Source organism: Lentzea sp. NPDC004789, from assembly GCF_053601075.1.
The window spans coordinates 383,001-439,891 of the sequence record NZ_JBSGBE010000004.1 but is presented as its reverse complement, the minus strand read 5'-3'; the positions used below and the strand labels follow the sequence as shown (position 1 = coordinate 439,891).

Sequence of the window (56,891 nt, the reverse complement as noted above, 5' to 3'; positions counted from 1 at the left end):
CCCTGCTACCTGGATCGGTGGCAGTCTGTGCGGCAATGGTCGTCTGCTGAATCATCACGCGCACCACTATCGCAGACATGGGATGTTCGGATGAAAGGATGACGCTGTGCCGTTGGCCACTACCCGACGGGCAGGCCTCGTCGACCAGGTGATCGAGCAGATGCGCGGCGCGATCACCAGCGGCGAATGGCCCGTTGGGCAGCGCATCCCGCCCGAGCCCGAGCTGGTCACCGCGCTCGGGGTGGGCAGGAACACGGTTCGTGAAGCCGTGCGCGCGCTTTCACACGCCGGCCTGCTGGAGGTGCGGCAGGGCGACGGCACGTTCGTCCGCGCGACCAGCGAGATCTCCGGCGCGGTCCGCCGCATGTGCGGAACGGAGCTGAAGGAGGTGCTCCAGGTCCGCCGCACGCTGGAGGTGGAAGGCGCACGCCTGGCGGCCAAGCACCGCACCGAGGCCGAACTGGCCCGTCTCACCGACCTGCTGCACCGCCGCGACGCGGCGATGGAGGCCGAGCAGTGGGCCGAGGTGATCGAGCACGACACCGCGTTCCACGTGCTGCTCGTGCAGTGCTCGCACAACACGCTTCTGGCAGAGCTCTACCAGGGCTTGACCGAGGCCGTCAAAGCTTCGGTGGCCGCGTCTGTCGACACCACCCAGCCCGGAGGGGACCAGGTGTCGCACACCGGGCTGCTGCACGCGGTCCGCGACGGAGACCAGGAGAAGGCGGCGATCGAGGCGGGCGGGTTCTTCGAGGAGCTGATCGAGAAGTTCTGTTAGGGATTGCGGACCGATCCTGTCCGCATGAGCTCATAGCGTGGGGGCCATGGAGATCACGCCGTTCCGCATCGAGGTCCCGCAGGCCGAGGTCGACGACCTCCGCTCCCGGCTGGCCGGCACCCGCTGGCCGGAGGAGGATCTGCCGGGCGTCGGCTGGTCCTACGGCATCCCGCTGAGCTACCTGCGCCCGCTCGCGCAGTACTGGGCCGACGGGTTCGACTGGCGTGCCCAGGAGGCGCGGCTCAACTCCCACCCGCAGTTCACCACCGAGATCGGCGGGCAGCGCGTCCACTTCCTGCACGTCCGCTCCCGCAAGCCGGACGCGCTGCCGTTGCTGCTGATCCACGGCTGGCCCGGCTCGTTCGTCGAGTTCCTGAACGTGATCGAGCCGCTGTCGCAGGACTTCCACCTGGTCATCCCGTCGATTCCCGGCTTCGGCTTCTCCGGGCCCGTGCGGAAACCCGGCTGGAACGTGCTGCGCGTCGCGTGGGCGTTCGCGAAGCTCATGGAGGGCCTGGGCTACGAGCGCTACGGCACGCAGGGCGGCGACTGGGGTTCCGGCATCGCGCAGGAGATCGGCCGGGTGTTCCCCGAGCAGGTGGTCGGCGTGCACGTGAACATGCTGCAGACGTTCCGGCCGTCCGGGGTCAACGACCTGTCGCCGGAGGAGCTGCGGGCGCTGGAGTCGTTGGACCACTACCAGAAGGAGCTGTCCGGCTACATGCACGTCCAGCGCACCCGGCCCCGGACGCTGGGGTACGGCCTGACCGACTCGCCGGTCGGGCAGCTGGCGTGGATCGCGGAGAAGTTCCACGACTGGACGGACAACGAGGGCGTGCCCGAGGACGCGGTGGACCGCGACCACATGCTGACCAACGTGTCCGTGTACTGGTTCACCGCCACCGCGGGCTCGTCGGCGGCGCTGTACAAGGAGCAGGCCGCGTCGTGGGGTCAGCAGAAGCCGACCACGGCGCCCACGGGCGTGGCGGTCTTCCCGCACGACATCAGCGCGCCCGTGCGGTCGCTGGCGGAGAAGATGATCCCCACGATCGTGCACTGGACGGAGTTCGACCGCGGCGGCCACTTCGCCGCGATGGAGGAGCCGGACCTGCTGGTCCAGGACATCAGGAAGTTCTTCGGATCACTGTGACCACCACACTTTCCCATCGCACGCTCAACCGGACGCTGCTGGCGCGGCAGCTGCTCCTGGAGCGGACGAACCTGCCCGTCGTGGACGCCGTCGAGCACCTCGGCGGCCTCCAGGCCCAGGCGCCGGTGCCGCCTTACCTCGCGCTCTGGACGCGGCTTCAGCCGTTCGAGTTCGACGCGCTGAGCGAGCTGATCATCGACCGCTCGCTGGTGCGGATGACGCTGTGGCGCGGCACGTTGCACCTGATCTCGGCGAACGACGTGTACCTGATGCGCACGGCGTTGCAGCCGGAGCTCGACAAGTGGGCGCGGACCGTGGTGCCGCCGGCCACGCGGGTCGAGATCGACCTGGACAAGCTCGCGCGGCTCACACGGGAGTTCATCGACACCGAGCCGCGCACGGTCGCGGAGATCGGCGCGTTCCTGGCGGAGCGGTTCCCCGGGTGCACGGCGCGGGAGCTGTCGACGCAGGCGCAGATGCTGGTGCCGATGATCCAGGTGCCGCCGCGCGGGATCTGGGGCGTGGGCGGCGTTCCGCAGAACGTCGCCATGGCCACGTGGCTCGGCCGCGAGCTGCCGTCGCAGGCCGCGGTGCCGGAGCTGATCACGCGGTACCTGCGGGCGTTCGGACCGGCCACGCTCGCGGACGTGCAGGCGTGGTCGCGGCTGACCGGGTTGAAGGCGCACGCGGCCGAGCTGGATCTGGTGGAGTACCGGAACGAAGCGGGCAAGGTGCTGCTGGACGTGCCGGACGGGGTGATCGTGCCCGAGGACGCGCCCGCACCCGCACGGCTGCTGCCGTCGTTCGACAACGTGCTGCTGGGGCACGCCGACCGGACCCGGATCATGAGCGAGGAAGCGCGGTCGCGGTGGGGCGCGGTGCGCAACGGGGTCTTCCCGCCGACGTTCCTGGTGGACGGGTTCCTGCGCGGCACGTGGAACGTCGTGGAGACCAAGGACACCGCGACGCTCACGATCGAGCCCTACTTCAGGACCGCGAAGAAGGACCTGGCGGGCGTGATCCGCGAGGCCAGGGCGGTGCTGAAGGTCATGGCGCCCAAGAAGGCGCACGTGATCGTTGCCCCTTAGGGCGGTTTTCGCTGCCCTCGCGTGTGTCTGGCCGTCGTGTTCCCGCTCGCGCGGCCAGGTCACGCTCGTGCCATGGTCGCCGCACGCCGGTCAGCCGAAGAGAAGGTCACGGGCGCCCTCACGGACGGCAAACGCAAGGCGGGTCCCGGCCTGCACGCCCTGCTCGCGCTGCAACGCGACGCGGGCAACGCGGCCGTGGGCGCGCTGATGGCGGCCAAGCTGAAGCAGCCGGGCGAGGCCGCGATCGAAGCCGCGTTGAAGGAGACCCGTCGCGGCGAGCCCGACCTCGACACCGTCGAGAAGGGGCTCAAGGCGGCGCAGGCGGCCGGTGTGCCGGTGACGCTGGAGGGACCGAAACCGCCCGCGTCCGCGCTGGCCGTGACGACGACCGGGTTCGGGCCGAACGCCGTGGCGCCCAAGAAGCCCGCGCCACCGCCGAAACCGGTGCCCGCGAAGTCCCCGCTGGGCAAGGCGGGTGCGAAACCGGGCCGGCACGGCGGCGGCAAGAACCCGAAACCCGCCGCGGCGCCGGCGGTTCCGGCCGTGGCCGCGGCGGATCCGGCGTTCGCCCAGGTGACCGCGAAGGTGAAGGGGTTCGCGGCGGCCAAGAAGGCGCACCCACCGGCTGCGGCGAAGGCCAAGGAGGCGCAGGACGCCGCGCAGGCACCGGCCGACGACCTGGCCGGGCAGGCGAAGGCCGCGAAGGTCGACTCGATGGACGCGCAGCAGGCCGGGTCGTTCGACAAGCAGGCGTTCATCGCGGCCGTGAAGAGCGCGATCGAGGCGAAGTCGCCGAAGACGCTGCAGGAGGCGACGGCACCGCAGGGCAAGGCCGACGGGGTCGCCGCCGAGGTGAAGGGCATGGTCTCCCAGGGCAAGGAGGGGCAGGCCAAGGACATCGCGGCGGCCACCGACGCACCGCCGGACCAGTCCAAGGCCGTGCCGAAGCCCGTCACACCGATGACGCAGGAGAACCCCGGTGCCACCGCGTCGATCCCGGCCGCCGGTGCCGCACCGAAACCCGCGCCGCCCGCCCAGACCGACCTGAGCGCGGGCAAGCAGCAGGTGGCGCAGGAACAGGGCGACGTCACCGACGAGCAGCTCCGGCACTCGAACGAACCGCAGTTCCAGCAGGCGCTGGACGCCAAGCAGGCCGCCGCGACGCACGCCGACACCGCACCCGGCCAGTTCCGCGCACAGGAACAGCAGGTGCTGGGCCAGGCCAAGGCGAACGCGGCCGCAGAGACCGCCGCGGGCGTGGCCGGCATGCAGGGCGCGAAGGGCGCCGCCCTCGCGGGTCTGGTGGCGGACAAGGGAAAGACGAAGACGAAGGACGAGGCCAAGCGCGCCGAGGTGACCACGCGCGTGCAGGGCATCTTCGCGGCCACCGAGGCCGAGGTGAAGAAGATCCTCGACGGCATCGACCCGAAGGTCGACGCGGCGTTCACCAAGGGCGAGGCGGACGCGCGGCAGGCGTTCGAGAGGTTCGTGGCGGCCAAGGTCGACGCCTACAAGCAGGACCGGTACTCCGGCTGGCTCGGCGGTTACCGGTGGGCCAAGGACAAGCTGCTCGGCATGCCGGACAAGGTGAACGAGTTCTACACCGCCGGCCGCGAGCTCTACCTCAAGCAGATGGACGGCGTGATCTCCCGCGTCGCCGACATCGTGGGCAGCGACCTCTCCCTCGCCAAGCAACGGATCGCGTCCGGCAAGGCGGAGATCGCCGCCTACGTGAAGACGCTGTCGCCGGACCTGCAGAAGGTCGGCGCCGACGCGTCCGCGGAGATCAACGACCGGTTCGAGCAGCTCGAAAGCGAGGTCACCGACAAGCAGAACGCCGTCGTGGACTCGTTGGCCAGCAAGTACGTCGAGGCGCGCCAAGGACTGGACGAGCGCATCGAGGCGTTGCAGGCGGAGAACAAGGGACTGGTCGACGCCGCGATCGACGCCGTCAAGGGCGTGGTCAACACGATCCGCGAACTGGCCGCGATGCTGCGCGACGTGCTCTCACGCGCCGCCGGAGTGGTCGGCGACATCATCAAGAAACCGGTGGAGTTCCTCGGCAACCTGATCGCCGGCGTGAAGGGCGGCATCCTCAAGTTCAAGGACAACATCCTCGACCACCTGCGCAAGGGCCTGATGGGCTGGCTGTTCGGCGCGCTGGCCGAGGCGGGCATCGAGCTGCCGGAGAAGTTCGACCTGCGCGGCATCGTCAAGCTGCTGGCGTCGATCTTCGGCCTCACCTGGACCAACATCCGCAACCGCCTGGTCCGCCAGATCGGCGAGAAGGCGATGGCCGCGGCCGAGAAGGGCGTCGAGATCTTCCAGGTCCTGACCACCCAGGGCGTCTCCGGCCTGTGGCAGATGCTGCTGGAGAAGCTCGGCGACATCAAGACGATGATCCTGGAGCAGGTGAAGGACTTCGTGATCACGAAGATCATCACCGCGGGCATCACGTGGCTGATCGGCCTCCTGAACCCCGCTGCCGCGTTCATCAAGGCCTGCAAGCTCATCTACGACGTCGTGATGTTCTTCGTCAACAACGGCAGCCGCATCCTGAAGTTCGTCAACACCGTGATCGACTCGGTGGCCGACATCGTGCGCGGCAACGTGGGCGGCGTGGTCGACAAGATCAACGACGTGCTCGGCCAGATGGTCCCGATCATCATCGGCTTCCTCGCCAGCGCGATCGGGCTGGGCGGCATCGGCGCGAAGATCCGCTCGATCATCGAGACCCTGCAGAAGCCGGTGAACAAGGCGCTGGACTGGGTGATCAAGAAGGGGCTGACGCTGGCCGGGCCGATCATCAAGGCGGCCAAGGGGATCAGCGGCAAGGTGAAGGCGAAGGTGGCCGCGGGCAAGGCGTGGGTGAAGGGCAAGGTCGAGGCGGGCAAGAAGTGGGTCAGGGGCAAGGCGGCCGCGGCCAGGGAGAAGCTCACCGGCAAGCCGGCCGACCCGAAGCAGGCGGCGATCCTGGACGCAGCGAAGGCGTTGCGCGCCAGCAAGTCGCACGCTGACGCCGAACGACGAGTCGCGAGCATCCGCGGCCGGTACAACGTGCCGCTCAACCTCGTCGTGGAGCGCAAGGACGCGAAGTCCGAGCACGTGCACGTGCAGACCATGCAGACGGACAGCTTCGACATCCCCGCCGAGCACGAGGACGACACAGCGGCCGCCGCCTCGCTGTTCGAGACCGTCGCGGGCGAGACGATGAACGACTACCTGAACAACTTCGCCAACTGGCGCAGACCGCGACGTGGTCAGGAGACCGGCCAGACCAGGGCGGTGCCGGTCCGCCTGGCCGCGCACGCCGTGGAGCTCAACCGCAAGGCCGTCGCGAACTTCGCGGGCAAGAGCCCGGCCACCGCAGCCGCCAAGGCAGCCACCATCGCGGCGGCCAACGGGCAGATCAGCAGAGCGGCGGCGTCCCAGGAGGAGGCCTCGGTCTACCGGTACCTGCGGGCGGCGGCATCCAGCGTCCAGGACCTCTACGGTGGCCGCGACGCGTTCGCGCTGGACGTCGAGCACCTCACCGAAGTGGCCCAGCACCCCGGTGTCTTCGTCCGCACCAAGATCAGCCGCAAGTACGCGCAGATCGTCGAGCGCATCCGCACCGGCAAGGCGCAGCCGGGGACCAAGGAGCGCGAGATCGCCGACATGCACGTGCCGATGGACCGCAAGCGCGAAATCGCCCGTCTGTACGCCGAATCCGTCGTCGAGGAACTGCTCGGCGACGTCGGTACCACCACCGACCACCACGAGCCGGTCGAGATCGAGCTGCTCATCATCACCAAAGCCGCGCACGCCGCGGCGACCGCACGCCGTGCCCGCGAACGTGCCGCCGGGAACGACGACGAGGAGTGATCAGACGACCTGCCTGATCACGTCCAGCGCCACCCTGATCGCGGGCCGCCGCGACGCCTGCGTCCGCCACACCGCGTACAACCGCCGCGTCGGCGTCGGCCGCAACGGCACGATCCGGACGCTGTCCGGCACCTCTCCCCTGCCCAGCCGCGGGATCAGCGCCACCCCGATCCCCTTGGCCAGCAAGGCGATCTGCGTCCGGTACTCGCTGATCCGGTACGCCACCACCGGTTCGATGCCCGCGCCGTGGAACGTCCGCTCCAGCCAGTCGAAGCAGATCGACCCCTCGGTCTGGCAGATCCACCGCTCGCCGGCGAGATCGGTGGGTTCGAGAGACTCCTTGCGCGACAACGGGTTGGCGGCGGGGATCAGCACCTCGGCCACGTCGTCGCCGATGAACGCGCGGGACAGCGACTCCGGCACCGGCAGTGGCGTGTTGGCCCAGTCGTGCACGATCGCCAGGTCGAGCTCGCCGCGGGCGACGGCCTCGGTGGCGTAGGGCGGGTCGATCTCCGTGAGCCGGACGTCGAGGGCCGGGTGCTGCTCGCCCAGACTCACCAGCACGTCCGGGAGGAGGCCGCGGGCGGCCGTGGCGAACGCGCCGACGCACAGGCGGCCGATCGCGGCACCGCGCTGTTCCTCCAGGGTGACCTCGGCCTCCTCCACGAGCTTGAGGACCTGGCCCGCGGTCTCGGCCAGCAGGATCGCGGCGTCGGTGAGGCGGACGCCGCGGCCCTGGCGTTCCAGCAGCGTGGTGCGGGTTTCGCGTTCGAGCTTCGCGATCTGCTGCGAGACCGCGGACGGGGTGTAGCCCAGCACCTCGGCGGCGGCACCGACCGTGCCGTGCACGGCGACGGCGTGCAGCGCCTTCAGTCTTCCCAGGTCGAGCATGTAGCGATGCTAAACCCATACCCTAAGCAAGCGGAACTGGTGCTAAACAGTCGGCGGCCGCAAGCTCGGAGTCATGAGTCCGCGCCACGTCCTGCTCGCCACCCTCGTCGCCGCCATCTGGGGCTTCAACTTCGTCGTGCTCAAGGTCGGCCTGGACGAGTTCCCGCCGATCCTGTTCTCCGCCCTGCGCTTCCTCGCCGCGGCCGTGCCCGCGGTCTTCTTCGTCGGACGACCGTCGGTGGCGTGGAAGTGGGTCGTCTCGGTCGGGCTGGCGCTGGGCGTCGCGAAGTTCAGCTTCCTGTTCATCGGGCTGAAGGCGGGCATGCCGGCCGGGCTGTCGAGCCTGGTGCTGCAGAGCCAGGTGATCTTCACGGCCGTGTTCGCCGCCGTCGTGCTGCGGGAACGGCCGAAGCCGGTGCAGATCACCGGCATCGCGCTCGCGGTCGCCGGGATCGGGCTGATCGCCTGGGACTACGGGCTGTCGTCGCCGCTGCTCGGGTTCGTGCTGGTGATCGCCGCGGCGGTGTGCTGGGGCGTGTCGAACGTGCTGATGCGGTACGCGCGGCCCGCCGACACGTTGCGGTTCATGGTGTGGGTGAGCGCGGTGGCGGTGCTGCCGCTGTTCGCGCTGTCGCTGCTGACCGAGGACGTGTCCGCGCTCGGCCGCCTGAACTGGGCCGGCGTGGGCGCGATCGGGTACGTCTCGTGGATCTCGACGTTGCTCGGGTTCGGGGTGTGGGGATTCCTGCTGCGCAGGTACGAGTCGTCGGTGGTTGCGCCGTTCTCGTTGCTGGTGCCCGTGTTCGGGATGTTCTCCGCGTGGGCGTTCCTCGGCGAGCACCTGAGCGGGCTGCAGGCGGCGGCCGGCGGTCTGGTGCTCGCCGGGCTGGCTATCCCGCAGCTGGTGGGGCGCCGGGCGGCACGAACGGAAGTCCGGCCGGAGCCCCTCGTTCCAGCAGGTCGATGACGGCCTTGGTGTCGAGGTGGTCCGCGACCAGGTCGCCCAGCAGGTCCAGCTGAGCCTCGCGGGCGGCGGAGAAGCTCACCTCACCGGGCACGAAGTCGCGGCCCGCGCGTTCGGCGGCCCAGACGAGGAACCTGCGGCGGAACGCGTCGTTCTCCAGCAGCCCGTGCCAGTGCGTGCCGAGCACGCGGTCGGTCTGCGCACCCTCCTCGCAGATCAACGGCCGCTCGGTGCTGCGGACCACCTGACCGTGGTGGATCTCGTAGCCGGTGACGGGCTCGTCCCACGCCGTACCCGCCGGCGTGGCGAGGGTCTTCTCGGCCTGGAAGCGGATGTCGACGTCGAGCAGGCCGAGCCCTTCGGTGACACCGTTCCTGGACTCGACGTCGTCCTCGATCCGCTTCGACAGCATCTGGAAACCGCCGCAGATGCCCAGGACCGGACCGTCGAACCGCCGGATCGCCGCCGCCAGGCCGGTCTCGCGCAGCCAGGCCAGGTCCGACACGGTGGCCTTGGAACCGGGCAGCACGACCAGATCCGCGTCCGCCAGCCGTGACGGCTCGGTCACGAACCGCACGGAAACGCCTGGCTCGCAAGCCAATGCCTCGACGTCGGTGGCGTTGGAGATGCGCGGCAACCGGATCACGGCGACCCGCAGCCAGTCCTTCACCGGCGGCCGCGGCCGGCCGACCACGCCGTCGGCGTTGTAGGACAACGAGTCCTCGGCGTCGAGCCACAGCTCCTCGCGCCACGGCAGCACGCCCAGCACGTCCCGGCCGGTGAGCGCCTTGAGCTGGTGCAGCCCCGGTTCGAGCAGCCGCTGGTCACCGCGGAACTTGTTGATGACGAAGCCGGACACCAGCGCCTGGTCGGCCGCGTCCAGCACCGCCACCGTGCCGAAGAGGTGTGCGAACACCCCACCGCGGTCGATGTCGCCGATGACCAGGACGGGCAGGTTCGCCCGCGTCGCCAGCCCCATGTTCGCGATGTCGTTCGCCCGCAGGTTGATCTCGGCAGGCGATCCGGCGCCCTCGCAGATCACGACCTCGTGCTCAGCCCGCAGTCCATCCAAAGTGGACAGAACGGTGTCGAGCAGCTGCTGCTTGCGCCCGCGGTAGCTCAGCGCCGACACCTCGCCGACCGCCTTGCCGAGCACCACGACCTGTGACGTGCGGTCACTGCCCGGCTTCAGCAGCACGGGGTTGAACCGCACGCTCGGCTCTTTGCACGCCGCCCGCGCCTGCAGCGCCTGCGCCCGCCCGATCTCCCCGCCGTCAAGTGTGACGAAGGAGTTGTTGGACATGTTCTGCGCCTTGAACGGCACGACGTCCACGCCCTGGCGTGCCAGAAAGCGGCACAGCCCGGCGACCAGAACGCTCTTGCCCGCGTCCGAGGTCGTCCCACAGATCAACATCGCGCCCCGCATGGACGCCAATGCTGCCATCATCACCCACATGGTCACCGTCGTCCTCATGCACAGCCCGTTCCTCGGCCCGTCGAGCATGCGCCCGCTCGCCGACGAACTGGCCTCCGACGGCGTGACCGTGCTGCTGGTCGACCTGCAGATGACCGTCAACGAGGCCCCGGTGCACCAGCGGCTGATCGGCGCGTTCGCCGACGCCCTGGAGGACTCGGGCGTCACCGGCCCGCTGGTCCTGGTCGGCCACAGCGGCGCCGGACCGCTGCTGCCGGCCTTCGCCGACGCCCTCGAACTGGACGTGGCCGGACTGGTGTTCCTCGACTCCGACCTGCCGACGCCGGGCCGCGCGTGGCGCGAGACCGTGGACCCCGGCCTGGTCAGCCAGGTGAAGGCGTCGGTGCGCGACGGCAGGCTGCCGCGCTGGGACCGGTGGTTCGACGAGGACCCGTTGCGGCTCGTGCCCGCGGAGCTGCGCGAGGAGATGCGGGACGAGGCACCCGAGGTGCCGTGGGAGTTCCTGAAGGAGCAGCGCCCGGTCGTCGAGTGGTCCGGGGCGTGCGGGTACGTGCTGTTGTCGTCGGCCTACGACGACGCGGCGGACCAGGCCGAGGCGCTGGGCTGGCCGGTCGAGCGCGTCGAGTCGCACCACCTGGCGGCCGCGACGTCGCCCTCGGCGGTCGCGGCCGCGCTCAAGGCAGTGATCAGCAGACTGTGAGGATCTCCGCGCCCGTGTCGGTCACGACGATGGTGTGCTCGAACTGCGCGGTCCAGCTCTTGTCCTTCGTGGTGACGGTCCAGCCGTCGTCCCACATGTCGTGCTCGTAGTCGCCGAGCGTGATCATCGGCTCGATCGTGAACGTCATGCCCGGTTCGAGCACGGTCTTCATCGACGGCTCGTCGTAGTGCAGCACCACGAGGCCGCTGTGGAACGAGCGGCCGATGCCGTGGCCGGTGAAGTCGCGGACCACGCCGTAGCCGAAGCGCTTGGCGTAGGCCTCGATCACGCGGCCGATGACGTTGATCTCGCGGCCTGGCTTGACGGCCTTGATCGCGCGCATGGTCGCCTCGTGCGTGCGCTCGACCAGCAGCCGGTTCTCCTCGGCGACGTTGCCCGCGAGGAACGTGGCGTTCGTGTCGCCGTGCACGCCGCCGATGAACGCCGTCACGTCGATGTTCACGATGTCGCCGTCCTCGACGACCGTGGAGTCCGGGATGCCGTGGCAGATCACCTCGTTGAGCGAGGTGCAGCACGACTTCGGGAAGCCGCGGTAGCCCAGCGTCGACGGGTACGCGCCGTTGTCGCACAGGAACTCGTGCGCCACCGCGTCGATCTCGTCGGTGGTCACGCCGGGGACGACGACCTTGCCGGCCTCCTGCAGCGCCTGGGCCGCGAGACGGCCGGCGATCCGCATGGCCTCGATGATCTCCGGCGTCTGCACCCACGGGTCGGTGCCGCGCTGCGGTGCGGGCTTGTCCACGTACTCGGGACGCACGATGCGCGAGGGCACCTGACGCCGCGGAGACTGGACACCGGGTTGCAGCGGAGCACGAACAGCCATGTGCCCCAGCCTACTTGGCGGCGACGGAACCGCCTCGGACCTGGTCCTCGCCCCGCATCCACGGCAGCTCCGCGGGAGCGTCCTGCTCGACCGACTCGCGCGGAGCCGGGAGCAGGACACCCGCGCGGAGCAGGCGCTCCCGCAACGTGTGCAGGTCTGGTCGAGTCATCACGGCACCGCCTTCAGGAACCTCGCCGCCACCTCCACGGCTGGAGTAGAAGTCTCACCGCTCAGGACCAGCGTCGCGAACGCGAGATCGCCTCGATAGCCCATGAACCACCCGTGTGAGTGCACGCCGTCACCGAACTGCGCGGTACCAGTCTTGCCGCGAACATCCCCGTACGGCTTGAGTTGCGGTGCAGTGCCGTACTCGACGACCTCGCGCATCATCTGCCGCACCGGGTCGAGCGCGGCCACCGGTGGCGCGGTGGGCTGTTTGTCCGCTTTGGTCTCCTTGCCGCGCACCAGCTGCGGCACCGGCATCGAGCCCTTCTGGATGGACGCCGCCACCAGCGCCATGCCGAACGGCGACGCCAGCACCTTGCCCTGCCCGAACGCGTCCTCCGCCCGTTCGACCACGTCGGTCGCGGGCGGCACGGAACCGGTGATCGTGGTCAGGCCGGCGACGTCGAAGTCGACGCCGAGCCCGAGCGACAGGGCGGCGTTCGGCAGCTGGTCGGGGGCCATGTCGACGGCGAGCTGGGCGAACGTCGTGTTGCAGGAGAACGCGAACGCGGACCGCAGCGGGATCGTGCCCTTGTCGAACTCGTTGGAGTTCGGCACGATCCGCCGCCCGTCGATGGTGGTCTTGCCGGGGCACGGCAGCGGCGTGTCGGCGTTGACCTTGCCGGAGGAGATCGCGGCGAGCGCGGTCACGGCCTTCTGCGTGGAGCCCGGCGGGAAGCGGCCGGTCAGCGAGATGGCGCCCTGCGCGTCGGCCGGGTCGTTCTGCGCGACCGCCAGGATGTCGCCGGTGGACGGCTGGATGGCGACCAGCACGGTCGGTTGCTGCAGCGGTTCGACGGCGTCCTCCGCGGCGGCCTGGATCGCCCGGGACAGCGCGATGTTCACGGCCTTGGCGGGCTCGGGAGCCTTCGAGAACAGCTCGTCGACCTCGTTGCCCTGCGCGTCGACCGTGGCGATCCGGAACCCGGCGTTGCCCGCGATGTCCTTCTCGACCAGCTTGCGCACGGCGGGCAGCACCTGGGAACCGAAGTTGCGGCTCGGCGCGAGCAACGACGTCTGCGAGCTGAACCGCACGCCCGGCAGGTCGTAGATCTTCGGCTTCACCGACTGGTAGTCCGGGTCGCGCAGTGCCGCCACCTGGTACGCCTGGCCGTCGGGGGTCTTGCCGACGCCCTCGGTGATCGACTGCTGGGTGATCGCCTTGTCGAGCGGGTTCAGCGCGTCCGCGAGGGCCTTGGCGACGTTGCCGACGTCACCGGCCTCCTTCGCGACGAGCAGGACCGACACGACGCGTTCAGGCGCCAGCAACGGCGTGCCCTCGCGGTCGAGCACCGGCGCCGGGTCGGGCTTGAGCTCGGTGACCCTGATCGTCTGCTGCGGCGCGAGCTTCGGGTGCGCCACCGACGACTGCCAGTGCACCTTCCAGAAGTCGCCCTCCTGCCGCACGTCGAACTTGGTCGAGTACGTCCAGTGCCGGTTGTTGTCGAGGTCCCAGTCGAGCGTGACGCTCGCCTCCGACGCCGTCTCGCCGTTCTTGCGGATCTGGTCGACCTTGCTGGTGAGACCCTTCGGCTTCAAGGCGCCCCGGAACTTCTCCAGCGTCTCCTTGGCGTCGTTCGGGTTGTCGGTCAGCCCGGCGGCACCCTGCACGTCACCGGACGCGAGCTTCGCCAGGAAGTCGTTGGTGATCTCCGGTGCCCCCGGAACGGAGCTGAACAGGCCGCAGCCGCTCAGCGTCAGGGTCAGCACCGTGATCGTCGCGAGAAGGCGCACCCGCGCGAGTATGCCCGGTCAGAACAGGACAGTCGCGTATTGGCCCACCTGTTCGAAGCCGATTCGGCGGTAGACGGCCTGCGCGACGTGGTTGTAGCCGTTGACGTACAGGCTGGCCGTGCGGTTGAGGACACGCGTGAGCCGGTCGGCCACCGCTGCCGTGCCGGCGGTGCCGAGGCCCTCGCCCCGGCGGTCCGGGCGCACCCAGACGCCCTGGATCTGGCCCACCCGCGACGACATGGCGCCGATCTCGGCCTTGAAGACGACCTCGCCTTGTTCGAACCGCGCGAACGCCCGGCCCGCGGCGATGAGCTCGCTGACCCTCGCGCGGTAGCCCGCACCGCCGTCCTCGGCGCACGGGTCGATGCCGACCTCTTCGATGAACATCGAGATCGCCGCCGGGAGGTACCGGCTCAGCTCGCTCGGGCGGACCTGACGGACCAGCGGGTCCGGGGTGATCTTGGGAGCGGTGGAGATCGCCATCAGCGGCTGGTCACCACGCACCTCGCGGGCCGGTCCCCAGTCGGGCTGGAGCTCGTCCCACAGGGTTAAGACCTGCTCGGCGGGGCCGACGAGCGACGAGCACATGCGGCCGCGGCGCCGCGCGCGGTCCGCGAACATGCGCATCGCCGAGGCGCTGCCCTTGAGCGGGATGAGGTTCGGGCCGGAGAAGCACAGGCCGTCGACCCTGCCCCGGATCGGGCGGGTGTCCGAGCCCCACATCTCACCGCCCAGACGCCACGGGTCGAGACCGGCCACCTCGACCCTCGCGGCGACCATGCACGCGGCCACGGGGTCGTTGTCGAAGACCCCGCGTACGTCGATCAGGTCGCGTTCGTCCAGCACGCGCGCTCCGGCCAGCCTCAGCACGTCACCTAGCGTGCCAGATCAGACGTGTGTGTGGCATCAGCCAACAGTGCGTGAGGGGCGCCTCACTGCTCAGACGCCCCTTCAACAGCACTAACCGACGGTGACGGCCGGCGAGCCGCCCTCGACCGGTTCCATCTCCTCGGCGATGCGCATCGCCTCTTCGATGAGGGTCTCGACGATCGCGTGCTCCGGCACGGTCTTGATGACCTTGCCCTTGACGAAGATCTGGCCCTTGCCGTTGCCGGAGGCGACGCCCAGGTCGGCCTCGCGGGCCTCGCCGGGGCCGTTCACGACGCAGCCCATGACGGCGACGCGCAACGGCACCTCCATGCCCTCCAGACCCGCGGTGACCTGCTCGGCGAGCGTGTACACGTCGACCTGGGCGCGGCCGCAGGACGGGCAGGACACGATCTCCAGCTTGCGCGGGCGGAGGTTCAACGACTGCAGGATCTGGTGGCCGACCTTGATCTCCTCGACCGGCGGGGCGCTCAACGACACCCGGATGGTGTCGCCGATGCCCTGGCGCAGCAGGGCGCCGAACGCCACGGCGGACTTGATCGTGCCCTGGAACGCCGGGCCCGCCTCCGTGACGCCGAGGTGCAGCGGGTAGTCGCACTGTTCCGCGAGGAGCTCGTAGGCGCGGATCATGACCACCGGGTCGTTGTGCTTGACCGAGATCTTGATGTCGTGGAAGTCGTGCTCCGCGAAGAGCGAGGCCTCCCACATCGCGCTCTCGGCCAGGGCCTCCGGGGTGGCCTTGCCGTACTTCTGCAGCAGGCGCGGGTCCAGGGAGCCCGCGTTCACCCCGATGCGGATCGGGGTGCCGTGGTCGCGGGCGGCGGCCGCGATCTCCTTCACCTGGTCGTCGAACTTGCGGATGTTGCCGGGGTTCACCCGGACCGCCGCGCACCCCGCCTCGATGGCCGCGAAGACGTACTTCGGCTGGAAGTGGATGTCCGCGATCACCGGGATCTGGGACTTCTTGGCGATCGCGGGCAGCGCGTCGGCGTCGTCCTGGGACGGGCAGGCGACCCGGACGATGTCGCAGCCTGCCGCGGTGAGCTCCGCGATCTGCTGCAGCGTCGCGTTGACGTCCGACGTCAGGGTCGTCGTCATCGACTGGACGGAGACGGGGAACTCGCTGCCGACACCGACGTTGCCCACCATCAGCTGCCTGGTCTTGCGGCGTTCCGACAGCACCGGCGGCGGCAGTGCCGGCATTCCGAGCATCACGCCGTCACTCATGGGTTTTGCACCTTTCGTAAATCACTGCAACCTGATCGGGTTGACGATGTCGGCGGTCACGGTCAGCAGCGTGATGGCGCCGCCGATGAAGATGACCACGTAGGTGAGCGGCAACAGGCGCATGTAGTTGACCGGGGCGCCGGCGGGCATCCCGCGCAGCTTCCTCAACCAGTCTCGCACCCGTTCGTAGAGGTTGACGGCGATGTGACCACCGTCAAGCGGCAGCAGCGGCAGGAGGTTGAACACACCGACGAAGAAGTTCAGGCCCGCGAGCATCAGGATGAAGAACGCCCAGAGGCCCCGTTCCGCCGCATCGCCGCCGAGGCGGGAGGCGCCGACGACCGAGATCGGGGTGTCGAGGTCGCGCTCGCCGCCGCCGATGGCCTTGACCACGGCCGGGATGCGCTCCGGGAAGCGCATGAGGCCCTTCCAGGTGTTCACGAACATGTCGCCGGTGAACGACACGGCGGCCGGGATCGCGTCGATCGGGCCGTAGGTGAAGGCCTGCTGGACGATCACGCCGATGGCGCCGACCTGCTTGACCTCCACGCCGCCCTTGCCGTCGGAGATCTGGCGGGTGACCTTGGGCACGTCGACGGTGAGCGCGATCTCCTTGCCGTCGCGCAGCACCTTGAACTCGTTCGGGCCGCTGAGGTCGCGGGTGACCTTCTGCATGTCCGACCACGTCGCGATCGGCTTGCCCGCGATCGAGACGATCTGGTCGCCGGGCTTGAGGCCCGCGCTCTTCGCGGGCGACGGCGCACCGGCGGGGCACGGCGCGTCGAACGGGACGGTGTAGTCCTGGACGCAGTCGGAGACCTGCGCGAGCACCGGCAGGTCCTTGTTGTTCGGCAGGCCCAGCGACATCGCGAGGATCAGCAGGATGATGAAGCCGAGCAGGAAGTGCGTGATCGACCCGGCGGACAGCACGACGACGCGCTTCCACACCTTCTGCTTGTAGAACGCGCGCGGCCGGTCGTCCGGGTGGACCTCCTCCAGCGCGGTCATGCCGGTGATCTCGCAGAAGCCGCCGGCCGGGATCGCCTTCAGGCCGTACTCGGTCTCGCCCTTGCGGAACGAGAACAGCTTCGGGCCGAAGCCGATGAAGTACCGGGTGACCTTCATGCCGAAGGCCTTCGCGGTCAGCAGGTGCCCGAACTCGTGCAGCGCGATGGACACCGCGATGCCGAACGCGAACAACAGCACACCGAGGACGTTGATGATCGAGTTCACGAGGTCAGTTCCTTCCAACCAGCTCGCGGGCACGTGCGCGTGCCCAGTCCTCGGCGGCCAGGACCTCCGCGACGTCCGCGGGGTCGGTCTGCCAGTCTTTCGCCTCGCCGAGAACCTGGCCGATGGTGTCCACGATCGACAGGAACGACGTCTTGCCCGCGACGAAGGCGGCCAGGGCCTCTTCGTTCGCGGCGTTGTAGATCGCGGGGAGACAGCCACCGCCACTGCCCGCCTGCCGCGCGAGCTCGACCGCGGGGAACGTGACGCTGTCCACCGGTTCGAACGTCCACGAGGTGGCGGTGTCAAAGGTACAGGCGGCCGCGGCACCCGCGACGCGCTCGGGCCACCCGAGACCGAGTGAGATGGGCAGCCGCATGTCCGGCGGCGACGCCTGCGCGAGCGTCGAGCCGTCGGTGAAGGTCACCATCGAGTGAATGATGGACTGCGGGTGCACCACGACGTCGATGCGGTCGTACGGCACCCCGAACAGCAGGTGCGCCTCGATCAGCTCAAGGCCCTTGTTCACCAGGTTCGCGGAGTTGATCGTGACGACCTGGCCCATGGACCACGTCGGGTGCGCCATGGCCTGCTGCACGGTGATGTCGGCCAGCTCGGCGCGGCTCCTGCCGCGGAACGGCCCGCCGGACGCCGTCAGCACCAGCTTGTGCACCTCGTGCGGCGCACCGCCGCGCAGGCACTGCGCGAGCGCCGAGTGCTCCGAGTCGACCGGCACGATCTGGTCGGGCTTGGCGGCCTTCAGCACGAGCGCCCCGCCCGCGATGAGCGACTCCTTGTTGGCGAGCGCCAGCGTGGCGCCGGTCTCCAGCGCCTTCAGCGACGGCTCCAGGCCGCGCGACCCGTCCATGCCGTTGAGCACGACGTCCGCGGGGCAGGCCTCGATCAGGTCGACCATGCTGGTCAGCGTCTTGACGCCGGGGACCTCGGCACCGTTCGCGACGGCGACGGTGGTGACGCCGAACTCGGCGGCCTGCTGCTTCAGCAGGTCGAGCTGACGCCCGCCCGCGCCGAGCCCGACGACCTGGAAGCGGTCGCGGTTGCGCCGGATGACGTCGAGCGCCTGGGTCCCGATGGAGCCGGTCGAGCCCAGGATCAGGACAGTGCGTGGAGTACTCATCGCCCCTCATTGTTCCGGAGAGTGCCTGAGAGCCCGGCACAGCCCGTTACTTTGATAACGGAGTGGTTTTGGAGGCGTGAAGTCGCCAGTTCGTGGGCATTCCATCCCCGACAAGCGGATGGAAGGAGACTCTCCGTGGGCATCCTGGGATGGATTGTGCTCGGTCTGCTGGCCGGCGCCATCGCCAAGGCCATCATGCCTGGTAACGACCCCGGCGGCTTCATCATCACGATGCTGCTCGGCATCGTGGGCGCGATTCTCGGTGGCTTCATCGGATCCGCGCTCTTCGGGACCGACCTGGGCTCGTTCTTCGAGATCAGGACCTGGTTGCTGGCGATCGTCGGATCGCTCATCCTGCTCGGCATCTACCGCCTGGTAACCGGCAGGCGAAGTCACGTATAGGCACTGAGACGTTCGAGGCCGTTCGGGTGACCCCCGAACGGCCTCTCGTCATCCCAGCTCCTTGCGGAGGAACGACTCGACCGCTTGCCGCCCGGTGTCGTCCAACGGGCCCTGGATCTCCAGCCTGCGGTCGCCGTCCTCGACGATCACCTTGCACTTGCCGCGGTCGACGAACGCCGCCAGCACCCGGCCGAGCTGGATGAGCACGGGCGAGCCGCTGACCGCGACGATGATCGTGCTGAGCGTCTGCGGATCGATGCCCTTGGCGCCCTCGGGGGCGGACGGACCTGGCGCGAAGTCAACATCGACGTCGAGGCCTCGGACATCGTCGCGAAGCAGGCGGATCTGCCGGTCCAGCACCTCGGGGTCGTCGTGCTGCAACGTTACGGTAATCGTCGTCACGGGCCGAACGATAGCGTCGGTGTGGCGGCCAATCGACGCATCGCACTGCTCATCGCGACGGACACCTACGACGACGATGAGTTCGTCGACCTGCGCACACCGTGCACAGACGCGACCGCGCTGGCCGACCTGCTCGCCCATCCCCAGATCGGTGCTTTCGAAGTCACCACCTTGGTGAACCGACCGGCCCAGGAAATCCGCCAGGCGCTCGATGAAACCTTCACCGACGCCAGCCGCAACGACCTCGTCCTGTTGCACGTTTCCGGCCACGGCATCAAGGACGAGGGCGGCAAGCTCCACCTCGTCATGTCCGACACCCGCCGCCGCCACCTGCGCGCGTCGGCGATCGCCGCCGGTTGGGTACGCGAACTGATCGACCACAGCGCCGCCCGGCGCGTCGTGGTCTGGCTCGACTGCTGCTACAGCGGCGCGTTCCCGCCGGGCTTCACCCCGAAGGGCACCGAAACCGTCGACGCCATCGACCAACTGGCAGGCGACTCAGCCGGGCGTGGCTGCGCAGTGATGACGGCGTCCACGAAGATCCAACACGCGTTCGAGCGCGACGAGATGTCGCTCTTCACGCAAGCCATCGTCGAAGGGCTTCGCACCGGCGAGGCCGACCTCAACGAGGACGGCCGGATCGACGCGGGCGAGCTGTACACGTTCGTGTACGACTGGGTCCGCGGACGCACGCCCGACCAGACTCCGACCCGCAACGACATGCTGACCGGCGACATCTACGTCGCACACAGCGGACGAGGCGCTCGGCTGCCGCTCAACCTGCCGCCGGAGATCCGCCAGTTGTTGCGCAGCCAGGACGAGCGGTACCGCCTCATGGGGCTGAAGGAGTTGAAGAACCTCGCCGCCTCCGGTGACGATGTCGCCTGGGCGGCGTTGTCCGCACTCGCCGACGAACCTCCGGCATCGAACCGGGTTCGGCTGGTCATCGACGCTGGGCCACATCCGCTACCTCGCTTCGAACACGCGCATTCCTTCCGCGCCATGAACAGGCGAGGACTGGTCGAGCACCACAGCACTGCCGTGACATGCATGGCGTTCAACCCATCCAGACCTGGCCTCGTCTGCGTGGGAACCACGAACACAGTGGAGTTCATCAACGCGTACAAACCGGCGGCTCGTTGCAGAACGATCCACATGGTTCGACACGACCGAGTCCGGGCCCTGGCGTTCAGCCCAAACGGGCGGTGGCTGTTGACAGCGACCGAACACGAGATGTGCGCGTGGCACCCCGACGACCAGACAGCGCCCATCTGGAAGAAGCGGGGGGCGTTGGCAACCGCCTTCAGTCAGGACGGCAAGACGCTGGCCAGCGCCAGAGGCTCCAACATCACTCTGTGGGGCACCTCGACACCGAGGCCGCTGGGAGACCCGCTCACCGGACACAAGTACTCGGTCACAGGACTCGCGTTCAACCCGGATGGCAATCTGCTTGCGAGCGCTAGCTTCGACGGGACAATTCGTCTGTGGCATCCAAGAACGCGGTCGCCGGTCGGCGTTCCGCTGACGGACCACGAGGGCTCAGGACAGTCGGTGGCATTCAGTCCGGACGGCAGGCTCCTCGCCACCACCGCGCGTGACACGGTTCGCCTGTGGGACCCGTTGTCAGGGCTGCAGTTCGGCGCATCGATGGAGCACAACGGCTCCGTTTTGGCCATCGCGTTCAGTCTCGACGGCCACGCACTCATCAGTGCGACCCTCGACGGCGAGGTTCGAGTGTGGGATCCGTACGCCGGCAAGCTGATCCAGACGCTCGAAGGTCACAAAATGCCAGTGGTCGCCGTCGACTTCAGTCCGGACGGCCAGCACCTGGGAAGCGTGGATGCAGGCGGAGAGTTCATCCTCTGGGAACGGACGCGCTAGCTGGCGATGCCCGCGTCGCGCGCCAGCAACGCCGCCTGCACCCGGTTCGTCAGCCCCAGCTTCGCGAGCAACCGCGACACGTACGTCTTCACCGTCGCCTCGGACATGTGCAGCTTCGCCCCGATGTCGGCGTTGGACATGCCCTGCCCGAGCAACGCCAGCACCTCGACCTCGCGCTCGGTGAGCCCGGCGACGGCCTTCTGCGCCTCCTGCCGCTTCGGCTGGCCTGAAGTCGCCACCATGCCGACCACCCGCGAGGTGACCATCGGCGACAGATAAGCCTCACCGTTGTGCACCGCGCGCACGGCCCGTAGCAGCTCCTCAGGCGCCGAATCCTTCAACAGGAACCCCGCAGCGCCGTCGGACAGGGCCCGCACGATGTTCTCGTCCTCACCGAACGTCGTCAGCATCACGACCCGCACGGACGGCGCGACGACCTTCAGCTCGCGGGCGCACGCCAGGCCGTCCATCCGCGGCATGCGGATGTCCAGCACCGCCACGTCGACGCGGCGCTCGCGCACGGTCTGCAGTGCCTCGCGGCCGTCACCGGCCTCCGCCACCAGCTCGATGTCGTCCGCCGTGCCGAGGATGGCCTTGATGCCGGCGCGCATCAGCGGTTCGTCGTCGGCGATGAGCACGCGGATCATGGCTTGTCCTTCTGCACGTGGATCTTCTTTTCGACCAGCTTGCCGTCACGGAAGCAGAAGCGCACCACTCGGGTGCCCTTGTCGAGGTAGGACTGCTCGTCGGTGAGGTGGTAGAGGCAGTGCGCGCCCGGTGGTTCCGGGGAGGCCTGCGAGCTGCGTTCGCCGCCCGCCAGCAACGGATCGTCGCCGTGCGGCAGCAGCGCCATCACGTCGGCTTCCGACTGGCCCTCCTGGATCCTGGCGAGGTCGTCGGCCGACACGACCTTGGTGATCGGCTGGGTGCCGAGGTAGGTGAAGCCGCCGATGATGACCGCCAGCACGATGGACGCGCCGGCGATCGAGCCGACGCCTGCCCACTTGCGGATCTGGTGCGTCGGCTGCTCCTCGTCCTGCGCGTCCTCCTCCGGCTCTTCCGGCAGTCCCGTGTCCTCGTACGGCAGCACCGCGGCGATCCGGAAGCCTCCCGACGGCAGCGCGCCCACGTGCAGGATGCCGCCCGCCACGCGCACGCGTTCGCTCAGGCCGATGAGTCCGACGCCCGGTTCCCTGGCCGCGGAACCGCCGCGCGACGGGTTGTTCCGCACCTCCACGACCAGCGCGTCGGGCTCGTACTTCACGGTGACCTGCACGGCGGCACCCGGCGCGTGCTTGGCCGCGTTGGTCAGGCCTTCCTGCGCCACGCGATACGCCGCGTGCGACACCCGTGACGGCAACGGGTGCGCCTGCCCGCCACGGACCAACGACACCAGGACGCCGGCCTTGCGCGCGTCGCCCACCAACGAGTCGATGGACTCCACGGTCCGTGTCGCGGGATCGTCGTCGGGACCGTCCTCGGCCCGCAGCACGCCGATGATCGCCCGCAGTTCCTCCATGCCGGTCAACGCCGCCGAGCGCAACACCCCGATCGCCTCGCGCTGCTTGTCGCCCAGCGACGGGTCCAGCGCCAGCGCGCCCGCGTGCACGGAGATCAACGACAGCCGGTGGCCGAGGCTGTCGTGCATGTCCTGGGCGATGCGGCTGCGTTCGCGCAGGCGCACCTGCCGCGACAGCATCCTGTGCTCGACCCGCATCCGCGCCTCGCGGTCCTGCATCGCCTGCACGAGCGCCTCGCGTTGCGCGAGATAGCGGCCCACGAGGAACGGCAGTGCCACCCCCACGCCGAAGATCGTGATCAGGATCAGCATCCCGTAGACGGGACCGATGTCGATCGGCCCGCGGTCCCAGGAGAACATGACGACGACGAACGTGATCGAGGTCGCCGCGACGGCCTTGACCCACGACTCGATCCGCCGCCCCGCCGTGTAGCTCAGCACGACCATCAGCGCGGGCCCGAGGAACGGTATCGCCGCGGCCACGATCATGGTCGTCGCGGGCAACAGGTGCCGCGCCAGCAGCAGCGCCACGTAACAGGCGATGAAGGCGACGATCAGCCAGCCGGACGACTTCGCCGGCTCCTGCGCCCACGGTCCCGGCCACAGGTCGAGCAGGATCGCGGCGACCATCACGATCACGTCGCCGGCGACGCGCACCGGGGTCAGTGCTTTGAGCCGGGCCAGCGTGTCGGCGCGGAACGCCTCCGCCCTGGCCCGCACAGCGGTAATCACGCTCCCAAGCTACGAGACGTCCGATGTTCGCGCGGCACGCTGGAGTATCGAATCCGCGCGACGAAAGTTGACGGCCCGTCCAGGTCGCGTGGAAGCGCTTCGACGAGATTCGAAGGACGCCCCGGGCGAGACCGGGCCTCGGCAGACTCCCTCCTGCACATCGATCTCTCAGGGGGAAACATGAGAAAAGCGCTTTGTGTGCTGTTCGCCGCCGCTTTGGCACTGGTGTCGTTGCTGGGGACGGCATCGGCGGCTCCCGGCACGCAGACCAAGTCCGGTGTGACCATCACCGCGCCGGCGACGAACGACGTCTCGGCCCAGGCCCTGTCGTGTCCTTCCGGTGACTTCTGCGCGTGGCCGGTCAGCGACGGCAGCAGCAGCCGGTGCGCCTGGGCCGTCGCCGACCCCGACTGGCAGGCCGGGTCGATCAGGTGCTCCTGGTCGTCGTCGCGCGCCGTGCAGGCCGTCTTCGACAACGGGAACAGCTCGACCTACGCCGGGGTGTGCATGTACCCGGCGGCGAACTACGGGGGCGACATCGCCTACTACGTGGACCGCGGCCAGCGAGCACCTGGGTTCCCCGGCGTGAAGATCCGTTCCCACAAGTGGGTCAGGACCGTCGCGGGTTGTTGGTGACGACGGGTTGAGGGTGCTCATCGCCCGGCGGCGAGCACCCTCAGTCCCAGCGGTGTGATCAGGTGCCGCGCGAAGTTCTCCTCGCGCTGAGTGGTGATGAGGCCGGCTTCGCGCAGCACCGCGGTGTGATGACTGACCGTGGCGGGAGCGACACCCACGAGCTTCGCGAGCTTGGAGGTGGTGCTCCCGCCGACCGCCGACCGCAGGATGGAGGCCCTGGTGGAGCCCAGCAGAGCGGTCAGGTGGTCACCCCGGCCGCCGTTCCTCGACCGGGACTCGGTGCGGATCGGGCAGGCCAGCACCGGGCCGGGAGCCAGCTGGTGGCGCAGGGCGAAGTAGCACGGGACCAGCACGATCCCCTGCCCGTCGAGGTGCAGGTCCCCGTGGTGCGGGGAGTCGACGGACAGCACGGGCCGATCCCACCGGGTGGCGGGCCCGAGCACGTCCAGCAGGCCTTCCGGGCCGCGCCGCAGGTACTGCTGGATCCCCGCCGACACCTCGGCGCACAGCGCGTCCTCGATCGCCGGCAGGTGCGGCTCGATGACGGACCTGAAGTAGACGCGCAGGGCCTCGGCTTCGGCGTGCAGGCGCTGCGGCCGGGTCGACAGGACCGTGTGCAGCGCCGTCCGCAGGTCCGCGTCACGAGCGGCGAGCTCACGCACGCGTCTGCGCCACGGGTCGAAGGCCCGGTCGTCTTCCCGGTGCCGCAGTACCTGGGCACTGCCGACGATCTCCCGCATCAGATCGGGTTCCAGCTTCAACCGCGTGCGCGCGATGTCCCGATCGGTGAAGTGAATGCGCAACTTCGGCACGTCTCCCCCAAGAACTTGCCGGTGTCACCAGAGAAGTCGCGCGGGCGCGGGACCAGATACAGCCCCGCGGTGAAGTCAGACCAGCTGCGCGGTGGCCCCGGCCCTGCGGGCCCGCCACGACGCGACCACCACACCGATGACCAGCAACAGCGCGGTCGCCGTCACCATCAACGTCGACAGCGCCACGATCTCCGGCGAAATGCCGCGTTTCGAGGCCTGCGCGTAGACGAACACCGGCAGCGTCGTGGACCCGACGCCCGTGAGGTACGACGAGATCACCACGTCGTCGAACGACAGCAGGAACGCGAACGCCCCGCCGGCCACCACCGCGGGCGCCACCAACGGCAGCGTCACGGTCCGGAACGCCGTCCACGGCGAAGCCCCGAGATCGGCCGCCGCCTCCTCCAGTCGAACGTCCATTCCGGACACCCGCGACCGCACCACGACGACCACGAAGCTCAGCGAGAACGCCACGTGCGCGAACAGCAGCGCCCCGAACCCGAGCGGGATCCCGGCGAGCTTCACGAAGAACCCCAGCAGCGCCACGCCCATCACGACCTCGGGCACCACCAGCGGCAGCGACAGCAGCACGGTCCACAGCCCGCGGCCGGGAAACGCCCGCCGCAACCCGAACGCCGCCAGCGTCCCGATCACCGTCGAGATCACCGCGGACGCCAGCGCGAGCTGCAGGGTCAGCTCCAACGACGCCAGCACGCGCGTGTCGTCGAACAGCTCGGCGTACCACCGCGTCGACAACCCGCTGATCCTGCTCAGCGACCGCGACGAGTTGAACGACGCCAGCGCCAGCCACACGATCGGCGCGTACAGGAACAGGAAGACGAAGGCGACGACGAGCGCGAGTGCCCACGGCCGGCGGTTCACAGCACGTCCTCCCCACGCCGCCCTCGCAGCAACAGCACGAGGACCACCAGCACGAGCAACAGCACCGCCATCGCCGAGCCCAGCGGCCAGTTGTTGCCGCCGCGGAACTGGTCGTCGATCACCGACCCGAACGTCGACTGGTCGACGCCGCCGAGCAGCTTCGGCGTCACGAAGTCACCGGCCGAGGGCACCAGCACCAGCAGCGACCCGGCCAGCACCCCGGTGAACACCCCCGGCAACACCACCCGGAAGAACGTCGACGTGCGTCCGTGGCCGAGGTCGTAGGAGGCCTCCACCAGCCGGAAGTCGAACCGCTCGCACGCCACGTACAGCGGCAGCACCATGAACGGCAGGAACCCGTACGTGAGCCCGAGGACCACCGCGCCGTGCGTGAGCAGGAACCCGCCGTCGCGCCCCAGCCCCACCCACCCGAGCACGGTGTTGACCAGCCCCTCACCGTCCAGCAGCGCCTTCCACGCGTAGATCCGCGCGAGATAGCTCGACCAGAACGGGATGAGCACCGCCGCGAGCAGCGAGGTCCGGTACCGGCCGCCGTGGCGGGCGATGAACCACGCCAGCGGGAAGCCCAGCAGCAGGCAGATCAGCGTCGTCGCCACCGCGTAGACCAGGGTCCGGCCGAAGATCGGCAGGAACGCCGGGTCGAGCGCCGTCAGGTAGGCCTGCGTCGTCCACGGCAGCACCGCGCGGGCCACCCCGGTGTCCCGCGTGGCGAAGCTGAACTCGACGACGATCACCAACGGCGCGATCAGGAAGATCCCCAGCCACAGCCCGGTGGGCGTGAGCAGGGCGTTGGCCTTCAGCCAGCGTCGCGACACGGAACCAGATCATGCCATGCCGTTGAGGGACCCGACGGCGTCACTCGGTGACGTCGCGAAGGCGGCCGGTGTCGGCAGAACCACACCCCACCAGCGCTTTCCCACGCGATCGGGGTTGATCCACGCGATCGAGCAGCTCGTCAAGAGACCATGCGCGACGACGAACGGCTCAGCATGCGCCGCGCCACCATGGACCAGCCCGTCATCCACCTGATCTCCTGGCTGCAGGGCGGGCGGTTGCGTGGCGACCCGCTCCGCGTGCTGGATCACTCCAGGGCTCGTGCTCACGACGTCCCACGCGGTGTGCAACAAGATCCTGCGGGACCGCCGGTTCGGCGTGCGGTTCCTGGACAGCTCGCTGCCCGCGATGACGTCACTGGGCCTGCAGCCGACCTCGTTCCTGGAGGCGGACCCGCCGGACCACACCCGGCTGCGCAGGCTGGCCGCGCCCGCGTTCAGCCCGAAGCTGATCGACTCCTACCGGCCGCGGGTCGAGAAGATCGCGGAGTCGTTGCTGGACAACGACTCCATGGACCTGATCCAGGACTTCGCCACGCCGTTGCCGGTGATGGTGATCAGCGACCTGCTCGGCATCGAGGAGTCCGACACCAGGTCGTTCGCCGAGTTCGGGATGCGCGCGGCGAGCGGCAGCCCGCTCGGCGGGACGTACGAGCGGATCATGGCGTTGTTCGAGCGGCTGATCCACGAACGCCGGAGGCGGCCGGGCGACGACGGGATCAGCTCGCTGGTCGCGGCCGAGGGCGAGCGGAAGCTCACCTCGGACGAGTTGCTGGGCATGTTGTTGCTGCTGCTCCTGGCCGGGTTCGAGACGACGGTGAACCTGATCGGCAACGGCGCCATGGCGTTCCTGGACCACCCGGACCAGTGGGAGCTGCTGAAGAACGACCCGGGCCTGGCGCCCGCGGCGGTCGAGGAGGTGCTGCGGTGGGCGCCGCCCGTCCACTACACCGGCCGCGTGGCGCACGAGGCCGTGCCGGACCTGCACCGGCGGATGCGGCGCGACGACGGGATCTTCCTGATCCTGGCCGCGGCCAACCGCGACCCGGAGGTCTACCCGGAGCCGGACCGCTTCGACATCACCCGCGCTCGGCAGCCGGAGCACCTGGCGTTCGGCAGCGGCATCCACTACTGCCTCGGCGCGTCGCTCGCCAGGATGGAAGGAGACGTCGTCTTCCGGGCGCTCGCCAGGAAGTGGCCGCGGATCACCCAGACCGCGGCGGCCACGTTCCGCGAGTCGACGACCATCAGGGGGTTCGCGACCTTTCCCGTCAGCCGGTCTTGACCTTCGTCCAGGCGTCGGCGTACCGCGCTTCGGCCTCACCGCCGAGGTCCTTGGTGAACGGCAGCTTCTTCAGCTGCTCCTCCGGCGGGTAGACCACCGGGTCGTTCAGCAGGTCCTTGTCGATCAACGGTTTGGCGGCGGCGTTGGGGCTGCCGTAGCGGACCGCGTTGGACAGCGCCGCACCCGCTTCCGCACCGAGGACGTAGTCGATGAACCGGTGCGCGTTCCCGGCGTGCGGCGCGTCCTTCGGGATGACCAGGAGGTCCACGTAGGACAGTCCGCCCTCGGCGGGGATGGCGTAGCCGATGTCGTCGTTGGCCGCCTTCGCCTGGAACGCGTCACCGGAGTACGACTGCGCCAGCCGCACCTGGCCGGAGGTCAGCGGTTCGATCACGTCGGAGGTGATCTGGCCGAGTTTCTTCTTCAACGACAGCAGGAAGTTCGCCGCGTCGTCGATCTGCTCCGCGTCGGTGGTGTTCGGGTCGTGGCCGAGCTTGAGCAGGCCGAGCGCCAGGCCGTCGCGGGCCTCGTCGAGGATCGAGCTGCGGCCCTGCGCGTTCGGCAGGTCGTAGGCGTCGAACCCGGTGACCTCGCCGCCGATCTGCGACTTCGAGTACGCGAGGCCCGTGGTGCCCCAGGCCCACGGCACGGAGAACTGGTTGCCGGGGTCGTAGTCGGCCTCGACGAACCGCTGTTCCAGGTTCACGAGGTTCGGGATCGCGTCGTGGTCCAGCGGTTGCAGCAGGCCGGACCGCAGGAACCTGCGCAGGAAGTTGTCGCTCGGCACGACCAGGTCGTAACCCGCCTGACCGGACGCGATCTTGGCTTCCATCTCGTCGTTGGTCGAGAAGTTGTCGTACGTGACCTCGATGCCGGAGATCTTCTGGAAGCCCGGCAGCGTCTCCGGCGCGATGTAGTCGGTCCAGTTGTAGAAGTTGAGCTTCGGCTCGTCCTTGAGGTTCGCGGCCCTGGCGGCGCTCGTGCCGCCGCTGCTGGTCGGCGCCGGACCGACGGCGCAGGCCGCGAGGGCGAAGTATGCCATCGAGCCGAGCATCGCGCGCCGGGTCACGCGCGGGCTGTGCACGTCCCACAGCCGGGCGATCCGGAGCTGCTCAGCCATCGGAGGCGTCCAGCAGCACGGTGAACTCGGGGTCCCACGCCATCCGCACCGGCTGGCCCGGCGCGCCCGCGTCGTCGATGCGCTGGGCGTTCTGCACGAACGCCACGAGCTCGCCGCCGGGCGTGTCCACGACGAACTGGGTCGACACGCCGGTGTACACGACGTCCTGGACGACGCCTTGCAGGACGCACCAGCCGGTGGGCGGCTCGCTGGTGGTGTCGAACAGATGCACCTTCTCCGGTCGCACGGTCGCGGCGACCTTCTGGCCGTGGCTCACGCCGCCGGAGAACTTCGCGCGCAGGTTCGTCGCGCCCGCCGCGGTGAGCGCGGCGAACTCACCGTCCACACCGGACACCTCGGCGTCGAGGATGTTGGACGTGCCGATGAAGCCGGCGACGAACCGGGTCGCGGGGCGTTCGTAGACGTCCTCGGGGTAGCCGACCTGCTCGATGCGACCCGCGTTCATCACGGCGATGCGGTGCGAGAGGACAAGTGCCTCTTCCTGGTCGTGCGTGACGTAGAGGAACGTCGTGCCGACCTCGCGCTGGATGCGCATCAGCTCGATCTGCAGCTCCTTGCGGAGCTTGGCGTCGAGCGCGCCGAGCGGCTCGTCCAGCAGGAGCAGCCGCGGTCCGGCGGCGAGCGCACGGGCGATGGCGACGCGCTGCTGCTGACCACCGGAGAGCTGGGTGGGCCTGCGCTTGGCGAACTGGGACAACCGCACGAGTTCGAGGTGCTCACCGACGCGCTTCTTCAGCTCCGCACCGCGGATCTTCTTGCGCTTCAGGCCGTAGGCGACGTTGTCCCACACCGACATGTGCGGGAACAGCGCGTAGGACTGGAAGACCGTGTTGACGTCCCGGCGGTACGGAGGGACGCCGACCATGTCGGTGCCGTCGAGCTCGATGCGGCCCTCGTCGGGGTCGACGAAGCCCGCGATCATGCGCAGGACCGTCGTCTTGCCGCAGCCCGACGGGCCGAGAACCGAGAAGAACTCGCCTTCGTGGACGTTCAGCGAGATGCCGTCGACCGCCACCTGGTCGGAGAACCGCTTGCGCACCCCGTGCAGGCCGATCTCGACGGGAGCGAACGTGTCCGGGGTGGAGGCCTCGGCGGGAGAGAAGCCGGTCAAGTCGAGGCGCCTTCAGAGATCGGATGAGTGGGCCGCGTCGAGCGTAGACGGCGTACGACTTCACCGGTAAGTCGTACGCGCGCGACCTCACACATCCGTGCTCACCCACATGTGCGACGATGACCGGGTAATCCGGATGAGCAGTGGAGGAAACCGTGGCTTCGTCCTCGGAACTGGACAAGCGTCCTGCCGTCGACCCTCACGAGGAGCCGTCGCACGAGTGGGGCTGGCACGGCACGCTGCCCGGCGCCGTGCGCTGGGGCGGAATCCTCTCCGCGATCTTCCTGTTCCTGATGCTGGTGTTCCGCAACCACCACGGCAACACCGAGAACATCTACCTGATCGTCACGATCGTGGTCATCGTCGCGGGCCTGGTGTGGGACGCCGCGCGCAAGCGCACGTCCTGGCGCCGCTAGGCGACCGTCAGCACGATCTTGCCCTGGGTGCGGCCGGTCTCGCCCAGGGCATGTGCTTTTCCGGCGTCTTCCAGCGGAAACGCGGCGTCGACGTGCACCCTGAGCGCGCCGCGGCCGACCAGTGCGGTGATCGCCTCCAGCCCCGCGCGGTCCGGTTCGACCAGGATCGGGCTGATCCTGATGTCGTCGCGCCGCACGCCGTCCACACCGGACGGCACGCCGACGAACAGCCCGCCGCCGCGCACCGGCTCCGGTGACGCGCCGCCGACGAGGTCCACGAACACGTCGATGTCGTTCCGGTCGTAGTCGGCCCGCGTGTAGTCGATCACCTCGTCCGCACCGAGGTCCTTCAGGAACGCGTGCTTGGGCGCACGCGCGGTGCCGACGACGTGCGCACCACGTGCCTTCGCGATCTGGACCGCCAGGTGCCCCACCCCGCCCGCCGCGGCCGTGACCAGCACCTTCTGCCCCGGCTGCACGTCAGCGGTGTCGACGAGGATCTGCCACGCGGTGAGCGCGGCCAGCGGCAACGCACCCGCCTCGACGTGGGTCAGCCCCTCCGGCTTCTTCGCGAAGTGCCGGGACGGCGCGGTGACGTACTCGGCGTAGGCGCCCGCGGCGTGCGGGAAGCGCGGCATGCCGTAGACCTCGTCACCGGGCTTGAGCGTCGTCACCCCGAAGCCCACCTCCTCGACGACACCCGAGACGTCCCACCCGAGGACCAGCGGAAACGTCTGCAGGCCGGCCATGCCACCGCCCGCACGGGTCTTCCAGTCGACCGGGTTGACCCCGGCCGCGTGCACCCTGACCAGCACCTCCGTCGGCAGCGGGGTCGGCTTGGGCAGGTCGGTGAGGGTCAGAGGGCCGCCGAACTCGTTCTGGATGATCGCTCGCATGCACACCAGCTTCGGAGATCTGGTCTCTGCTGGCAATTAGGCACTATGTGGTGCACTAGGTACCTGGTAGAAACTATGGCGTGATCAGGGACGTTTATCTCAAGATGTGCCCGTGCCGCGACCTGCTCGACATGGTCGCGTCGAAGTGGACGGCACTGGCGATCGGAGCTCTGGAGGACGGGCCCAAGCGGTTCGGCGAGCTGAAGCGCCGGTTGGACGGCATCAGCCAGAAGATGCTCACGCAGACGTTGCGCACGTTGGAACGCGACGGGCTCGTCACGCGCACGGTGTACCCCTCGGTGCCGTTGCGCGTCGAGTACGAGCTGACCGCGCTCGGGCGCAGCGTCACCGAACCGCTGGCCGCGCTGCGGTCGTGGGCGCAGCAGAACTACGAGTCGGTCGCCGAAGCCCGCGAGACCTTCGACGCCGCCGAACCACTCGGCCTCGAACCCGCTACGGCCCGCTGAGCACCCACCCGAGCTGCCCGTCGACGTGCCCCTTCTCGCACGTGCTGTCGAGCGCGTCGAAGTGCCTGGTGCCGTTGTCCCAGCTGCAGCGGTAGAGCGCGACGACGTGCCCGTCCGCGGGCGGGTTGACGAAGATGTACCCGAGCACGCCGAGCTTCTCGTGCTTGTCGCAGGAGAAGTCGACCGAGGTCATGTAGTCGCCGGCGTCGCCGACCTTGCAGGCGTAGAGCTCGCGGGTGCCCGGCTCCTGGCTCGCGGCGACCCAACCGGCCGGGCCGTCCAGCGCGTTGAACTGCGGGGGCTTGGCGAAGCCCTCCGAGGTCGTGAAGTAGAACCGGCCGTCGTTCCATCGGCTGAGCGCCTTCGTCCTGCGCTTCGGCGGCGGGACCGGGTTCGGCTGGGCCTGCGCCCAGGTTGACCTTGGCGTGCTCGACGACGTCTGGGACGGTGGCGCGCTGCTGCTCGGCGTCGTGCTGGGCGGTGTCGTGGTCGTCGTTGTAGCTGCGGTCGTCGTGGGGTTCTGCTGGGCGACGAGGGTGGCCGGCTGGTCACCCGGCCGCACCACGAGGAACGTGACCAGCGCGATCACCGCGACACCCGCGACCGCCGCGCCCGCGATCAGGCCGGTGCGCCGCTTCCGGGGCTCCTCGAACGCCTCGCGCGTCGGCTGCGGCGTCACGAAGGTCGTGACGGGCTCGATCACGACGGTCCGTTCGGAAGGCGACCCGAGCCGGGCCCTGGTCTGCGCGGCGGTGAGGCGCTGAGCCGGGTTCTGGTGCAGCAGCCCCGTGATCACGTCTGCCAGCGGCCCACGCGCACGCCGGATGACCGGTTCCTCGTACATGATCGCGTGCATGGTGGCCGCGGTCGTGTCCCTTTGGAAGGGTGAGTGCCCCTCGATCGCGTGAAACATGGTGGCGCCCAACGCCCACAGGTCACTCGCGGGCGACGGCCGCTGCCCCGCGAACAGCTCCGGCGCCATGTAGCCGGGCGAGCCCATGATGCCGCCGGCGGCCGTGAGACCGGGATCGTCCATCGCACGGGCGATGCCGAAGTCGGCCAGCTTCACCGTGCCGTCCGACGCGACCATGATGTTGCTGGGCTTGACGTCCCGATGCACGATCCCCGCCGCATGCGCCGCCTCAAGCGCGCTGAGCGTCTGCAGGGCGATGCCCGCGACCTCGTCCTCGGAGAACGTCCTGCGCGCCATCAGGTCCGTCAACGTCGGCGCCTCGACCAGCTCCATCACGATGTACGTGGCACCGCCGTCGGCGATGACGTCGTGGATGGCGACGACGTTGGGGCTGTTCAGGCGACCTGCCGTGCGCACCTCGCTGAGCACCCGCTCGGTCTCGGTCGTGCGCAGCTCCTTGAGCGCGACACGACGTCCGATGACCTGGTCCTCAGCCAGCCAGACGACCCCCATGCCGCCCCGGCCGAGCTCTCTGATCGTCGCGTACCTGCCCGCGACCAGCCTCGTCGGTTCCCCCACGAGGCGGCATGCTATCCGACCGATGTCCTAGTGGCCGTCAGACGCAAACCCGGCAGTAGAGCCGTTCACCGTTCCCCACCGCCGCTGCCGCAAAAGCCTTGAGCCGCACCCAGTCCACCCACGACCTGCGCCCTCAGGTGTGCACGCGATGCACGTCGCAGTAGACCACGTGCAGCCACTTCCAGTGCTGGCGATCCTCGGTGATCTCCGCACAGCAGTGCGTGCCAGGGCTCTCGTGCATGTGCCGAGGACAGTCCTCGACCAGCTCCCGCAACGCCTGTCCCCCGACCTGGAACGCCACCCTGCTGCCCACGACGAACACGGTGTCGGCCACGATCGCGCCCCGCAGCACGTCCCGGTTCTCCCGGAACCGCAACCGCTCGTAGTCCGGCTCCTCAGAAAACCCTTGGCACACAACGGTGTGCGGCCGGCCACCCCGCAGCCTGGCACGCAGGTCCTTCCACTGCGACGTCCGAAACCCGAGGCTGTGGTGCACCAGCACCAGATCCAGCAACGGTCCCTCACTCCAGCGGCACGGCGAATCGCTTCGCCGCAACGGCAGGTACACCAGCGTGCGCGGCGACCGCATCGCGAACGCCCAAGCCATGGCGAGATCGCGTGCGGACGCCTTGTCCACACACGTTTCCACGCCCAGGTATCCCTCGTACAACGGCGCGTGCGACAACGGCAGGGCCGGTTGCACCACTCGGTACTCGTCACGGCCCAGCCGCACGGTGCTGACGAGCGTGCGCCAGCGTTCGCCTTCGAGCTTCATCGCGGCGAACGCTAGAGACCGGAAGGCGGTTCAGCGACCGATTTCAGAACGGCAGAACGTCTTACAACTGATCGGCGTCGCCCCACGGGTTCAGCAAGGTGATACCGGTGTCCATGAAATCCTTGGTGTTGCGAGTCGCCAAGCAAGCCGCGAAGCGGCGGCAGATCGCGGCAATCTGTGCATCCGCCATGCTGATCGGGAAGCCTTGTTCCTCGCGTGCCGCCACGATTTCGCCGTAGTACACGGCCGCAGCACCGTCGAACGGCAGGATCTGTCCCTGGAAGTCCTCGTTGAGAAGCTCGGAGACCTTGACCGCGAGCGTGCTCTTGCGTTGACCGTCGGGCATCCGCTCGATCCCGTAGGCGAGCTCGGCCGCCGTCACAGCCGTGATGAAGACTTCATCGGCCGGGTACCGATCGACCCAGCGAACCACCTCGTCGTTCGGAGCCTGCCTCATGAGCTCGGAGACGACGTTGGTGTCGAGAACGATCACTCGGGAAACTCCGCCGCTCGCGCCGGCTCGGTGCGAGCAGGCAGTTCGAACGAGACTTCTTCGACTTCAGCGAAGCGCTGCCGGATCCTGGTGCCCATCCCAGGCCCCGAGTCGGACTTGGTCAACACCGCGGCGAGGATCGCACGTACCTCGGCCTCCATCGAACGGCCGTGTTCCGCCGCACGAATCCTGAGCTTGGCTTTCAAACTCTCGTCGAAGTCGCGGATCGTCAGGACCGCCATGATCCACCTCCGATGCTGTCATTGCAGTCAATGCTAGCACCAGTAACGATCAGCCCTCAGCGGCGAGCTGACCGCAGGCCGCCGCGATCTCCTGCCCACGCGTGTCCCGCACGGTGCACTCCACACCCTGCTCCCGCACCCGCCGCACGAACTCCCGCTCCACCGGCTTGGGTGACGCGTCCCACTTCGACCCCGGCGTCGGGTTCAACGGGATCAGGTTCACGTGCACCAGCTGCCCGAGGTGCTTGCGCAGCTTCTTGCCCAGCAGATCCGCCCGCCACCCCTGGTCGTTGATGTCGCGGATCAACGCGTACTCGATCGACACCCGCCGCCCGGTCTGGTCCGCGTACGCCCGCGCCGCCTCCAGCACCTCCGAGACCTTCCACCGCGTGTTGACCGGCACCAGCGTGTCGCGCAACTCGTCGTCCGGCGTGTGCAACGACACCGCCAGCCGCACCTGCAGCTTCTCCTCGGTCAGCTTCCGGATCGCCGGCACCAGGCCGACCGTCGAGACCGTGACCGTGCGCTGCGAGATGCCCAGACCGTCCGGCGCCGGAGCGGTGATGCGGTGCACGGCCTCGATCACGCGCTTGTAGTTCGCGAGCGGCTCGCCCATGCCCATGAAGACGATGTTCGACAGGCGGCCGGGGCCGCCGGGCAGTTCGCCGTCGCGCATGGCCGCGGCACCCAGCCGCACCTGGTCGACGATCTCCGCGGTCGACAGGTTGCGCTGCAGGCCGCCCTGGCCGGTCGCGCAGAACGGGCACGCCATGCCGCAGCCCGCCTGCGACGAGATGCAGAGCGTCGCGCGGTCCGGGTAGCGCATGAGCACCGACTCGATGAGCGTGCCGTCGTGCGCCCGCAGCAGGGTCTTCGAGGTGGTCCCCTCGTCACACGTGACCTTGCGCACGACCGTGAAAAGCGGCGGCATCAGGTCGGCGACGAGCTTGTCGCGCGAGGCGGCCGGGATGTCGGTCATCTCGGCGGGGTCGACGGTCAGGCGGCCGAAGTAGTGGTTCGACAGCTGCTTGGCGCGGAACGGCTTCTCACCAAGGGCCGCAACGGCTTCCGCGCGCTGGGCGGGTGAGAGGTCGACCAGGTGGCGCGGCGGGAGGCCGCGCTTGGGCGCGTCGAAGACAAGGGGAAGCGAGGTCATAGCACATCCAGTGTCCCACGAACTCCGGGGCAACAAGACCGTTGCATCGCGATATGTTCCGATATATCGTTAGCGACATGATGATGAGACCACACCACAGAGAGCACCACCACAGGCATCGCCACGGGCCCTTCGGGGGCGGTGGCAGGGGCGGCCGCCAGAGGCGCGGCAACGTCCGGGCGGCGGTTCTGTCCTTGCTGGCAGAACGGCCGATGCACGGCTACGAGATCATCCAGGAGATCGCCAAGCGCACCGGCGGCGGCTGGAGCCCGAGCCCCGGCTCGGTCTACCCGACGCTGCAGATGCTCGCCGACGAAGGCCTCATCTCCGCGGCGGAAGAAGGAGGCAAGAAGCTGTTCACGCTCACCGACCACGGCAGGACGGAGCACACGGCCCCGCCCTGGCGCGACATCGACATCCAGCTCGACCCGGTCGACGGCGAGCTGCGCACGGCGATCCGGCTGCTCGGCAGCGCGATGGAGCAGGTCTCCCACGCGGGCACGCCGGAGCAGAAGGCCCGCGCCGTGGAGCTCTACAACGAGCTGCGCCGCAAGCTGTACGCCATCCTCGCCGAGGAGTGACCTACCACCGGTCGTGCACGTGCGGCCGGATCAGCTCGTCGTACACCGCCGCGACGGCCTTCCCGTCGACCGGCTGCAGATCGGCCGCCTGCGAGTTCGCCCGCGCCTGCGCCACGTTGCGCGCACCGGGGATGACGACCGTGACACCGGGCTGGTCGACGATCCACCGCAGCGCGAACTGGGCCATCGTGGCGCCTTCGGGAACGAGCGGCCGCAGGCGTTCCACCGCCTCCAGGCCGACCTCGTACGGCACCCCGGAGAAGGTCTCGCCGACGTCGAACGCCTCACCGTTGCGGTTGTAGTTGCGGTGATCGTCGGCGGCGAAAGTCGTTGCCCTGTCGTACTTCCCGGTCAGCAACCCGGAGGCGAGCGGCACGCGCGCGATGATCGCGACACCGGCCTGGTGTGCCGCGGGCAGCACCTCTTCGAGAGGCTTGAGCCGGAACGCGTTCAGGATGATCTGCACGCTGGCCACGTGCGGACGCCGGATCGCCTCCAGCGCCTCCTCGACCTTCTCCACCGACACGCCGTAGGCGGCAATTCGCTGCTGCTCGACCATTTCGTCCAAGGTGTCGTACACCTCGTCCCGGCTGTACACCGGCGTGGGCGGACAGTGCAGCTGCACGAGGTCCAACGTGTCGACACCCAGATTGCGGCGGCTCCGGTCGTTCCACGCGAGGAAGTTCTCCCGGTTGTACCCCTCCGTGGTCTGCGCCGGCAGCCGCCGCCCCATCTTGGTGGCGACGAAGACACCGTCGTCCTTGCGCTCCTTGAGGAACCGCCCGACGAGCGTCTCGCTGCGGCCGTCGCCGTACACGTCCGCGGTGTCGAAGAAGTCGACACCCGTGTCGGCGGCGGCGTGCAGCAGCGCGAGCGCCTCGCTCTCGTCCACCTCACCCCAGTCGGCGCCGAGTTGCCAGCAACCCAGCCCCACGACGCCGACCTGGCGGTTCAACCTGCCTGCGTTTCGCTTCTCCACGAACCGGAGCCTAGTCGGCACCGGACCACAGCACCGACCGCAGCCTCATGAGCGCGACCCTAGAAGTACTGCCGGACGCTCCAGTGGCTGCACAGGGCCTGGGCGTCGTCGAACGGCTGGTAACCGCCCCGCTCCAGTCCCGCCTGGATCTCGAACGCGTTGTCCTTCCACGGGGTCAACGTGCGGGACAGCGAGTGCAGGGACTCCCAGCCGTACGCGGTCAGGAACGCCGCGAACCCCCAGACGGGCGGGAACCCGCCCTCCTGCATGGAGTGGATGGCCTCGTGCCGCAGCAGGTCCTGGCCGACCGCGTTCACCGCGCCGGCACCGCTCCTGCGGTACAACACCGCGTTCTGGTACGCCTCGCAGCGCAGGCGCTTGAGGAAGTCCGCCTTGTCACCCGCGTAGAAGAGGAAGTTGCCGATGGTCGACGGCTGGTCCCCGGTCACCGTCCGGTTGAAGCACACCCTCTGGCGGACGGTGTTCGCGCACTCCGCCGCGAACGACAGGATCGCGGCAGAACTGTCCGCGCCGTTGACGGAGTTGAACCCGTACGTCGGTGGCGAACCATAGGGCAGCCACGGCAACGAGACCTGGGTGACCGCCTCACTTGCCGAGTCGCCGGCCATGTTCCGCGCGATCACCCGGAAGGCCCAGATGATGCCGTACACCGGCGGTTCGTACAGCCAGCTGGTCTGCCGGGTGGACCCCAACGGGTACCACTCACCTTGCTGACTGTAGTTGCTCACCTCCACCGAGTAGCTCACGCCGGGCACCGGGTTCGCGTTCCAGCTCAACGTGATCCGTGAGCTGTTCGGGTCGGCAGGTGCACTGAGCCCTGTCGGTTTGGCCGGCACCGGTGGCATCGGTTTGACCGTCACCTCGAACGTCGGCGGGCTCTGACCTGTCTGGTTCGCCGCCGTCACGCGGAACGAGTAGTTGAAGCCGTTCAGCAGGTTCGTTGCCACGAACGAGGTTCCGCTCGCCGAGAACTGGAAGTAGAACCAGTCGCTCTGCCCCTGCGGCTTGAAGTAGACCCAGTAGAACACCGGTGCGGACGGACTCGGGTCCCACGTGAGCGTCGCCTGGCCGTCGCCAGCGGTGACCCGCAGGTTCGACGGCGCGGCGGGCAGCGGCAGGAACGGGCGCGCGCTGACCACGTTGGACGGTGGCGACTGGCCGCCCAGGTTGGCCGCCGTCACCTTGAACTCGTAGGTGAACCCGTTCAGCAGACCCGTTGCCACGAACGAGGTTCCGCTCGCCGGGTACTGGAAGTAGTACCAGTCGCGCTGTCCCTGCGGCCGGAAGTACACCCAGTAGTACACCGGACCGGACGGGCTCGCGTTCCACGACAGCGACACCTTGCCGTTGCCCGCCACCGCACGCAGGTTGGACGGCGCGGCGGGAGGCGGTGGCACCGGTGTGGCGCGCACGGTGTTCGACGGGCCGCTCTCCCCCGCCACGTTGCCGGAGATCACGCGGAACTCGTACTCGTGACCGTTGGCCAGCGGCCTGACCGTCAGAGCCCAGTTCGAAACGGGCAGCGGCAACCGCTGGAAACCGCCCTGACCTGCGGTGATGTCGCGATACTCGACCCAGAAGTAAGTCGCTTGGTCGACGGCGTTCCACCCGAGGCCGACCTCACCGTTGCCCGCGATGGCGGTCAACGACGCCGCGGCGGGCACCGGCGGCAACGGCCGTGCGCTGACCACCGGGGTCGTGCGGCTGTCGCCGGCCCAGTTCGTCGCAGCGACCTTGAACTCGTAGGTGTGACCGTTGGTCAACGGCTCCAGGGTCGCGGTCGGCGAACCGAACGGCACCTCCAGCTTGCGGAAGTTCTCCCCGGCGGACGCATCGCGGTAGTAGACCCAGTAGAGGACGTCGGGCGTGCTGCTGGCCGTCCACGTGATCACGACGCGACCGTTGCCGGGCGAGGCCGTGAGGCCGGTCGGCGGCTGCGGCAGCCCGCCGAGCGACTTGACCGAGACCGTGTTCGACGCAGGTCCGAGCCCACCCGCGTTCTCCGCGCGGACGTAGAACTCGTAGACGTGCGCGTTCTGCAGCTGCTCCCACGACAGGCTGGTCTTGTCGGACGGGAACGCCGCCCGCGTGAACCCGGTCTCGCCCGCCGTCACGTCCCGCCGGTACACCCAGTAGAAGAGGTTCGGCCCGGCGGAGTCCCAGACCAGGTCGACACTTCCGTCACCGGCAGCGCTGCCCCGCAGGTTGCCCGGCGCCGACGGCACGGCGAACTGCGCGGTCGCGCTCACCACGTCCGACGCCGGCCCGTCACCCGCGAGGTTGGTCGCGGCGATCTTGAACTCGTAGACGTGCCCGTGGGTCAGGCCGCCCGCGGTGAACGCGGCGTCGGAGGCGGGGAACGGCAGCTTGGTGAACTGCTGCCCGGCGATCACGTCGCGTTGGTAGATCCAGTAGTAGACGCTCGGCTGAGCGTTCCACGACAGCTTGATCTCGCCGGAGGCCTGTGGCGTCGAGGAAAGCCCGGTCACCTTGGCGGGCAACGGCGGCATCGGTTTCGCGGACACCGCGGCGCTCGCGACACCCTCACCCCCGGCCGTGATCGCGGAGACCTTGAACTCGTAGGTGTGCCCGTTGGCGAGCAACCCGGCGGTGAACGAGGTCCCGTCGGTGATCGGGTACTCGAGCTTCGTGAAGTTCGTGTCGCCCGCGGTGACGTCCCGCTGGTAGATCCAGTACCAGGCACCGGAGGCGGGCGCCGTCCAGTTCAGCGCGACGGTTCCGTCGCCGGGCGCCGCGGTGAGGTTCGTCGGTGCGGCCGGTGCGTCGTACCGAGCGGTCGCCTGGACCTCGGCCGACAACGGGCCGTCGCCACCGGCGTTGATTGCGCTCACCTTGAACGCGTAGACGTGGTCCTTGAGCAGCAGTCCCGCGGTGAACGTCGTCCCGTCCGTGACGGGGTAGTCGAGCTTGGTGAACTCGGTCTCGCCCGCGGTCACGTCCCGCTGGTGGATCCAGTACCAGTGGTTGTCGCCGGTGGAGCTCCAGGTGAGCTTGACGCTGCCGTCGGACTGAGCTGTCGCCGTGAGGTTCGCGGGCGCGGCGGGCTTGTCCCACCTGGCCGTCACGCTGACCGCGGCCGACTTGGCCGACTCCAGGTTGAACCTGTTGACCGAACTGACCGCGAACTCGTACACGTGCCCGTTGGTCAGCAGTCCCGGCTGGGCCGAGGTGCCGTTGGTGACGGGGTATTCCAGGCGCTGGAACGCCGCTCCCGCGGTGACGTCGCGCTGGTAGATCCAGTACCAGAGCCCGTCACCCGCGGAGTTCCAGCTCAGCTTGGCGCTGCCGTCGTTCTGCGCCACGGCGGTCAGGCCCGCCGGTACCGGCGGCGGCGCGGAGATCGCGGTGACGCTCACGACGTTCGACGGCGGGCTTTCGCCACCACCGTTGCGGGCGATGACGCGGAACTCGTAGACGTGGTTGTGCAGCAGGTCCGTGACGGTGTGGGTGGTGTTGGCCGGGCTGGGGAACCAGACGTCGGTGAAGTCGGCGTCGCCGACCGTCACATCGCGCTTCTGCACCGCGTACAGCACGTTGCTGCCCGGCACCGCGTCCCACGCGAGCGCGACGTCGACGTTGGTGCCGGGGGTCGCGCGCAGGTTCGCCGGCGCAGTCGGCGGGATGACGTGCGCGGTGCCGGAAACCGTTGCGGAGAAAGCACTTTCGCCGACGCTGTTCACCGCGGTGACCTTGAACTCGTAGGTGTGCCCGTCCTTGAGGCCGCCGAGTTGCTGCGACTTGGCCGTGACGCTGTTGGGGCCGTGCGAGAAGTGCGTCTGACCGGCGGTGACATCCCTTTGGTAGAGCCAGAAGCTGAGGCCGTCCGGCGCGTTCCAGGTGACCGTGCCGCCGCCGTCGGTGCCCAGCGACAGGCTGACGTTCGCCGGCGCCGCGGGCACACCGGGTCCGGGGCTCGGGCGCGGCCAGGTGATGTCGACGAAACGCGGCCGGTAGATCCGGGCGTCGGCGTAGTTGTCGTCGTTCTGCAGGCTGTTGAGGTTGTACGACATGAGCAGCGTGCCGGCGGCCGCCTGCTCCTGGTGCAGCTGCGCGTCGTAGGCGAACTGCCACGGGTTCTGCCCCGGCTCGGGCGCTTTGTGCAGGTAGACGGGCCCGGTGAACGGGCCTGTCGGCGCGGAGGCCGTGTACGCGACGAACCACGGGCTGAAGCCGACGTTGCCGTCGTGCGTGACGACGACGATCTGCCCGTCCTTGCGGATCACGGAGAACCCGGTGCCACCGCCGGAGAACAGCCGCTTCGACTGGGTCTCGTCGCTGCCCCACGCCGTGCCGTTCCAGAACTGCCACGCGGCACCGATGTTGCCCGACGGCACCCGTGCGACGTGCGCGAACTTGAAGCCGTCGGCGTCCTCGGTGCCGTAGACGTAGTCGTAGCCGCCGTCGGAGAGGATCGCCGAACCCCAGCCGATCTTGTTCTGCAGCGACAGGTCGGTGACGCTCGCGACCGTCAGCGCGGGCAGGGTGAACGTGACGAGCGTGGTGCCGACCCGCTGGAAGGCGAGCGGTCCCGAACCGGCGTTCTTGTACCGCCCGTACAACGCCTTGACCGCGTTGCCCTCCACCTTCGCGGCCCCGATCCAGTGGAACTCGTCGGGGTTGGTGCCGGTCACGAGCGTGGCCGGGTTCTGCGGGGTGCCGCCGTGCAGGGTCTGCACGAGCTGGCCGCCCTGCTGCACCACCACCGAGTTGCGGATGAACGGCGCCGTCTTCGGACGGCTGAAGTCGGCGTTGACGGTGCCGAGGAACGTGTCCGAGAAGAACCAGGCCGTCCGGCCGTCCGGCAGCTGCACCGAGACCGTGCTGTCACCGCCGGTCCAGTGCCCGCCCTGGTTTCCGTAGGCGGTGAACATCGCGCTCAGGTCGGCCGACGGTGGCGCCGCGTACGAGGCCGGCGGGACGACCAGCACCCCGAGCAACATCAACAAGGTCAGCAGGAACCGGCGTCTCATCACGTACCCCCAGTAGTACGTCGCAGCGACGAAGCTGAGGGACTGTACACATGCGACGAGCTCGCACGACAGCAGCCGAACGGTCTATCCCGCGCGCAGCGTCACACGATCAACCCCTGGGGCTTGCGGCGGACGTGCAGCCGGTAGCCCACCGGGAAGCTCAGACCGTCGACGGACGCGATCGCGCGTTCGGCGACCTTGGCCGAGAACTCGATGCGCAGCACGGACTCCAGGTCCTCCCGCGTTTCGAAGCGCCATTGCGCGGTGACCCGTCGAAGCGAGAAACCGTTGTCCGCGAAGAACTTCTCGACGGCCGCCGGGTCGTAGCGCGGTTCGTCGGCACGCAGCCACGGCCCGTACGGATCAGCCAGGCCGTCCAGGTCCACGATCGCCAGCGCACCACCCGGTCGCAGCACGCGATCGGCCTCGCGCAGGCCCGGCTCGCAGCCCGGTCCGAAGAAGTAGGCCGTGCGGGCGTGCACGAGATCAGCGCAGCCGTCGTCCAGCGGCAGCCGTTGCGCGGGCCCTGCGACCACGCGGACGTTCGGCAGTCCGGCCGTGCGGTGCTTGGCGCGCACGACGAGCGGCGGGTGCGGTTCGACGCCGACGACCGAACGCGCGGACGAGGCGAACAGCGGCAGGTGGAAGCCGTCGCCGCAGCCGATGTCGACGACGTCACGCCCGTCGAACGGGCATTCCTCGCCCAACGCCGACCAGATCGCGCCGTGGACGTCCTGCGCGCGGTTCTCGACCTCGTAGACGTCCGGCCAGTGCCAGATGTTCGGGCTCGGCACGACCTCCACCGGACGCACCGCGTTCAGCGCCGCCCGCACGAATCCCCTCACGAAGACACTGTAGGGCCTCGATTTGCCGGTGACAGTTCGAATTCGTCCAATTACGGCGTAGCGTGGCCGCATCTCTTCCCTGCAGGAGGCGGCAGTGTCGATCGCGCCCAACACGCCCCAGCTCGCGCCGTTGCTCGGGGGAAGCCCGTGCTGGGTCGAGAGAACCGTCGACGACCTCAAGGCCGCGATCGAGTTCTACACCGGCCTGTTCGGCTGGCACTACGCCGACGACGCCGGCTACACCGTGGCGATGGTCGACGGCATCCCCGTCGCCGGACTGCCGCGGGGCGAGCCGGAACCGTGGCTGTTGTACCTGGTCACACCGCATGCGCGGGCCACCGCGGAGAAGGCGTTCCACCTCGGCGGATCGGTGCTGCGCAACCCGGAGGACGCCGCCGACCACACCCAGAGCACCGTGATCGGCGATCCGACCGGCGCGGTCGTCGGGTTCCGGCACGTGCCGCCGGACTGGCGGTTCGGCACGGGCGGGCACGGCGCCTACGCGTGGGCCGAGCTCAACACCCGCGACGGCGCGGCGGCCGACGAGTTCTTCGGCGAGCTGTGCCACTACGACATCACGCAGATCGGTGACGGGCACCGGCTGGACTACGCGACGTGGTCCATCGAGGGCACCGAGGTCTTCGGCAGGCAGAAGATGGGGCGCGAGTTCCCGTACGGGGAGCGGTCGCACTGGATGGTGTACTTCAACGCCGCGCCCGAGATCGGCACCGACTCGGTGGCCTACCGGGTGCTGGAGCTCGGCGGCCGGGTGACGGTCGAGCCCTACGACACCCCGTACGGGCGCATCACCGTCGTCGAGGACCACGCGGGCATGGCGTTCTCGGTGATCGACCAGTCCCGCGTGATCGAGGCCGAGCCGCGCATCGAGGCGGACGACCCGTACGACGACTAGTGGATGAACAGGTGCAACAGCAGCCAGGACGCGACGGCGGACGGCAGCAGCGAGTCCATCCGGTCCATCAGGCCGCCGTGGCCGGGCAGCAACGTGCCCATGTCCTTGATCTTCAGGTCGCGCTTGATCAGCGACTCGACCAGGTCGCCCGCCGTGGCCGTGACGACGAGGGCGGCACCGAACAGCGCTCCGTGCCACCACTGGCCGTCGAGCAGCGTGGTGACCGTGATCGCGCCACCGACCACGCCCGCGACCAGTGACCCGCCGAAGCCCTCCCAGGACTTCTTCGGGCTGATCGACGGCGCCATCGAGTGCTTGCCGAGGAAGACACCGGCCGCGTAGCCGCCGACGTCGGACAGCACGACACCGATGAGGAACGCGAACACCCGGCCCTTGCCGTCCTCCGGGACGACGAGCATGGCCGCGAACGACGCGAACAGCGGCACGTACGCGACGGTGAAGACGGACGCGCTGAGATCGCGCAGATAGCCGTCCGAACCGCCGCGGAACCGCCAGATCATGCACGCCAGGACGGTGACCACGAACGCGGTCATCATGCCGGCGCGTTCCAGCGGCCAGGAGAGCCAGATCATCGCCTGGCCGCCGATGAGCGCGGGCCACAGCGCGACGTTGATGCCGCCCTTGCGGAACGCGTTCGCCAGCTCCCACGTCGACACCGCCGCGGCGGCCGCGACGATGCCGATGAAGGTCTGCCGCACGGTCAGCAGCGACACGATGATCACGGCACCGAGCCCGACGCCGACCAGGATCGCCGCTCGCAGGTCTCGTCCCGCGCGCGACGGCTTCGACGCGGGCACATCCGCGGGACTGCCTGCCACCTGTGCTCCCATCACGACCTCCGCCCGGCCAGAGCTACTACGCGCCTGCGCCGACTCGGCCGGGCGAAACGTACAGGAACATCAGACTTCGAGAAGCTCGGCTTCCTTGTGCTTCACGAGCTCGTCGACCTGCGCGGTGTACTTGTGGGTCAGAGCGTCGAGCTCCTTCTCACCACGCGCGCCGTCGTCCTCGCCGATCTCGCCGTCCTTGACGAGCTTGTCGATCTCTTCCTTCGCCTTGCGGCGGACACCGCGGACGGAGACGCGCGCGTCCTCGCCCTTCTGCTTCGCGACCTTGACCATGTCCCGGCGGCGCTCCTCGGAGAGCTGCGGGATGACCACGCGGATCACGGTGCCGTCGTTGCCGGGGTTGACGCCCAGGTCGGAGTCCCGGATGGCCTTCTCGATCGCGTTCAGCTGGCTCGCGTCGTACGGCTTCACGACGGCCATGCGGGCCTCGGGAACCGTGATGCTCGCCATCTGGTTCAACGGCGTCGGCGACCCGTAGTAGTCGACGTGGATGCGATTGAACATCGAGGGAGTCGCACGACCGGTCCGAACGGAGGCGAGGTTCTCCTTCGCCACCGAGACCGCCTTTTCCATTTTCTCCTCGGCGTCGAGGAGGGTCTCGTCGATCACGACTGCTCCTTGCTCTGCGTGTGCTTCTTCCCGGTTCCTGATCAGATCCCAGCAGGTCTAGAAGGCCGGACGGCCACCGGGGGTGCTGACCAGGGTGCCGATCTTCTCACCACGCACCGCGCGCGCGATGTTCCCCTCGGTGAGGAGGTTGAAGACGAGGATCGGCATGTTGTTGTCCATGCAGAGGCTGAAGGCCGTGGCATCGGCGACGTTGAGGCCGCGTTCCAGCACTTCGCGGTGGGTGATGTTGTCGAACATCAACGCATCGGGGTCGATCTTGGGGTCGGCGGTGTAGACGCCGTCGACGGCCTTGGCCATCAGGACGATCTCGCAGCCGATCTCCAGCGCGCGCTGGGCGGCGGTCGTGTCCGTGGAGAAGTACGGCAGACCCGCGCCGCCACCGAAGATCACGACGCGGCCCTTGTCGAGGTGGCGCATCGCGCGGCGGGGGATGTAGGACTCGGCGACCTGCGTCATCTGGATGGAGGTCTGCACGCGGGTGTCGATGCCGTGCTCGCGCTCCAGGAAGTCCTGCAGCGCCAGGCAGTTCATGACCGTGCCGAGCATGCCCATGTAATCGGCGCGCGACCGGTCCATGCCGCGTTGCTGGAGCTCGGCCCCGCGGAAGAAGTTGCCACCACCGATCACGACGGCGACCTGCACGCCGGACCCGACGACGGCCGCGATCTGCCGGGCGACCGTCTGGACGACGTCGGGATCAACGCCGACGCCACCGCCGCCGAACATCTCGCCACCGAGCTTGAGCATCACCCGGTTGTAGCCGTGGCTACCTTCTTCGCTCACAGGTCCTCTCCTTGCGCCGTCGGAAGTGTGGCCCTTGGGGCAGCGGCTTGGTTCGCGCTTTCCGCGAACACGTCTATAGAGCTTCGGACACGCCAAGGGCGGGGTCGCTGGTGCACCGCAACCCCGCCCTCATGCGAATCAGCTCTGGCCGACCTCGAACCGAGCGAAACGGGTCACCGTCACGCCGGCCTCGTCCAGAAGAGCCTTGACCGTCTTCTTGCTGTCGGTCACGGAAGCCTGCTCCAGGAGCACGACGTCCTTGAAGAAGCCGTTGACGCGCCCCTCGACGATCTTGGGCAGCGCGCCTTCCGGCTTGCCCTCCTCGCGAGCGGTCTCCTCGGCGATGCGGCGCTCGTTGGCCACGAGCTCCTCGGGAACCTCGTCACGGGTGACGAACTTCGGACGCATCGCGGCGATCTGCATCGCGGCACCCTTGGCGGCCTCGGCGTCGCCACCGGTGTACTCGACCAGCACGCCGACGGCCGGCGGCAGGTCAGCGGCACGCTTGTGCAGGTAGGTGGCGACGGTGCCGTCGAAGTCGACGGCCTTGGCCAGCTCGAGCTTCTCGCCGATCTTGGCGGAGAACTCCTGGACCAGCGCGTCGACCGACTTGCCGTCGACCTCGACGGCCTTGAGGGCCTCGACGTCGGCGACCTTGTTGGCCTTGGCGATCGCGACGATCTCGTCCGCGAGGGCGATGAAGTCGGCGTTCTTGGCCACGAAGTCGGTCTCGCAGCGCAGCTCGACCATCGCGCCGTCCTTGACGGCGACGAGGCCGTTGGACGTGGTGCGCTCGGCGCGCTTGCCGACGTCCTTGGCGCCCTTGATGCGCAGGATCTCGACGGCCTTCTCGAAGTCGCCGTCAGCCTCGTCCAGCGCCTTCTTGCAGTCCATCATGCCGGCGGCGGTCAGCTCGCGGAGCTTCTTGACGTCCGCGGTGGTGTAGTTCGCCATCGTTTTCCTTCTGCGATGTACGCGCTTGTGTCACGCGGCGCCCGAGGTGATCGGGCGCCGCGTGGGGGAAATCAGGACTGGACGGGCTGCTCGGCCGGGGCCTCGGCCGAGTTGGTGAGGAGCTCCTGCTCCCACTCCGCCAGCGGCTCGTCGCTCGCGACCTCGGGCTTGTCCTGACCGTCCGCAGCGTCGCGGCGGGCGCCGGAGCGGGCCATGAGACCGGCGGCGGCGGCCTCGGCGACGACCTTGGTCAGCAGGGCGGCCGACCGGATGGCGTCGTCGTTGCCCGGGATCGGGTAGTCGACCTCGTCCGGGTCGCAGTTGGTGTCGAGCACCGCGACGATCGGGATGTTCAGCTTGCGAGCCTCACCGACCGCGATGTGCTCCTTCTTGGTGTCCACGATCCACACGGCGCTGGGCACCTTGGACATGTCGCGGATACCGCCGAGCGTGCGCTCCAGCTTGTCCTTCTCGCGGTTCATCATCAGGATTTCCTTCTTGGTGAAACCCTGGAAGCCGCCGGTCTGCTCCATCGACTCCAGCTCCTTGAGCCGCTGAAGCCTCTTGTGGACCGTCGAGAAGTTGGTGAGCATGCCGCCCAGCCAGCGCTGGTTCACGTAGGGCATGCCGACGCGGAGCGCCTCGTTGGCGATGGCCTCCTGCGCCTGCTTCTTGGTGCCGATGAACAGGATCGACCCGCCGTGCGCGACCGTCTCCTTGACGAACTCGAAAGCCCGGTCGATGTAGGTCAGCGTCTGCTGCAGGTCGATGATGTAGATGCCGTTGCGCTCGGTGAGGATGTAGCGCTTCATCTTCGGGTTCCAGCGCCGGGTCTGGTGCCCGAAGTGCACGCCGCTGTCGAGCAGCTGCTTCATGGTTACGACGGCCATGGCCGGTTCGCACCTCGTCTGTCGGACGCGCTCGGTCTCGCCTCGCGCATCGGTTCGGTTGACGCTCCGAGCCGGGTGGTCCGGAGCCCTGGTGCCAATGCCGCCGCCCGCACCCGCGGTGGAGTTCCTCCATCGTCAGGACCGTCGGACGTCGTGACTCGATCCGGCTGGGACCAGCTGGTCAGAATCTGCGTTGGCACGCGAAGTCGTCCCGCGCACACACGGGACGCGCCCAACAGTCTACGCCCCACCCCCGACAAACTTCGAATCGCCCCCTGCCCCACCGGCGACTTGTCCACAACCGGCGAGTTGTCCACAGCCCCCCGATACCCGCTGGTCCCCAAGGTGCCCCACACCCCACCGTTGACCCATGCCCCTCCTCCCCACCGCCCTGCTGCTCACGACGCTGCTGTCCCCGGCCCCCGCCCGCTTCTCCTGGCCACTACCGCCCCCGCACCCGGTGGTGCGCACGTTCCAGTCCCCCGCCACACCGTTCGGCCCAGGCCACCGCGGCGCGGACCTCTCCGCCCCGGCCGGCACAGCCGTCCTGGCCGCCGGCGACGGCGTGGTCGTTTACGCGGGAGCCGTCGCAGCCAGAACCCTGGTCTCCGTACAACACCGCGGCGGCCTCCGAACGACCTACGAGCCGGTCACACCGACCGTCACAGCAGGCCACCCAGTGCGCAGAGGCGACGTCATCGGACACCTGCAGGAGGGCCACTGCCCCTCCCCGTGCCTGCACTGGGGCGCCCGCCGAGGCGACGAGTACCTGGACCCGCTGCGCCTCGTGACGTGGGGCCGAGTCCGCCTGCTGCCCCTGAACCCCGCAACACCACCCCGAGGCGGCTAACCCCTCACGCCGCGCGGCCCCGCATCCCCGTCCCGCGCGGCGATCCGATCGGGGGCCTCCCGCCGCTTCCCCCGGCGGTCGACGCCGGCGCGCCCCCGTCGCGCCGCAGGCACCCGACAGGTGCCGGGAGGCGGCACCCCGGCTGCCCTCCCGCCGCCTCCCGGCACACCTGTTCACCCGGCCAAGGGCCCCGACCACCCGTCCGACGTGCCCACAACGGCCCGACCAAACCCCGGTACGTCCACCAACCGGGCGCCTCGCACGTTTCCCTCGGCCTACGCCGATGAGCCGCTGCGGCACGCCGCGAACGCTCGACAAGCACCGGCCCGGCGATGCACCCGCCCACCATCAGCGCACCGTCGCCACGCAACCCCACCAGCACAGCCGCACCTCAAGATCAGGCACCACGCACCGCCCCGCGACTGACGACACCGCGTCCCCACACCGTCGCCACGCGACCCTCAGCACGCCCGCGCGGCCACCACACCAGGCATCTCGCACGGCTACCGGCGACTAACGACACCGCGTCCCCACACCGTCGCCACGCGACCCTCAGCACACCCGCGCGGCCACCACACCAGGCATCTCGCACGGCTACCGGCGACTAACGACACCGCGTCCCCACACCGTCGCCACGCGACCCTCAGCACGCCCGCGCGGCCACCACACCAGGCATCTCGCACGGCTACCGGCGACTGACGACCCCGCGTCCCCACACCGTCGCCACGCGACCCTCAGCACGCCCGCGCGGCCACCACACCAGGCATCTCGCACGGCTACCGGCGACTAACGACCCCGCGTCCCGCTCTACCACCACCAACCCCACCAGCACAGCCGCGCGGCGGTCCGTTCCGTCGCCAGGTCCCTCACTGCACACCACAGGTGCCGCGAGGCGGCTGCGGTCCTCAGGTACACGGCGTGCTTGGAGCTACTCCAAGAGCCACCCGTTCGAGTGAATTAGCCCTGGCAACGGGCGGAAAGAGGTTTGAAGCCATGTTCGTCCGGCTCGTACGGCTCCTGAACGCGCCCGCGCGGAGCGATCCCGACCTGCGGCGACGTGACGGTGCGGCCGTCCGGCAGCCCGGCGCCTGCCGGGTTGCGGGTGAGGAAGGAGGTGCGGTCAGGCCTCGGACTGCTCGTTGAGCTTGGTGCGCAGGCGCAGGACGGCACGGGTGTGCAGCTGGCAGACCCTGGACTCGGTGACACCGAGCACCTTGCCGATCTCGGCGAGGGTCAGGTTCTCGAAGTAGTACAGGGTCACGACCACGCGATCGCGTTCGGCGAGCTGGGCGATCGCGTCGGCCAGCTGGCGGCGGCTGTCCTGGTCGACGAGCGAGGCGACCGGGTCTTCGGCGGCGTCGTCGGGCAGCGACTCGGCCAGGGAGGAGCCGCCCTTGTTCGGGGCGATCAGCTCGTCCAGGGCCACGACGCTGGTGAGCTGGAGCTGGCCGTACAGCTCGCGCAGTTCGGCCAGGCCGATCTTGAGCTCCGCGGCGAGCTCGCGGTCGGTGGGCGTGCGCTGCAGCTTGGCGCCGAGGCGTTCCAGGGCGCGTTCGACGTCGCGGGCCCGGCTGCGGACCGAGCGCGGCACCCAGTCCTGCGAGCGGAGGTCGTCGAGGATCGCACCGCGGATGCGCTGCATGGCGTAGGTCTCGAACTTGAGGCCGCGTTCCGGCTCGAACTTCTCGATCGCGTCGACCAGGCCGAAGATGCCCGACTGGATCAGGTCGGCCACGTCCACGTGGGCGGGCAGACCGGTGCCGACCCGGCCGGCGACGTACTTGACCAGCGGCGCGTAGTGCAGCACGAGGCGGTCGCGCTGGTTCTGGTCGCGGGACTCGCCGTAGCTGCGCCACAACGCGACGATGCCGGCCTCGACGTCGTCACCGGACCTCGCGTCCGCGCGCGTCACCGCAGTCGGAACGGCAGCGGGCGTGCCGTTGACGTGCGTGTCGGCACCGGGCTCCCCGGTGCTCGCCTCGGCGCGCGGCGCGCCGTTCTGACGGTGCCCGTTGCTCGCCTGCTTCGAAGCTGGTGCGGGCAGCACGGGTTCAGGGGGCACGGTCGCCGTACGCGATCCTCCCCCTGCGGCGTCAGGAACGGGGGTGGGTTCGGTCATGGATCGCCTTCAGCCGTTCGACAGTGACGTGTGTGTAAAGCTGAGTCGTTGCGAGCGTAGCGTGACCAAGCAGTTCTTGGACGGTGCGCAGGTCCGCTCCTCCTTCCAGCAAATGGGTCGCAGCGGAGTGGCGCAACCCGTGCGGCCCGATGTCCGGAGCATCCGGTACCACGGCGACGACGTCGTGCACCAGAGAGCGAACGGCGCGCTGGTTCAGCCGGCCACCGCGGGCACCGAGGAACAGCGCCGGTGGCGAATCCGGTGCTACCAGGGCGTTCCGCCCCTCGTCGACCCACCGCCGCAGCGCACGCTCGGCCGGCACGCCGAACGGCGTGCTGCGCTCGCGTCCACCCTTGCCCAGAACCCGAATCACCCTTAGGGAGTAGTCCACGTCGTCGAGATCAAGACCACAGAGTTCGGCCACGCGGATACCTGTGGCGTACAGCAACTCCACCACGGCCTGATCACGCAGCGCAACCGGATCGCCTTCGGAAGCGCCAGAGGATACGGCGGTCATCGCGTCCTTCGCCTGATCCGCGCGCAACACGGACGGCAACGTCCGGTGCGGCCGAGGAGCGGCAAGTCGCAGCCCCGGATCTGCGGCCAAATGGCCCACGCGATGCGCCCAAGCGGTGAACGTGCGCGCAGCAGCCGCACGCCGGGCAAGCGTCGTGCGACTGGCACCTGCCGTTCGTTGTGCGGCCAGCCATGACCGCAAACTCGCCAGGTCAATGCGGCCGACGTCGGCGTTTTCGGGCTTATTCCCCGCGACATGTCCAAGAAGCGCCACTGCGTCCCCGATGTACGCGCGCACGGTGTGCGGCGACAGATCTCGCTCCAAGGTCAGGTGCCGTTCGTACTGCCGCACCACGTCGGCAACGGACGCCGGCAGTTTTTCGCGCAGGCGAACCAGATCGACACGGCGTGTCCGACCATGCGGCGGCGGGGACATAGGCCAAGACGCTGCGCCAGTCGGGGCGATTGGTCAAGTATCGCCACACCCTCGCGCCATTTGAGAGCGCTCTCATGATCGCCAACGCGATAACGTTTCAACTCCCTGTGACGACCAGGGGTTTGGTGGCACGCACAGATCACCTTTCGGAGTAGCGATGGTACCCAGCACCACCGTCCGAACAGCCGACGAGCTCGCCCGCCGGGTCGTGCGGAAGATCGCTCCCGAGGAGCTTCCTTCCTTCGACATCGTCGCCGCGCCCTACCTGGAGAGCCCCGAGCGGGCCGAACGCAGGCTGCGCCAGGCCCACGACGACCCACTGGGCTTCGGCCTCGGAGACATCGTGGCGATGGCGACGCCCGTGATCGCCCTCGTTTCCGGCAGCGTGGTCACCGCGGTGTCCGACAGCGTCGGCAAAGCCGTGCGCGACGGCACCACCAACGTCGTGCGCAAGGCGTGGCGCAAGGTCCGCGGCAAGCCGGAGAAGCCGCTGGAACTGCCGTCCACGCCGCTCACCACCACCCAGTTGGCCGAAGTGCGTCAAATCGCCCTTCAACGCGCCCTCTCACTAGGCATGAAGCGGCAGAAGGCCGAGGCGCTCGCCGACGCCGTCATCGCCGCGCTCGTGCTGCGCGACAACGACCAGGAGGACCCGGGACACGAGTCCGGTGAAGCCTCCAGATGACAGAAGCGAAGCCGCAGGTCAACCCGAGGGCCTTCCCGTCAGAAATGGTCCTCCTGCTGCTCCTCCTCGCGGCAACGGTGCTGCTCAACGTCATCTTCGTCGCGAACTGGCTGTCCGGCATCGAACGCGGCGGCGGTGCCGGCGTCTTCCTGCAGAAGCTGCAGATGCTCCTGACGCCCGGCCTCGCGGTCTACGGCTTCTACACGGTGGTCCGCATCCGCCGCTCGACCCCACTCGGCGCTACAGGTCTCGACGAGGCCAACAAGGCCGTCAACGACCTCGTCCTGCAGGTCAACCCTCCGCGCCGCGTGGACATCCGCCTCGGCAAGCACCTGGGCAGCCGCGCCTACGTCACCGGTGCGCCACGCAAGCCGATCATCGTGCTCGGCCCGGAACTCCTGGCGCTGCACTCGATGCCAGGCGAACGCAAAGCCGTGTTCGACGCCGTGGTGCGCCACGAGCTCGCGCACGTGCACGCAGGCGACCTGTGGTGGTACCAGCTGGCCACCGTGCTGCGGTTCGCGAACCTCTCGACGGGCTTCTTCGCCCTGCTGGCGCTGTGGCTGGGCGTCCTGACGGATCAGGACGACGTCACCTCCTTCCTGCTGAGCGCATTCCGCGTTGCCGCACTGATCCTGCTGACCGAGTTGATCGCCCGTGCGTTTCTGCGCGCTCGCGAACACTCCGCCGACCTGCACGCCGCCCAGTACGGCGTGGAAGGCCTCCTGACCGCGGTCCGAACACGCGAGACCGCGCAGACGCGCTCCATCGTCCGCACCTGGCTGCGCCGCCACCCCGGTGCCGACGAACGCTCCCAGGCCCTGACGAACCCGATGCGCCTGCTGACCTCACCGGTCGGCCAGGCCTTCCTCGGCGCCACGACGGCAGGCGCGGCGTTGGTGACGTTGCAGGACCTCCTTCTCAGCGGTAGCAGTGAGCACCAGTCGACTCCGGTGATCACCGGGGTGGTGATCGGTGTCCCGCTGACCCTGTTCGCCGCGTTCGATCTCTGGCGCGGCGCGTGGCAGGAGGATCGCAACCGGTTGCGCCCTCTCCTGACCGCGGCCGCCCTGCTGTCGGGGCTGGTGATCGGCAGCCACCTGGCGCTCTACACCCGAGTCTCCGGCCTGGCTCCGGTCGGCATCCCGATCGCTCCGTCCGTCCTCCTTCCGCTGGTTGTAGGCGTTCTCGGTCTGTGCTGGTGGCTCGACGCCCTCAGCACGGCTTGGCGTCAATCCGATCCGGGCGCTGCTCGAGTACCCGTGTTCCTCAGGTTCGCCGTCCCGTCGGCCTGTGTGGCCGGCGGTTGGTTGTTCGCGGTCCTGTGGACGTGGTCGGCCCGCCTGCGCGGCGTCTACCTCGCCTGCCCGACCGAGGAAGCCAAGGCCGTGGCGATCTGTCGGTCCTCCACGCCGCAGACCGACATCGCCCTCAAGGTGGCCAGGGACTTCGGCTTCACCTTCTGGTCGATCCTGACGGTCCTGGTGGTCGCGGCCACCCTCGTGGTCCCGCACTACCTCCGCGCCCGAACGCTCCGGCCGGTGGCGTTCGCCGCAGTGGCGGTGCTGGTGGCGCTGGCCGCGTTGTGGACGACCCGTTCGGCCGCACCACTGGACCGCGCACGTGCCGAGTTCCGCGTGGTCCTGGACACCTCCTCTCCTGAAACACTGGGCATCGCGGCACGCGAGCGCCAGAGCACGAACCGTTCCGTGCAAACCGAGGCCTTGTCCGCCCTCGACTGCGCGGAGCCTGACCCGTTGCGCGGCAAGGCGGACCCGGCTCTGCCTCTGGTGATCTGCGCCGCCGACGCGAGCGAGAAGTTCGTGCTGGCACCGGCTGCTTTGTCCACTGTGGACATCGAGGACGCCGAGGCCGAGCAGACCGCGTCGGGCTACGCCGTCCGCCTGCGGTTCACCGCCGAGGGCCGGCAACACTGGCAAGAGCTCACGAGCACGAACGTCGGCAAGCGCATCGCCTTCCTCGTCAACGACGAACTGCTCTCCGCGCCGAAGATCTCCCAGCCGCTGACCGGCAACTCGGCCGAGCTGCCGGGCCCGTTCACGAGCCTCGACCAGGCCAAGAAGTTCGCGGACGCCATCCGCGGCAGCTGATCACCGCACCTCCAGCTTCTGCCAGCCGCCGTCGGCCCGCAGCGCCAGCCCAGCGAGCTCCAACTCGGGCAACAGGGCCCGAACCCGCTCCAACGGCACCCCGGACTCGACCGACACGACCTCGGCGCTGACGCCGCACCGCTTGCCCATGGCCTCGTACACCCGCATGGCCTCGCCTTGCGGCGCCCCGAGCTCGCTCTCCTTCTCCGCGGGCTCGGTGGCGAGGTCGTCGCCGAACCGCCCGACCGACTCCACGATCTCGGCCACCGAACCGACCGGCACCGCCTGCCCGTCCCGCAACAACTCGTGACACCCGACCGAGCTGGCCGACGTGACCGGCCCGGGCACCACCATCAACGGCCGCCCCAACGCCAACGTGATCGCAGCGGTGTTCTTGGCCCCACTGCGCCGCCCGGCCTCCACGACGACCGTGCCGCCGCCCAACGCCGCAATGAGCCGGTTGCGCGTGAGAAACCGATGCCGCGCCGGCGTGACCCCAGGCGGGTACTCGCTCACGATCAACCCTTCCCGCGCGATCTTCCCGAGCAACCCTTGATGCCCAGCGGGATAAGCGACGTCCACCCCGCACGCCAACACCGCGACCGTCAGCCCGCCACCCCCGAGCGCACCTCGGTGAGCCGCGCCGTCAATCCCGTACGCCGCACCCGACACCACGGTCACGCCCGCCTGCGCCAGCCCGTACGCGAACTCCGCGGCCACGTGCTCGCCATATCCGCTGGCGGCCCGCGACCCGACGATCGCCACGGCCTTGTCCGTTGCCTCCGCGAGGTCGTGCGGCCCGCGCACCCACAGCGCCAGCGGCTCCCCGCCACACCGCTGCGCCGCCACACCACCAAGCGCCACGAACGGCCATCGCGGCCACTCGTCGTCTTCCGGCACGAGGAGCCGCCCGCCCTTCCTGGCGATGAGCTCAAGGTCTTCGTGGGCACGTTCCTCAGCCCGGCGGGCCGAAGTCTGGCTGGCGACGGACGGCGTCACCTCTCCCGCGCGCACCAGCTCGGCGGCCTCCACCGGGCCCACCTGAGCGACGAATGCTGCCAGCGCAGCCGGGTAGGGCTCCGCGACGCGCGACAGGTAGGCCCTCGCCAGGCGGACGGCATCGGTCGGTGGCCTGGTCATCGGAACCACCACCAGGGCAGCCAGCGGTGCCACGGGTCGGGGCGCCAGGGGTTCGGTGGGCTGGCGCCGGATGTTCGCCTGCGGACTGTGCAGGGCAGTTGGAGGAGCGCTGGTGTGGCGGATGCTGTGGTGTGGATGGCTGGGGCGAGGAGTGGGGTCATGGTCGGGCTCCTGTTCTGGGTTGGGGGTGAGCGGGGCGCCCGCTGGGGATGGGGCGGGCGACCCGCTCGGAACCGGGCGCGAGCCGGTGCTCGAAGGCTCTGCGCCCGGTGGCTTTCGAGGTGGGGATGGGACACAGGGATGGGGCTAGCTCGGGCCAGCTAGCTCGGGATGGGGCGGTCCGGGCTGGGAGCAGTTGGGGGCTGGGAGCGGTTGGCGAGCTGGGAGCAGTTGCAGGCTGGGAGCAGTTGGCGAGCTGAGAGCGGTTGGGGCTAGGAGCCGGTTCGGGTTGGAATCGATTCGGGCTAGGGAGCGGTTCGGGTTGAGCGGTTCGGGCGGGGCTGGGGAGCAGGCGGAGCTGGGAAGCGGGCGGAGCTGGGAAGCGGCTGGGTGAGGCCGGTTAGGACCGCGGGTGGGCCGTAGCCGGGGGTCGGGCGGGTGCCGGGTCGGAGTGGGAGTTCACGCCTCGGCGGGCTTGGGCGGGTAGCTGGCTTTCGGGCGCTGCGGAGCGGACGCGGTAGGCACTGGTCAACTGGCGGGATGAGCGGGGCGCCCGCTGGGGGTGTGCGGCGGCCCGCTCGGTGGGACCGGTCGTGGCGTTGGGGCTCGCGACCGGCTGCTTAGTGGCCGGCTGATGGGTGGGCCGGCCGGGAGTGGGACGGCCGGGGT

At 69.2% G+C, this 56,891-nt stretch carries 53 protein-coding genes (1 of these 53 only partly in view); 17 read left to right on the top strand and 36 right to left on the bottom strand.

What is annotated here, in order from left to right:
- A protein-coding gene (locus ACWEIJ_RS12565; RefSeq protein WP_449837252.1) for an MFS transporter crosses the window boundary here: on the bottom strand, position 1 shows a 1-nt sliver of it. The gene continues 1,187 nt to the left of window position 1, outside the view; only 1 of the gene's 1,188 nt is visible here; only part of the start codon is in view: it crosses the left edge, with 1 base visible at position 1; its stop codon lies beyond the left edge, outside the window.
- A 105-nt stretch (positions 2-106) separates the two neighbouring features.
- Between ACWEIJ_RS12565 and ACWEIJ_RS12560 the strand changes: the two genes are divergently transcribed.
- The 4 genes from ACWEIJ_RS12560 to ACWEIJ_RS12545 all read left to right on the top strand — a co-directional run bounded on the left by ACWEIJ_RS12560 (position 107) and on the right by ACWEIJ_RS12545 (position 6,880).
- Positions 107-778 (top strand): FadR/GntR family transcriptional regulator, encoded by a 672-nt coding sequence (locus tag ACWEIJ_RS12560; protein ID WP_449837251.1) that lies wholly within the window; start codon positions 107-109, stop codon positions 776-778.
- Between the two features lie 46 nt (positions 779-824).
- A complete protein-coding gene (locus tag ACWEIJ_RS12555; RefSeq protein ID WP_449837250.1) occupies positions 825-1,928 on the top strand; it encodes an epoxide hydrolase family protein in 1,104 nt (367 codons plus the stop codon).
- On the top strand, positions 1,925-3,016 hold the full coding sequence (locus tag ACWEIJ_RS12550; protein ID WP_449837249.1) for a winged helix DNA-binding domain-containing protein: 1,092 nt from the start codon (positions 1,925-1,927) through the stop codon (positions 3,014-3,016). The genes ACWEIJ_RS12555 and ACWEIJ_RS12550 overlap by 4 nt, the downstream gene beginning before the upstream one ends.
- Before the next feature lie 72 nt (positions 3,017-3,088).
- The gene (locus tag ACWEIJ_RS12545; RefSeq protein WP_449837248.1) at positions 3,089-6,880 is read left to right on the top strand and encodes a phage tail protein; all 3,792 of its coding nucleotides are present in this window, start codon (positions 3,089-3,091) and stop codon (positions 6,878-6,880) included.
- On the opposite strand, the gene ACWEIJ_RS12540 is transcribed toward ACWEIJ_RS12545, so the two are convergent.
- Complete coding sequence (locus ACWEIJ_RS12540; protein ID WP_449837247.1) at positions 6,881-7,771, bottom strand: LysR family transcriptional regulator; 891 nt, start codon at positions 7,769-7,771, stop codon at positions 6,881-6,883.
- Between the two features lie 73 nt (positions 7,772-7,844).
- Between ACWEIJ_RS12540 and ACWEIJ_RS12535 the strand changes: the two genes are divergently transcribed.
- Positions 7,845-8,738: an EamA family transporter gene (locus ACWEIJ_RS12535; RefSeq protein ID WP_449837246.1), complete on the top strand. Its 894-nt coding sequence runs from the start codon at positions 7,845-7,847 to the stop codon at positions 8,736-8,738.
- Here the strand turns inward: ACWEIJ_RS12535 and ACWEIJ_RS12530 are convergent.
- The gene (locus tag ACWEIJ_RS12530) at positions 8,662-10,161 is read right to left on the bottom strand and encodes a cobyric acid synthase (RefSeq protein WP_449837347.1); all 1,500 of its coding nucleotides are present in this window, start codon (positions 10,159-10,161) and stop codon (positions 8,662-8,664) included. The genes ACWEIJ_RS12535 and ACWEIJ_RS12530 overlap by 77 nt on opposite strands.
- 28 nt (positions 10,162-10,189) lie before the next feature.
- Between ACWEIJ_RS12530 and ACWEIJ_RS12525 the strand changes: the two genes are divergently transcribed.
- Positions 10,190-10,870 carry an alpha/beta fold hydrolase gene (locus ACWEIJ_RS12525; protein WP_449837245.1) on the top strand — a complete coding sequence of 227 codons (681 nt, stop codon included), beginning with the start codon at positions 10,190-10,192 and terminating at the stop codon, positions 10,868-10,870.
- Here ACWEIJ_RS12525 and map read toward each other — a convergent pair.
- The 7 genes from map to dxr form a co-directional block, all read right to left on the bottom strand.
- Positions 10,857-11,714: a type I methionyl aminopeptidase gene (map, locus tag ACWEIJ_RS12520; RefSeq protein ID WP_449837244.1), complete on the bottom strand. Its 858-nt coding sequence runs from the start codon at positions 11,712-11,714 to the stop codon at positions 10,857-10,859. The genes ACWEIJ_RS12525 and map overlap by 14 nt on opposite strands.
- 10 nt (positions 11,715-11,724) lie before the next feature.
- Positions 11,725-11,883, bottom strand: a complete 159-nt coding sequence (locus ACWEIJ_RS12515) for a hypothetical protein (RefSeq protein WP_355434998.1) — start codon at positions 11,881-11,883, stop codon at positions 11,725-11,727.
- Positions 11,883-13,673, bottom strand: a complete 1,791-nt coding sequence (locus ACWEIJ_RS12510; protein WP_449837243.1) for a penicillin-binding transpeptidase domain-containing protein — start codon at positions 13,671-13,673, stop codon at positions 11,883-11,885. Before ACWEIJ_RS12510 ends, ACWEIJ_RS12515 begins: the two co-directional genes overlap by 1 nt.
- An 18-nt stretch (positions 13,674-13,691) precedes the next feature.
- Positions 13,692-14,543 (bottom strand): GNAT family N-acetyltransferase, encoded by an 852-nt coding sequence (locus ACWEIJ_RS12505; RefSeq protein WP_449837242.1) that lies wholly within the window; start codon positions 14,541-14,543, stop codon positions 13,692-13,694.
- Between the two features lie 90 nt (positions 14,544-14,633).
- Entirely contained in the window at positions 14,634-15,764 is a 1,131-nt protein-coding gene (ispG, locus tag ACWEIJ_RS12500) for a flavodoxin-dependent (E)-4-hydroxy-3-methylbut-2-enyl-diphosphate synthase (RefSeq protein ID WP_449837346.1), read from the bottom strand.
- 45 nt (positions 15,765-15,809) lie between these two features.
- The gene (locus tag ACWEIJ_RS12495) at positions 15,810-17,012 is read right to left on the bottom strand and encodes a M50 family metallopeptidase (protein ID WP_449837345.1); all 1,203 of its coding nucleotides are present in this window, start codon (positions 17,010-17,012) and stop codon (positions 15,810-15,812) included.
- Between the two features lie 13 nt (positions 17,013-17,025).
- Positions 17,026-18,156, bottom strand: a complete 1,131-nt coding sequence (gene dxr, locus ACWEIJ_RS12490) for a 1-deoxy-D-xylulose-5-phosphate reductoisomerase (RefSeq protein WP_449837241.1) — start codon at positions 18,154-18,156, stop codon at positions 17,026-17,028.
- Positions 18,157-18,291: 135 nt separating this feature from the next.
- Between dxr and ACWEIJ_RS12485 the strand changes: the two genes are divergently transcribed.
- The gene (locus ACWEIJ_RS12485; RefSeq protein WP_355434986.1) at positions 18,292-18,558 is read left to right on the top strand and encodes a GlsB/YeaQ/YmgE family stress response membrane protein; all 267 of its coding nucleotides are present in this window, start codon (positions 18,292-18,294) and stop codon (positions 18,556-18,558) included.
- Positions 18,559-18,606: 48 nt separating this feature from the next.
- On the opposite strand, the gene ACWEIJ_RS12480 is transcribed toward ACWEIJ_RS12485, so the two are convergent.
- Entirely contained in the window at positions 18,607-18,960 is a 354-nt protein-coding gene (locus tag ACWEIJ_RS12480) for a hypothetical protein (RefSeq protein WP_449837240.1), read from the bottom strand.
- Between ACWEIJ_RS12480 and ACWEIJ_RS12475 the strand changes: the two genes are divergently transcribed.
- The gene (locus ACWEIJ_RS12475) at positions 18,931-20,841 is read left to right on the top strand and encodes a caspase, EACC1-associated type (protein WP_449837239.1); all 1,911 of its coding nucleotides are present in this window, start codon (positions 18,931-18,933) and stop codon (positions 20,839-20,841) included. The two genes, ACWEIJ_RS12480 and ACWEIJ_RS12475, sit on opposite strands and share 30 nt — an antisense overlap.
- Here ACWEIJ_RS12475 and ACWEIJ_RS12470 read toward each other — a convergent pair.
- Positions 20,838-21,488 (bottom strand): response regulator, encoded by a 651-nt coding sequence (locus tag ACWEIJ_RS12470; RefSeq protein WP_449837238.1) that lies wholly within the window; start codon positions 21,486-21,488, stop codon positions 20,838-20,840. The genes ACWEIJ_RS12475 and ACWEIJ_RS12470 overlap by 4 nt on opposite strands.
- Positions 21,485-23,092: a sensor histidine kinase gene (locus ACWEIJ_RS12465; RefSeq protein WP_449837237.1), complete on the bottom strand. Its 1,608-nt coding sequence runs from the start codon at positions 23,090-23,092 to the stop codon at positions 21,485-21,487. The genes ACWEIJ_RS12470 and ACWEIJ_RS12465 overlap by 4 nt, the downstream gene beginning before the upstream one ends.
- Positions 23,093-23,272: 180 nt before the next feature.
- Here ACWEIJ_RS12465 and ACWEIJ_RS12460 point away from each other — a divergent pair, with 180 nt between their 5' ends.
- Complete coding sequence (locus tag ACWEIJ_RS12460) at positions 23,273-23,728, top strand: peptidase inhibitor family I36 protein (protein WP_449837236.1); 456 nt, start codon at positions 23,273-23,275, stop codon at positions 23,726-23,728.
- Positions 23,729-23,745: 17 nt separating this feature from the next.
- On the opposite strand, the gene ACWEIJ_RS12455 is transcribed toward ACWEIJ_RS12460, so the two are convergent.
- The 4 genes from ACWEIJ_RS12455 to ACWEIJ_RS12440 all read right to left on the bottom strand — a co-directional run bounded on the left by ACWEIJ_RS12455 (position 23,746) and on the right by ACWEIJ_RS12440 (position 26,468).
- The gene (locus tag ACWEIJ_RS12455) at positions 23,746-24,540 is read right to left on the bottom strand and encodes an ArsR/SmtB family transcription factor (protein ID WP_449837235.1); all 795 of its coding nucleotides are present in this window, start codon (positions 24,538-24,540) and stop codon (positions 23,746-23,748) included.
- Positions 24,541-24,615: 75 nt separating this feature from the next.
- Positions 24,616-25,422, bottom strand: coding sequence for an ABC transporter permease (locus tag ACWEIJ_RS12450; protein ID WP_449837234.1), 807 nt, complete (start codon positions 25,420-25,422; stop codon positions 24,616-24,618).
- The gene (locus ACWEIJ_RS12445; RefSeq protein ID WP_449837233.1) at positions 25,419-26,258 is read right to left on the bottom strand and encodes an ABC transporter permease; all 840 of its coding nucleotides are present in this window, start codon (positions 26,256-26,258) and stop codon (positions 25,419-25,421) included. The genes ACWEIJ_RS12450 and ACWEIJ_RS12445 overlap by 4 nt, the downstream gene beginning before the upstream one ends.
- Positions 26,259-26,267: 9 nt before the next feature.
- Positions 26,268-26,468, bottom strand: a complete 201-nt coding sequence (locus tag ACWEIJ_RS12440) for a hypothetical protein (protein WP_449837232.1) — start codon at positions 26,466-26,468, stop codon at positions 26,268-26,270.
- Positions 26,469-26,538: 70 nt separating this feature from the next.
- Between ACWEIJ_RS12440 and ACWEIJ_RS12435 the strand changes: the two genes are divergently transcribed.
- Positions 26,539-27,561: a cytochrome P450 gene (locus ACWEIJ_RS12435; RefSeq protein WP_449837231.1), complete on the top strand. Its 1,023-nt coding sequence runs from the start codon at positions 26,539-26,541 to the stop codon at positions 27,559-27,561.
- On the opposite strand, the gene ACWEIJ_RS12430 is transcribed toward ACWEIJ_RS12435, so the two are convergent.
- Together ACWEIJ_RS12430 and ACWEIJ_RS12425 are read right to left on the bottom strand one after the other, a co-directional pair.
- On the bottom strand, positions 27,548-28,681 hold the full coding sequence (locus ACWEIJ_RS12430) for a polyamine ABC transporter substrate-binding protein (protein WP_449837230.1): 1,134 nt from the start codon (positions 28,679-28,681) through the stop codon (positions 27,548-27,550). The two genes, ACWEIJ_RS12435 and ACWEIJ_RS12430, sit on opposite strands and share 14 nt — an antisense overlap.
- Positions 28,674-29,813 (bottom strand): ABC transporter ATP-binding protein, encoded by a 1,140-nt coding sequence (locus ACWEIJ_RS12425; RefSeq protein ID WP_449837229.1) that lies wholly within the window; start codon positions 29,811-29,813, stop codon positions 28,674-28,676. The genes ACWEIJ_RS12430 and ACWEIJ_RS12425 overlap by 8 nt, the downstream gene beginning before the upstream one ends.
- 155 nt (positions 29,814-29,968) lie before the next feature.
- Between ACWEIJ_RS12425 and ACWEIJ_RS12420 the strand changes: the two genes are divergently transcribed.
- On the top strand, positions 29,969-30,229 hold the full coding sequence (locus tag ACWEIJ_RS12420; RefSeq protein ID WP_355444612.1) for a DUF2631 domain-containing protein: 261 nt from the start codon (positions 29,969-29,971) through the stop codon (positions 30,227-30,229).
- Here ACWEIJ_RS12420 and ACWEIJ_RS12415 read toward each other — a convergent pair.
- A complete protein-coding gene (locus ACWEIJ_RS12415; RefSeq protein ID WP_449837228.1) occupies positions 30,226-31,125 on the bottom strand; it encodes an NADP-dependent oxidoreductase in 900 nt (299 codons plus the stop codon). The two genes, ACWEIJ_RS12420 and ACWEIJ_RS12415, sit on opposite strands and share 4 nt — an antisense overlap.
- A 104-nt stretch (positions 31,126-31,229) precedes the next feature.
- Here ACWEIJ_RS12415 and ACWEIJ_RS12410 point away from each other — a divergent pair, with 104 nt between their 5' ends.
- On the top strand, positions 31,230-31,592 hold the full coding sequence (locus ACWEIJ_RS12410; RefSeq protein ID WP_449837344.1) for a winged helix-turn-helix transcriptional regulator: 363 nt from the start codon (positions 31,230-31,232) through the stop codon (positions 31,590-31,592).
- Here ACWEIJ_RS12410 and ACWEIJ_RS12405 read toward each other — a convergent pair.
- From ACWEIJ_RS12405 to rlmN, 5 genes are all read right to left on the bottom strand, one after another.
- On the bottom strand, positions 31,579-33,084 hold the full coding sequence (locus tag ACWEIJ_RS12405) for a serine/threonine-protein kinase (protein WP_449837227.1): 1,506 nt from the start codon (positions 33,082-33,084) through the stop codon (positions 31,579-31,581). The two genes, ACWEIJ_RS12410 and ACWEIJ_RS12405, sit on opposite strands and share 14 nt — an antisense overlap.
- A gap of 133 nt (positions 33,085-33,217) precedes the next feature.
- Positions 33,218-33,859 (bottom strand): hypothetical protein, encoded by a 642-nt coding sequence (locus ACWEIJ_RS12400; protein ID WP_449837226.1) that lies wholly within the window; start codon positions 33,857-33,859, stop codon positions 33,218-33,220.
- Between the two features lie 61 nt (positions 33,860-33,920).
- The gene (locus tag ACWEIJ_RS12395; RefSeq protein WP_449837225.1) at positions 33,921-34,352 is read right to left on the bottom strand and encodes a PIN domain-containing protein; all 432 of its coding nucleotides are present in this window, start codon (positions 34,350-34,352) and stop codon (positions 33,921-33,923) included.
- A complete protein-coding gene (locus ACWEIJ_RS12390; protein WP_449837224.1) occupies positions 34,349-34,594 on the bottom strand; it encodes a FitA-like ribbon-helix-helix domain-containing protein in 246 nt (81 codons plus the stop codon). Before ACWEIJ_RS12390 ends, ACWEIJ_RS12395 begins: the two co-directional genes overlap by 4 nt.
- 49 nt (positions 34,595-34,643) lie before the next feature.
- Complete coding sequence (gene rlmN / locus ACWEIJ_RS12385) at positions 34,644-35,750, bottom strand: 23S rRNA (adenine(2503)-C(2))-methyltransferase RlmN (RefSeq protein ID WP_449837223.1); 1,107 nt, start codon at positions 35,748-35,750, stop codon at positions 34,644-34,646.
- Positions 35,751-35,944: 194 nt separating this feature from the next.
- On the opposite strand from rlmN, the gene ACWEIJ_RS12380 reads away from it, so the two are divergent.
- Entirely contained in the window at positions 35,945-36,331 is a 387-nt protein-coding gene (locus ACWEIJ_RS12380) for a PadR family transcriptional regulator (protein WP_449837222.1), read from the top strand.
- Position 36,332: 1 nt separating this feature from the next.
- Here ACWEIJ_RS12380 and ACWEIJ_RS12375 read toward each other — a convergent pair whose 3' ends face one another.
- From ACWEIJ_RS12375 to ACWEIJ_RS12365, 3 genes are all read right to left on the bottom strand, one after another.
- On the bottom strand, positions 36,333-37,310 hold the full coding sequence (locus tag ACWEIJ_RS12375) for an aldo/keto reductase (protein WP_449837221.1): 978 nt from the start codon (positions 37,308-37,310) through the stop codon (positions 36,333-36,335).
- A 59-nt stretch (positions 37,311-37,369) separates the two neighbouring features.
- Positions 37,370-42,322, bottom strand: a complete 4,953-nt coding sequence (locus ACWEIJ_RS12370; protein ID WP_449837220.1) for a fibronectin type III domain-containing protein — start codon at positions 42,320-42,322, stop codon at positions 37,370-37,372.
- 101 nt (positions 42,323-42,423) lie between these two features.
- Positions 42,424-43,167 (bottom strand): class I SAM-dependent methyltransferase, encoded by a 744-nt coding sequence (locus ACWEIJ_RS12365; protein ID WP_449837219.1) that lies wholly within the window; start codon positions 43,165-43,167, stop codon positions 42,424-42,426.
- Positions 43,168-43,261: 94 nt separating this feature from the next.
- Between ACWEIJ_RS12365 and ACWEIJ_RS12360 the strand changes: the two genes are divergently transcribed.
- Entirely contained in the window at positions 43,262-44,080 is an 819-nt protein-coding gene (locus ACWEIJ_RS12360) for a VOC family protein (RefSeq protein WP_449837218.1), read from the top strand.
- Here ACWEIJ_RS12360 and ACWEIJ_RS12355 read toward each other — a convergent pair.
- The 5 genes from ACWEIJ_RS12355 to rpsB form a co-directional block, all read right to left on the bottom strand.
- Positions 44,077-44,931, bottom strand: a complete 855-nt coding sequence (locus ACWEIJ_RS12355; RefSeq protein WP_449837217.1) for a phosphatidate cytidylyltransferase — start codon at positions 44,929-44,931, stop codon at positions 44,077-44,079. The genes ACWEIJ_RS12360 and ACWEIJ_RS12355 overlap by 4 nt on opposite strands.
- Positions 44,932-45,000: 69 nt before the next feature.
- Positions 45,001-45,558 (bottom strand): ribosome recycling factor, encoded by a 558-nt coding sequence (gene frr, locus ACWEIJ_RS12350; RefSeq protein ID WP_355444569.1) that lies wholly within the window; start codon positions 45,556-45,558, stop codon positions 45,001-45,003.
- A gap of 57 nt (positions 45,559-45,615) precedes the next feature.
- Positions 45,616-46,326, bottom strand: a complete 711-nt coding sequence (gene pyrH / locus ACWEIJ_RS12345; protein ID WP_449837343.1) for a UMP kinase — start codon at positions 46,324-46,326, stop codon at positions 45,616-45,618.
- A 174-nt stretch (positions 46,327-46,500) separates the two neighbouring features.
- The gene (tsf, locus tag ACWEIJ_RS12340) at positions 46,501-47,316 is read right to left on the bottom strand and encodes a translation elongation factor Ts (protein ID WP_449837216.1); all 816 of its coding nucleotides are present in this window, start codon (positions 47,314-47,316) and stop codon (positions 46,501-46,503) included.
- Between the two features lie 71 nt (positions 47,317-47,387).
- The gene (gene rpsB, locus ACWEIJ_RS12335) at positions 47,388-48,206 is read right to left on the bottom strand and encodes a 30S ribosomal protein S2 (protein ID WP_355444562.1); all 819 of its coding nucleotides are present in this window, start codon (positions 48,204-48,206) and stop codon (positions 47,388-47,390) included.
- Between the two features lie 370 nt (positions 48,207-48,576).
- On the opposite strand from rpsB, the gene ACWEIJ_RS12330 reads away from it, so the two are divergent.
- Positions 48,577-49,056, top strand: coding sequence for a M23 family metallopeptidase (locus ACWEIJ_RS12330; RefSeq protein WP_449837215.1), 480 nt, complete (start codon positions 48,577-48,579; stop codon positions 49,054-49,056).
- Between the two features lie 1,120 nt (positions 49,057-50,176).
- On the opposite strand, the gene ACWEIJ_RS12325 is transcribed toward ACWEIJ_RS12330, so the two are convergent.
- Positions 50,177-51,175, bottom strand: coding sequence for a FliA/WhiG family RNA polymerase sigma factor (locus tag ACWEIJ_RS12325; protein ID WP_449837214.1), 999 nt, complete (start codon positions 51,173-51,175; stop codon positions 50,177-50,179).
- Positions 51,150-52,127 (bottom strand): tyrosine recombinase XerC, encoded by a 978-nt coding sequence (locus ACWEIJ_RS12320; RefSeq protein WP_449837213.1) that lies wholly within the window; start codon positions 52,125-52,127, stop codon positions 51,150-51,152. Before ACWEIJ_RS12320 ends, ACWEIJ_RS12325 begins: the two co-directional genes overlap by 26 nt.
- Before the next feature lie 157 nt (positions 52,128-52,284).
- Here ACWEIJ_RS12320 and ACWEIJ_RS12315 point away from each other — a divergent pair, with 157 nt between their 5' ends.
- Together ACWEIJ_RS12315 and ACWEIJ_RS12310 are read left to right on the top strand one after the other, a co-directional pair.
- Positions 52,285-52,812: a hypothetical protein gene (locus ACWEIJ_RS12315; RefSeq protein WP_449837212.1), complete on the top strand. Its 528-nt coding sequence runs from the start codon at positions 52,285-52,287 to the stop codon at positions 52,810-52,812.
- Positions 52,809-54,923, top strand: a complete 2,115-nt coding sequence (locus ACWEIJ_RS12310) for a SecDF P1 head subdomain-containing protein (protein WP_449837211.1) — start codon at positions 52,809-52,811, stop codon at positions 54,921-54,923. The genes ACWEIJ_RS12315 and ACWEIJ_RS12310 overlap by 4 nt, the downstream gene beginning before the upstream one ends.
- On the opposite strand, the gene dprA is transcribed toward ACWEIJ_RS12310, so the two are convergent.
- The gene (gene dprA, locus ACWEIJ_RS12305) at positions 54,924-56,063 is read right to left on the bottom strand and encodes a DNA-processing protein DprA (RefSeq protein WP_449837210.1); all 1,140 of its coding nucleotides are present in this window, start codon (positions 56,061-56,063) and stop codon (positions 54,924-54,926) included.
- Between the last annotated feature and the right edge of the window lie 828 nt (positions 56,064-56,891).

Coding starts and splice junctions, on each gene's coding strand:
- ACWEIJ_RS12415 (WP_449837228.1), bottom strand. CDS start 31,125: ATGCGAGCGATCATCCAGAACGAGTTCGGCGGCCCTCTGACCCTCACC.
- dprA (WP_449837210.1), bottom strand. CDS start 56,063: ATGACCAGGCCACCGACCGATGCCGTCCGCCTGGCGAGGGCCTACCTG.
- ACWEIJ_RS12525 (WP_449837245.1), top strand. CDS start 10,190: ATGGTCACCGTCGTCCTCATGCACAGCCCGTTCCTCGGCCCGTCGAGC.
- ACWEIJ_RS12355 (WP_449837217.1), bottom strand. CDS start 44,931: ATGGGAGCACAGGTGGCAGGCAGTCCCGCGGATGTGCCCGCGTCGAAG.
- ACWEIJ_RS12555 (WP_449837250.1), top strand. CDS start 825: ATGGAGATCACGCCGTTCCGCATCGAGGTCCCGCAGGCCGAGGTCGAC.
- ACWEIJ_RS12515 (WP_355434998.1), bottom strand. CDS start 11,883: ATGACTCGACCAGACCTGCACACGTTGCGGGAGCGCCTGCTCCGCGCG.
- ACWEIJ_RS12430 (WP_449837230.1), bottom strand. CDS start 28,681: ATGGCTGAGCAGCTCCGGATCGCCCGGCTGTGGGACGTGCACAGCCCG.
- dxr (WP_449837241.1), bottom strand. CDS start 18,156: ATGAGTACTCCACGCACTGTCCTGATCCTGGGCTCGACCGGCTCCATC.
- ACWEIJ_RS12545 (WP_449837248.1), top strand. CDS start 3,089: ATGGTCGCCGCACGCCGGTCAGCCGAAGAGAAGGTCACGGGCGCCCTC.
- ACWEIJ_RS12460 (WP_449837236.1), top strand. CDS start 23,273: ATGAGAAAAGCGCTTTGTGTGCTGTTCGCCGCCGCTTTGGCACTGGTG.
- ACWEIJ_RS12325 (WP_449837214.1), bottom strand. CDS start 51,175: ATGACCGAACCCACCCCCGTTCCTGACGCCGCAGGGGGAGGATCGCGT.
- pyrH (WP_449837343.1), bottom strand. CDS start 46,326: ATGCTCAAGCTCGGTGGCGAGATGTTCGGCGGCGGTGGCGTCGGCGTT.
- ACWEIJ_RS12535 (WP_449837246.1), top strand. CDS start 7,845: ATGAGTCCGCGCCACGTCCTGCTCGCCACCCTCGTCGCCGCCATCTGG.
- ACWEIJ_RS12470 (WP_449837238.1), bottom strand. CDS start 21,488: ATGATCCGCGTGCTCATCGCCGACGACGAACCGCTGATGCGCGCCGGC.
- ACWEIJ_RS12530 (WP_449837347.1), bottom strand. CDS start 10,161: ATGCGGGGCGCGATGTTGATCTGTGGGACGACCTCGGACGCGGGCAAG.
- ACWEIJ_RS12540 (WP_449837247.1), bottom strand. CDS start 7,771: ATGCTCGACCTGGGAAGACTGAAGGCGCTGCACGCCGTCGCCGTGCAC.
- rlmN (WP_449837223.1), bottom strand. CDS start 35,750: ATGACCTCGCTTCCCCTTGTCTTCGACGCGCCCAAGCGCGGCCTCCCG.
- ACWEIJ_RS12315 (WP_449837212.1), top strand. CDS start 52,285: ATGGTACCCAGCACCACCGTCCGAACAGCCGACGAGCTCGCCCGCCGG.
- ACWEIJ_RS12410 (WP_449837344.1), top strand. CDS start 31,230: ATGTGCCCGTGCCGCGACCTGCTCGACATGGTCGCGTCGAAGTGGACG.
- ispG (WP_449837346.1), bottom strand. CDS start 15,764: ATGCCGGCACTGCCGCCGCCGGTGCTGTCGGAACGCCGCAAGACCAGG.
- map (WP_449837244.1), bottom strand. CDS start 11,714: ATGGCTGTTCGTGCTCCGCTGCAACCCGGTGTCCAGTCTCCGCGGCGT.
- ACWEIJ_RS12400 (WP_449837226.1), bottom strand. CDS start 33,859: ATGAAGCTCGAAGGCGAACGCTGGCGCACGCTCGTCAGCACCGTGCGG.
- rpsB (WP_355444562.1), bottom strand. CDS start 48,206: ATGGCCGTCGTAACCATGAAGCAGCTGCTCGACAGCGGCGTGCACTTC.
- ACWEIJ_RS12320 (WP_449837213.1), bottom strand. CDS start 52,127: ATGTCCCCGCCGCCGCATGGTCGGACACGCCGTGTCGATCTGGTTCGC.
- ACWEIJ_RS12330 (WP_449837215.1), top strand. CDS start 48,577: ATGCCCCTCCTCCCCACCGCCCTGCTGCTCACGACGCTGCTGTCCCCG.
- ACWEIJ_RS12310 (WP_449837211.1), top strand. CDS start 52,809: ATGACAGAAGCGAAGCCGCAGGTCAACCCGAGGGCCTTCCCGTCAGAA.
- ACWEIJ_RS12370 (WP_449837220.1), bottom strand. CDS start 42,322: ATGAGACGCCGGTTCCTGCTGACCTTGTTGATGTTGCTCGGGGTGCTG.
- tsf (WP_449837216.1), bottom strand. CDS start 47,316: ATGGCGAACTACACCACCGCGGACGTCAAGAAGCTCCGCGAGCTGACC.
- ACWEIJ_RS12390 (WP_449837224.1), bottom strand. CDS start 34,594: ATGGCGGTCCTGACGATCCGCGACTTCGACGAGAGTTTGAAAGCCAAG.